This window comes from Actinomadura chokoriensis, assembly GCF_039529475.1.
Classification (GTDB): Bacteria; Actinomycetota; Actinomycetes; order Streptosporangiales; family Streptosporangiaceae; genus Spirillospora; species Spirillospora bangladeshensis.
Genome location: NZ_BAAAMW010000011.1, coordinates 228,222 through 278,847 on the forward strand (window position 1 = coordinate 228,222; position 50,626 = coordinate 278,847).

47 protein-coding genes and 2 pseudogenes (1 of these 49 running past the window's edge) are annotated in these 50,626 nt (G+C 70.4%); 16 read left to right on the forward strand and 33 right to left on the reverse strand.

Annotated elements, in window-relative coordinates; translation table 11 throughout:
* The 9 genes from ABFX46_RS24185 to ABFX46_RS24225 all read right to left on the reverse strand — a co-directional run.
* On the reverse strand, positions 1–266 hold the 5' end (the start) of the coding sequence (locus ABFX46_RS24185; protein WP_346045417.1) for an MCE family protein. Its footprint begins 739 nt before the window's first position; only the first 266 of its 1,005 coding nucleotides appear in the window; its start codon is at positions 264–266; its stop codon lies beyond the left edge, outside the window.
* Positions 263–1,333, reverse strand: a complete 1,071-nt coding sequence (locus tag ABFX46_RS24190) for an MCE family protein (protein WP_346045419.1) — start codon at positions 1,331–1,333, stop codon at positions 263–265. Before ABFX46_RS24190 ends, ABFX46_RS24185 begins: the two co-directional genes overlap by 4 nt.
* A complete protein-coding gene (locus tag ABFX46_RS24195) occupies positions 1,330–2,361 on the reverse strand; it encodes an MCE family protein (RefSeq protein ID WP_346045421.1) in 1,032 nt (343 codons plus the stop codon). Before ABFX46_RS24195 ends, ABFX46_RS24190 begins: the two co-directional genes overlap by 4 nt.
* Positions 2,352–3,422, reverse strand: coding sequence for an MCE family protein (locus tag ABFX46_RS24200; protein ID WP_346045423.1), 1,071 nt, complete (start codon positions 3,420–3,422; stop codon positions 2,352–2,354). Before ABFX46_RS24200 ends, ABFX46_RS24195 begins: the two co-directional genes overlap by 10 nt.
* Position 3,423: 1 nt before the next feature.
* Positions 3,424–4,452 (reverse strand): MlaD family protein, encoded by a 1,029-nt coding sequence (locus tag ABFX46_RS24205; RefSeq protein WP_346045425.1) that lies wholly within the window; start codon positions 4,450–4,452, stop codon positions 3,424–3,426.
* Complete coding sequence (locus ABFX46_RS24210) at positions 4,449–5,315, reverse strand: ABC transporter permease (protein ID WP_346045427.1); 867 nt, start codon at positions 5,313–5,315, stop codon at positions 4,449–4,451. Before ABFX46_RS24210 ends, ABFX46_RS24205 begins: the two co-directional genes overlap by 4 nt.
* Positions 5,315–6,100 carry an MlaE family ABC transporter permease gene (locus tag ABFX46_RS24215; protein ID WP_346045429.1) on the reverse strand — a complete coding sequence of 262 codons (786 nt, stop codon included), beginning with the start codon at positions 6,098–6,100 and terminating at the stop codon, positions 5,315–5,317. Before ABFX46_RS24215 ends, ABFX46_RS24210 begins: the two co-directional genes overlap by 1 nt.
* 314 nt (positions 6,101–6,414) lie before the next feature.
* Positions 6,415–7,065 (reverse strand): nitroreductase family protein, encoded by a 651-nt coding sequence (locus ABFX46_RS24220; RefSeq protein ID WP_346045430.1) that lies wholly within the window; start codon positions 7,063–7,065, stop codon positions 6,415–6,417.
* Between the two features lie 53 nt (positions 7,066–7,118).
* The gene (locus tag ABFX46_RS24225; RefSeq protein ID WP_346045432.1) at positions 7,119–7,646 is read right to left on the reverse strand and encodes a VOC family protein; all 528 of its coding nucleotides are present in this window, start codon (positions 7,644–7,646) and stop codon (positions 7,119–7,121) included.
* Between the two features lie 113 nt (positions 7,647–7,759).
* On the opposite strand from ABFX46_RS24225, the gene ABFX46_RS24230 reads away from it, so the two are divergent.
* The 4 genes from ABFX46_RS24230 to ABFX46_RS24245 all read left to right on the forward strand — a co-directional run bounded on the left by ABFX46_RS24230 (position 7,760) and on the right by ABFX46_RS24245 (position 10,715).
* Complete coding sequence (locus tag ABFX46_RS24230) at positions 7,760–9,034, forward strand: acyltransferase family protein (RefSeq protein WP_346045434.1); 1,275 nt, start codon at positions 7,760–7,762, stop codon at positions 9,032–9,034.
* A 46-nt stretch (positions 9,035–9,080) separates the two neighbouring features.
* Complete coding sequence (locus tag ABFX46_RS24235) at positions 9,081–9,332, forward strand: hypothetical protein (RefSeq protein WP_346045436.1); 252 nt, start codon at positions 9,081–9,083, stop codon at positions 9,330–9,332.
* A 65-nt stretch (positions 9,333–9,397) separates the two neighbouring features.
* Entirely contained in the window at positions 9,398–9,601 is a 204-nt protein-coding gene (locus ABFX46_RS24240; protein ID WP_346045438.1) for a hypothetical protein, read from the forward strand.
* 184 nt (positions 9,602–9,785) lie between these two features.
* The gene (locus ABFX46_RS24245) at positions 9,786–10,715 is read left to right on the forward strand and encodes an SLAC1 family transporter (protein ID WP_346045440.1); all 930 of its coding nucleotides are present in this window, start codon (positions 9,786–9,788) and stop codon (positions 10,713–10,715) included.
* Here ABFX46_RS24245 and ABFX46_RS24250 read toward each other — a convergent pair.
* Positions 10,688–12,112 carry an MFS transporter gene (locus ABFX46_RS24250; RefSeq protein WP_346045442.1) on the reverse strand — a complete coding sequence of 475 codons (1,425 nt, stop codon included), beginning with the start codon at positions 12,110–12,112 and terminating at the stop codon, positions 10,688–10,690. The genes ABFX46_RS24245 and ABFX46_RS24250 overlap by 28 nt on opposite strands.
* Positions 12,113–12,326: 214 nt before the next feature.
* On the opposite strand from ABFX46_RS24250, the pseudogene ABFX46_RS43565 reads away from it, so the two are divergent.
* Together ABFX46_RS43565 and ABFX46_RS24260 are read left to right on the forward strand one after the other, a co-directional pair.
* Positions 12,327–12,680, forward strand: a pseudogene (locus ABFX46_RS43565) (PAS domain-containing protein); the annotation flags it as partial.
* The gene (locus tag ABFX46_RS24260) at positions 12,605–14,284 is read left to right on the forward strand and encodes a SpoIIE family protein phosphatase (protein WP_428831302.1); all 1,680 of its coding nucleotides are present in this window, start codon (positions 12,605–12,607) and stop codon (positions 14,282–14,284) included. The pseudogene ABFX46_RS43565 and the gene ABFX46_RS24260, both read left to right, overlap by 76 nt.
* Positions 14,285–14,288: 4 nt before the next feature.
* Here ABFX46_RS24260 and ABFX46_RS24265 read toward each other — a convergent pair whose 3' ends face one another.
* The 4 genes and pseudogenes from ABFX46_RS24265 to ABFX46_RS24280 form a co-directional block, all read right to left on the reverse strand.
* Positions 14,289–15,152 carry a helix-turn-helix domain-containing protein gene (locus ABFX46_RS24265; protein ID WP_346045506.1) on the reverse strand — a complete coding sequence of 288 codons (864 nt, stop codon included), beginning with the start codon at positions 15,150–15,152 and terminating at the stop codon, positions 14,289–14,291.
* A gap of 159 nt (positions 15,153–15,311) precedes the next feature.
* Positions 15,312–15,890, reverse strand: a pseudogene (locus tag ABFX46_RS24270) (helix-turn-helix domain-containing protein); the annotation flags it as partial.
* 40 nt (positions 15,891–15,930) lie between these two features.
* A complete protein-coding gene (locus tag ABFX46_RS24275; protein ID WP_346045444.1) occupies positions 15,931–16,215 on the reverse strand; it encodes a hypothetical protein in 285 nt (94 codons plus the stop codon).
* Positions 16,216–16,771: 556 nt separating this feature from the next.
* Complete coding sequence (locus ABFX46_RS24280) at positions 16,772–17,392, reverse strand: TetR/AcrR family transcriptional regulator (RefSeq protein ID WP_346045446.1); 621 nt, start codon at positions 17,390–17,392, stop codon at positions 16,772–16,774.
* Positions 17,393–17,505: 113 nt separating this feature from the next.
* Here ABFX46_RS24280 and ABFX46_RS24285 point away from each other — a divergent pair, with 113 nt between their 5' ends.
* Positions 17,506–18,525, forward strand: a complete 1,020-nt coding sequence (locus tag ABFX46_RS24285) for a glycoside hydrolase family 113 protein (protein WP_346045448.1) — start codon at positions 17,506–17,508, stop codon at positions 18,523–18,525.
* On the opposite strand, the gene ABFX46_RS24290 is transcribed toward ABFX46_RS24285, so the two are convergent.
* Together ABFX46_RS24290 and ABFX46_RS24295 are read right to left on the reverse strand one after the other, a co-directional pair.
* On the reverse strand, positions 18,516–18,968 hold the full coding sequence (locus ABFX46_RS24290) for a macro domain-containing protein (RefSeq protein WP_346045449.1): 453 nt from the start codon (positions 18,966–18,968) through the stop codon (positions 18,516–18,518). The genes ABFX46_RS24285 and ABFX46_RS24290 overlap by 10 nt on opposite strands.
* Before the next feature lie 233 nt (positions 18,969–19,201).
* The gene (locus ABFX46_RS24295) at positions 19,202–19,783 is read right to left on the reverse strand and encodes a TetR/AcrR family transcriptional regulator (protein WP_346045451.1); all 582 of its coding nucleotides are present in this window, start codon (positions 19,781–19,783) and stop codon (positions 19,202–19,204) included.
* 254 nt (positions 19,784–20,037) lie between these two features.
* Between ABFX46_RS24295 and ABFX46_RS24300 the strand changes: the two genes are divergently transcribed.
* The gene (locus tag ABFX46_RS24300; protein ID WP_346045453.1) at positions 20,038–21,441 is read left to right on the forward strand and encodes a histidine kinase; all 1,404 of its coding nucleotides are present in this window, start codon (positions 20,038–20,040) and stop codon (positions 21,439–21,441) included.
* A gap of 19 nt (positions 21,442–21,460) precedes the next feature.
* On the opposite strand, the gene ABFX46_RS24305 is transcribed toward ABFX46_RS24300, so the two are convergent.
* The 5 genes from ABFX46_RS24305 to ABFX46_RS24325 all read right to left on the reverse strand — a co-directional run bounded on the left by ABFX46_RS24305 (position 21,461) and on the right by ABFX46_RS24325 (position 34,641).
* The gene (locus ABFX46_RS24305; RefSeq protein WP_346045455.1) at positions 21,461–22,861 is read right to left on the reverse strand and encodes a hypothetical protein; all 1,401 of its coding nucleotides are present in this window, start codon (positions 22,859–22,861) and stop codon (positions 21,461–21,463) included.
* A 66-nt stretch (positions 22,862–22,927) separates the two neighbouring features.
* Positions 22,928–29,407, reverse strand: a complete 6,480-nt coding sequence (locus tag ABFX46_RS24310; protein ID WP_346045457.1) for an RHS repeat-associated core domain-containing protein — start codon at positions 29,405–29,407, stop codon at positions 22,928–22,930.
* Between the two features lie 139 nt (positions 29,408–29,546).
* On the reverse strand, positions 29,547–33,158 hold the full coding sequence (locus ABFX46_RS24315; RefSeq protein ID WP_346045458.1) for a LamG domain-containing protein: 3,612 nt from the start codon (positions 33,156–33,158) through the stop codon (positions 29,547–29,549).
* A gap of 43 nt (positions 33,159–33,201) precedes the next feature.
* Complete coding sequence (locus tag ABFX46_RS24320) at positions 33,202–33,477, reverse strand: hypothetical protein (RefSeq protein ID WP_346045460.1); 276 nt, start codon at positions 33,475–33,477, stop codon at positions 33,202–33,204.
* A gap of 138 nt (positions 33,478–33,615) precedes the next feature.
* A complete protein-coding gene (locus ABFX46_RS24325) occupies positions 33,616–34,641 on the reverse strand; it encodes a helix-turn-helix domain-containing protein (protein WP_346045462.1) in 1,026 nt (341 codons plus the stop codon).
* A 96-nt stretch (positions 34,642–34,737) separates the two neighbouring features.
* Between ABFX46_RS24325 and ABFX46_RS24330 the strand changes: the two genes are divergently transcribed.
* Positions 34,738–35,667, forward strand: coding sequence for an alpha/beta hydrolase (locus ABFX46_RS24330; protein ID WP_346045463.1), 930 nt, complete (start codon positions 34,738–34,740; stop codon positions 35,665–35,667).
* The gene (locus ABFX46_RS24335; protein WP_346045465.1) at positions 35,664–36,455 is read left to right on the forward strand and encodes a class I SAM-dependent methyltransferase; all 792 of its coding nucleotides are present in this window, start codon (positions 35,664–35,666) and stop codon (positions 36,453–36,455) included. The genes ABFX46_RS24330 and ABFX46_RS24335 overlap by 4 nt, the downstream gene beginning before the upstream one ends.
* Positions 36,456–36,474: 19 nt before the next feature.
* On the opposite strand, the gene ABFX46_RS24340 is transcribed toward ABFX46_RS24335, so the two are convergent.
* Both ABFX46_RS24340 and ABFX46_RS24345 read right to left on the reverse strand, forming a co-directional pair.
* Positions 36,475–36,669: a DUF397 domain-containing protein gene (locus ABFX46_RS24340; RefSeq protein ID WP_346045467.1), complete on the reverse strand. Its 195-nt coding sequence runs from the start codon at positions 36,667–36,669 to the stop codon at positions 36,475–36,477.
* Entirely contained in the window at positions 36,666–37,481 is an 816-nt protein-coding gene (locus ABFX46_RS24345) for a helix-turn-helix domain-containing protein (RefSeq protein WP_346045469.1), read from the reverse strand. Before ABFX46_RS24345 ends, ABFX46_RS24340 begins: the two co-directional genes overlap by 4 nt.
* Positions 37,482–37,638: 157 nt before the next feature.
* On the opposite strand from ABFX46_RS24345, the gene ABFX46_RS24350 reads away from it, so the two are divergent.
* The 6 genes from ABFX46_RS24350 (at position 37,639) to ABFX46_RS24375 (ending at position 42,618) form a co-directional block, all read left to right on the forward strand.
* On the forward strand, positions 37,639–38,010 hold the full coding sequence (locus tag ABFX46_RS24350) for an ATP-binding protein (RefSeq protein ID WP_346045471.1): 372 nt from the start codon (positions 37,639–37,641) through the stop codon (positions 38,008–38,010).
* Between the two features lie 64 nt (positions 38,011–38,074).
* Positions 38,075–38,380 carry a hypothetical protein gene (locus tag ABFX46_RS24355; protein WP_346045473.1) on the forward strand — a complete coding sequence of 102 codons (306 nt, stop codon included), beginning with the start codon at positions 38,075–38,077 and terminating at the stop codon, positions 38,378–38,380.
* Between the two features lie 188 nt (positions 38,381–38,568).
* Positions 38,569–38,739 (forward strand): hypothetical protein, encoded by a 171-nt coding sequence (locus ABFX46_RS24360; RefSeq protein ID WP_346045475.1) that lies wholly within the window; start codon positions 38,569–38,571, stop codon positions 38,737–38,739.
* Positions 38,736–39,818: a methyltransferase domain-containing protein gene (locus tag ABFX46_RS24365; protein WP_346045477.1), complete on the forward strand. Its 1,083-nt coding sequence runs from the start codon at positions 38,736–38,738 to the stop codon at positions 39,816–39,818. The genes ABFX46_RS24360 and ABFX46_RS24365 overlap by 4 nt, the downstream gene beginning before the upstream one ends.
* Before the next feature lie 168 nt (positions 39,819–39,986).
* On the forward strand, positions 39,987–40,160 hold the full coding sequence (locus ABFX46_RS24370; protein ID WP_346045479.1) for a WD40 repeat domain-containing protein: 174 nt from the start codon (positions 39,987–39,989) through the stop codon (positions 40,158–40,160).
* An 88-nt stretch (positions 40,161–40,248) separates the two neighbouring features.
* A complete protein-coding gene (locus ABFX46_RS24375) occupies positions 40,249–42,618 on the forward strand; it encodes a serine/threonine-protein kinase (RefSeq protein WP_346045481.1) in 2,370 nt (789 codons plus the stop codon).
* 6 nt (positions 42,619–42,624) lie between these two features.
* Here ABFX46_RS24375 and ABFX46_RS24380 read toward each other — a convergent pair whose 3' ends face one another.
* The 10 genes from ABFX46_RS24380 to ABFX46_RS24425 form a co-directional block, all read right to left on the reverse strand.
* On the reverse strand, positions 42,625–43,344 hold the full coding sequence (locus tag ABFX46_RS24380) for a hypothetical protein (RefSeq protein ID WP_346045483.1): 720 nt from the start codon (positions 43,342–43,344) through the stop codon (positions 42,625–42,627).
* Positions 43,345–43,491: 147 nt separating this feature from the next.
* A complete protein-coding gene (locus tag ABFX46_RS24385; protein ID WP_346045485.1) occupies positions 43,492–43,737 on the reverse strand; it encodes a hypothetical protein in 246 nt (81 codons plus the stop codon).
* A gap of 21 nt (positions 43,738–43,758) precedes the next feature.
* The gene (locus ABFX46_RS24390) at positions 43,759–44,532 is read right to left on the reverse strand and encodes a hypothetical protein (RefSeq protein ID WP_346045487.1); all 774 of its coding nucleotides are present in this window, start codon (positions 44,530–44,532) and stop codon (positions 43,759–43,761) included.
* Positions 44,533–44,603: 71 nt separating this feature from the next.
* Entirely contained in the window at positions 44,604–45,503 is a 900-nt protein-coding gene (locus ABFX46_RS24395; protein WP_346045489.1) for an SRPBCC family protein, read from the reverse strand.
* A gap of 136 nt (positions 45,504–45,639) precedes the next feature.
* On the reverse strand, positions 45,640–46,620 hold the full coding sequence (locus ABFX46_RS24400; RefSeq protein ID WP_346045491.1) for an NAD(P)-dependent alcohol dehydrogenase: 981 nt from the start codon (positions 46,618–46,620) through the stop codon (positions 45,640–45,642).
* 134 nt (positions 46,621–46,754) lie between these two features.
* Positions 46,755–47,474: a TetR/AcrR family transcriptional regulator C-terminal domain-containing protein gene (locus ABFX46_RS24405; protein ID WP_346045493.1), complete on the reverse strand. Its 720-nt coding sequence runs from the start codon at positions 47,472–47,474 to the stop codon at positions 46,755–46,757.
* Positions 47,475–47,529: 55 nt separating this feature from the next.
* The gene (locus ABFX46_RS24410; protein ID WP_346045495.1) at positions 47,530–48,411 is read right to left on the reverse strand and encodes a suppressor of fused domain protein; all 882 of its coding nucleotides are present in this window, start codon (positions 48,409–48,411) and stop codon (positions 47,530–47,532) included.
* 64 nt (positions 48,412–48,475) lie between these two features.
* Positions 48,476–48,715: a hypothetical protein gene (locus ABFX46_RS24415; protein ID WP_346045497.1), complete on the reverse strand. Its 240-nt coding sequence runs from the start codon at positions 48,713–48,715 to the stop codon at positions 48,476–48,478.
* 77 nt (positions 48,716–48,792) lie between these two features.
* Entirely contained in the window at positions 48,793–49,677 is an 885-nt protein-coding gene (locus ABFX46_RS24420; RefSeq protein WP_346045498.1) for a hypothetical protein, read from the reverse strand.
* Positions 49,678–49,829: 152 nt separating this feature from the next.
* Positions 49,830–50,626: multicopper oxidase domain-containing protein (locus tag ABFX46_RS24425; protein ID WP_346045499.1), on the reverse strand; the 797-nt coding region annotated here is incomplete at its 5' end.

The following is a 50,626-nucleotide window of genomic DNA, read 5'->3' on the forward strand; positions in this document are numbered from 1 at the left end:
GCGATCGCCGCCGTCGTCCCGGTGGGGACGCGCTCGCGCAGCGACATGGTGACGCGGGCGCGGTAGCCGTCCAGCGCGATGCCGGTGACGGTGCCGACGCGGATGTCGGCGACCTGGACGCTGTGCCCGACGACGAGGCTCTGCACGTCGTCGAACGCGGCGTTCAGGGTGACGTCGCCGCGCGGCGCGCCGATCGTCCGCAGCGAGCAGCCGCCCGCGGCGACGGCCAGGACGCCGACCAGAACGCAGGTCAGGAACGCTCTCATCCCCGTCCTCCCGGCGGTGGCTGGCAGTCGGCGAGCGCGGGCTCGCCCTTGAGGCACGGGATCGTCCCCCAGCCCATCGCGGTGAACAGCGGCTGGAGCCAGGCGCGGACGGTGCCGTGCACGACGATGCGGATGGTGGCGACGTGGTTGCGGCGGTCCCACGCCTGGACGGCGACGTCGGCGAACCGGCCGAGGCTGTCGATGGCCTGGGTGAGCCCGGCGACGTTGCCCTTGAGGCTGAGGACGATGTTGGACAGGTCCGCGACCGTGGCCGGCAGCTTCTCCCGGTAGGCGGTGATGAGCACGTCGCTCTTGCGGATCGCCGCCGCGAGCCCCGCCACGAAGTCGCGCAGCCGGGCGCGCTCCTCGGCGAGGCTCCGGCTGGTACTGGAGAAGGAGTCCAGCAGCGCCGACAGCTGCCGGTCGCGGCCGTTGAGGTCGGCGGCGAGGCTGTGCAGTCCCTTCGCCAGCGACGCGATCTTCTGGTCCTGCGCGGCCAGTGAGCCGGTCAGCTCGGACGTGTTGTGCAGCGCGTCGTTGATGCCGCCGCCCCTCCCGCGCACGGACTCGGCGGCGCGGTGGATCGCCGGGCCGAGCGCGCCCGCGTCGATCGATCCGTTGAGCTTGGCGAACGCGGCGAGCGCGTCGTCGATCTCCACCGGCAGCTCGGTCCGCTCCTGCGGGACGACCGTGCCGGGCCCCGCCTTCGGCATGCCCGGCCTCCACACCGGGTGCAGGCTGACGAACCGCTCGCCGAGCGCGTCGGACGAGTCGACCGCCGCGTGCACCCCGGCCGGGACGGGAATCGACCGCCTCACCTCGATGTCGACGCGGACGCGGTTCTTCTCGTCCTTGATGGACGTGATCGTGCCCGCGTCGGCGCCCATCACCTTCACCTGCGACTTCTCGTACAGCGAGGGCGCCTTCTCGAAGTACACGGTCATCGGGTAGGTCGGCTCGGAGGCGATGCCGCAGCCGCCGAGCGCGGCGGTCAGCGCGAGCGCGGCGACCGCCGCCACCGGACGCGCGCGGCGCCTCCTCGCCGTGCCCTCTCCGGCGCGGCTCATCGTCGGGTCTCCTTCGGTGCGATGCGGGCGAGGTCGGCGAGGTCCTTCGGGGACAGCGGGCCGAGCCCGGTCGCGACGACCTCCAGCCACGGCCCCCGCCCGCCGGTGCCCGACAGGCCGGACAGCGTGGGCCCGGCCCAGGCGAGCAGCTCGTTGACGTCGCCGGTCGCGGGGCGGAGCGTGCCGAGGGTGCCGCGGAGGTCGGCGACGAGCGTCAGCAGCTTCGCCTGCCGGTCGTCGATCAGCTCGGTGAGGCTCTTCACCGCCCGGTCGCCGCTGCCGAGGAACGCGGCCAGCTCGGTGCGGCGCAGGCGCAGCTCGTCCAGCATGGCCTGGACGTTGGTGAGCAGCCGGGACAGCTCCTCGTCCTTGGCGTGCGCGAGCTTGAGGACGCGGTCGCCGCTGTCGAGCAGCCTCCTGATCTGCGGGTCGGCGTCGTTGACGGCCTCGGAGAGGCTCGCGAGGTCGGTGAGGGCGCGGCCGAGCCTGCCGCGGTCCTCGTCGCCGATCCCGTTCAGCTCGGCCACGATCGTGTTGATGGCCCGGGTGTCGAGCTTGGAGATCGTCCGGGTGGAGGTGTCCAGCACGTCGTTGATCGTCGTCGGCACCTGGGTGCGGTCCAGCGGGATGCGGCGCCTGTCCTCGGGGACGTCGGCGAGGTGCGGGGTCGCGACCGGGCCGGACAGCCGCAGGTAGCGTCCGCCCAGCACGTTCGCGACCTTGATCTCGGCGCGGGTGTTCGGGCCGAGGTCGACGTCGCCGTCCACCTTCCAGGTGATGACCACGTACCCGTGCCGGTGGTCGGGCCGGACGGCGCCGACCTCGCCGACCCGGACGCCGGCGACCCGCACGTCGTCGCCGGAGCGGAGCCCGCCGGTCGCGGCGAACGTGCCGGTGACGGTGTAGCGGTCCTTGAACAGCCCGCGCGTCCCGACCAGGTACACCGACACGACCAGCGCGACGAGCGTGCCCGCCGACACCAGCCCGACCACGATCCTGTTGCGGTCGCGGAAGGATCTCATCGCCATGCGGTCCCCCCGACCATGAGGTTCTGCAGTTCCTTGGGCGTGTCGACGCTGTTCGCGCCCTCGCGGGGGCCGGGCAGCCGGGTCGGGTACGGGCAGGGCGGCGCGGCGAGCGACAGGCAGGGCACCGCCGCCTCCACGTACTGGCCGTTGTCGACGGCGGCGAAGATGTGCCGGAGCTTCGGCGTCACCGACCGCAGGACCTTCAGGAGCGTCCCGCTGTTGCGGTTCACGCCGGAGGAGAACACCGACAGCCTGTCGACGACCCGGCCGAGTTCGCGCTCGTTGCCCGCGAGCAGCGCGTCGGAGGTCCGCGCCAGGGCCGCGAGCTGGACGAGGGCGCCGTCGATCAGCCTCCGGTTGCCGTTGAACGCCTCGCCGAGGCTGACCAGGTCGTCCACGGCGGAGCCGATCTGCTTGTCGCGGCGGGCGATGATGCCGGTGACGGTGGCGTAGTCGTCCAGCATCTGCCGCAGCACCGTGCGCCGCTTCGCGATCGTCGCCGACAGCGTGTCGATGTCGGCGATCAGGCGGTCGATGTTGCGGGCGTTCCCGTCGAGCGCCTCGGACAGCGACACGAGGACCGTGTTGACCTGCTTCGGGTCCAGGCTGCGGACGAGGGGTCCGAGCTGGTCGAGCAGGGCGCTGCCGTCCACCGCGGAGCGCGTCTTCTCGATGTGCGCGCCCGGCCGCATCCTGGCCGCACTCTTGCCCGGCAGCAGGTAGACCACGCGGCGGCCCATGGCGTCGCGCCAGCGGATCGCGGCCTCGCTGTCGGCCGGGACCCGCACCGACTCGCGGACGGTGAGACCGACGCGGGCCTTGCCGTCCACGACCTTCACCTCGTCGACCTGCCCGACCGGCGCCCCGGCGATCTTGACCTCGTCGCCCTTCATCAGGCCGCTGGCATCGTCGAACGTGGCGGTCAAGTGCCAACCGCCCGCGGTGTTCACGCGGGCGATCTGCATCCCGATGACCGCGGTGAGGACTCCGGTGACGGTCACGAACGCCGCGAGCCGGACGACGAGCCCAATACGGGCGCGGCGCGAAAGGGTGGAGGCCATGTCACCGTCCTCCCGTCGTGCCGCCGTAGGGCCCGCACACCCCGAGGAGCAGCTGGCATGGGTCGGTCGGCAGGTAGCCCTGGGTGCGGATGTAGTTCTTGCCGCCGGTGCCCTTCATGGACGTCAGCTCCCCGTACAGGGGCAGCAGCGTGTTCCCGGTCCGGACGGCGTCGCCGACCAGCCCGAGCTGCGAGTAGATGATCCAGGCGGTGCGCTCGGACGACCGGAACGCCTCGCCGAGCTGCCCGCCGCGCTTGTCGAAGCCGTGCGAGACGAGCAGTGACACGTCCGACAGCCCGTCGGCGAACCCGGCGAGCCGGCCGCGCCCCCGCGCCGCCGTGCCGATCAGCGCGTTGGCGTCCCCGGCGATCGCGACGAGCTCGTCGCCCTTGCCGGACACTGCGCCGGACAGGGTGGCGGCGTCGCGGATGAACCTGCGGGCGTTCGCGCGGTTCTTGTAGGCGACGTCCAGCAGGATGCCGGTCTGGTCGATGGTCTCGCGCAGCCGGGCGCCCTGCCCCTCGAGCCCGGTCGCGACCGTGTGCACGATCGTGCCGACCTCCTCGGCGTCCACGGCGCCGAGCCCGGCGTCGGCGCGGGCGAGCAGGTCGGACAGGTCGCGCGGGTCGGAGGTGCGGGCGATCCGCGCGCCGGACGCCAGGTAGGGGCCGGTGCCGGCGTGCGCGCCGGGCACGAGGTCGACGAACTTCGGGCCGAACGCCGACGCGGGCTCGATGGACGCCGTGACGGTGTCGGGCACCCGCGTACCGGGGTCGATGCGCAGCCGCACCCGCGCCCGTCCGCCGCCGGTCAGCTCGACGTCCGCGACCGACCCGACCGTCACGCCGCGGACCTTCACCGGCGTGCCGGAGCCGAGGCCCTGCCCGGCGCGGCCGAACTCGGCGGACAGCACCGTGCCCGGATCACGTCCCGGCCGGGCGACCAGCGCGTACAGCAGGCCCGCCAGCACGGCCAGCGTCACCGCGCTGATCGGCAGCCGGCGGCGCAGCGGGATCTCCTCATTGATCATCCGGTGAGCCTCACGGTCGCGCCGCCGCCCCAGAACACGTAGGACAGCAGCAGGTTCAGGGCGACGATCACGATGATGGTCAGCCGGATCGCGCGGCCCGCCGCGCGGCCCACCCCGGCCGGTCCGCCGGTCGCGTAGTAGCCGTAGTAGCAGTGGATGGTGATCACCGCGAAGGCGAACACCGCGACCTTGATCGCGCTGTAGACGAGGTCGATGGTCGGCAGGTACAGCCGGAAGTAGTAGTCGTAGACGCCGGGCGCGAGGTCGAAGAACCCGGTGCTGATCAGCCGGGTCGCGAAGAAGCTCGCGAACAGCGCGATCAGGTACAGCGGGACGAGCGCGACGAGCGCCGCGACGACCCGGGTGCACACCAGGTAGGCGAACGACCCGATGCCCATGACCTCCAGGGCGTCGATCTCCTCGGAGATGCGCATCGCGCCGAGCTCGGCGGTGAACGCCGACCCGCACTGCGCGGCGAGCGCGACCGCCGCGATCACCGGGGTGATCTCCCGGACGTTCGCGAACGACCCGACCAGCCCCATGAACGACTGCGCGCCGATCGACTCCAGCCCGGTGTAGCCCTGCAGGCCCACCTCGGTGCCGACGAAGAACGCCATTGCGAAGATCACGAAGATCATGCCGCCGCCGACGACGCTGGCGCCGACGCCGACGACCACGTCCGACACGTGCCGGGCGATGGTCTTGGTGTACTTGCGCCGCAGGATCAGGTCGCGGAACGAGTACAGCAGGATCCGGTGGACGAACACCGGCCACTGGGCGAGGTCCCCGGACCGCTGCAGCGCCGCCGTCCCGGCCCGGACGGCTCTCGGCGCGATCCTCTCCATCGCGGGAAGGCCGGCCATCAGATCCTCGGCGGGAACGCGACGAAGTACACCGTCGTGATCACGTAGTTGAGGGCGAACACGAGCATGAACGCGACGACGATGGCGCGGTTGACGGCGCGTCCGACCCCGACCGGGCTCGCCGCGCAGCTCATCCCCATGTAGCAGGCGACGACGGCCGCGATCACCCCGAACAGCCAGGACTTCAGCAGCGTCACGACCAGGTCGGACGTCTGCAGCAGCGACACGGCGCCGTCGAAGTAGGCGCCCGGGGTGACGTCCTGGAGCACGACGTTGAACACGAACCCGCCGGCCGCCCCCGCGACGATGACCAGCGAGGCGAGCAGCGTCGAGACCAGGCTCGCCGCCCACAGCCGGGGCGTGACGAGCCGGTGCACCGGGTTGACGGCCATCGCCTCCATCGCGGCCAGCTCGTCCCGGATGCGGCGGGCGCCCATGTCGGCGGTCATCGCCGACCCGCCGGCGCCGGCGATGATCAGCGCGGCGGCGATCGGCGCGACCTCCCGGACCAGCCCGACCACGACCGCGCCGCCGGTCGCGGACTGGGCGCCGAGCTGCGCCGCGAGCTGCCCGACCTGGAGCGCGACGGTCGCGCCGAGCGGCAGCGACACGAGGATCACCGGGAGGGCCGTCACCCGGGCGAGGAACCACGCCTGCTCGGCGAACTCCCACGCCCAGGTCCGGACGTCCCACGTCCGGCGGACGGCCTCCAGCGCGATGACGAACAGCTCGCCGACCTCGCCGAGCAGGCCGTGCGCGCGGCGCGGCAGGTGGATGGCGGTCAAGGGGGTGTCACCTCCGTTCGGGTACGGGGGGACCGGCGGACCCCGCGTGCGTCTGGCGCGAAGACGTGGCTCACGCGGGGCCGCCGGAGCTCGTGCCGGGGCGGTCTACCGGTCGTCGAAGACGTGCGGCAGCCCCCGGCGGTGGGGGTCGCCGGTCTCGGCCATGTGGTTCCCTTCCGCCTCGGGTTCCCCGGTGCACACGGCAGACTAGAACACTTATTGACAGGGTGGCAATAACCTATTGGCGATCCGCCAATAAGAGTTCGCGCGAGGGCCCGCGCGCCGGTTCGCGCACGGGCCCTACAGCGGCGGCGTCACCAGCGGTCGAGGTGGAGGACCTCGTCCAGCGGGACGCGCGCGGCGGGACGGAACGTCTCGCCGGTGTAGTAGGCGGTCGGGAGGAGCGCGCCCTGCCGGACGTCCTCGGGCAGGCCGAGGATCTCCGCGACCTCGCGCTCGTAGACCAGGTGCAGGGACGTCCAGGCGGTGCCGAGCCCGCGGGCGCGCGCGGCGAGCGCGTAGTTCCACGCGGCGGGCAGCAGCGAGCCCCACAGGCCGGCCTGGTTGCCGCCCGGCAGCCGCCCGCCCTCCACCCGCAGGCACGGGATCACCAGGACGGGCACGTCGCCCATGCGCTCGGCCAGGTGGGCGGCGCTGTCACCGACGCGGCGCTGCACCTCGGCGCGGTCCGGGTCGTCCTTGTAGAGGACGGCGGCCGACTCCTTGGAGGCGGCGTAGGCCGCGAACGCGCGCCGGTAGTGCTCGCCGATCGCGGCGCGCTGCCCGGGATCGGTGACGACGATCCACTGCCAGCCCTGCCGGTTGCTGCCGCTCGGCGCCTGCAGCGCGATCTCCAGGCATTCGCGGACGAGCCCGAGGGGCACGGGGCGGTCGAGGTCGAGGCGCTTGCGCACGGTGCGGGTCGTGGTCAGCAGCTCGTCCGGGGTCAAGGGAAGTGTCGTCATGATCCCCATCGTGCCCCAGCGGCCGGCGGGGCACCCCCGAGCCCGCCGGTGTCTCAGCCGGTGTCGATGACGGGGTTGACGAACACCTCCTTGGCCTGCTGCGGGGTGAGGTCGGTGCGTCCGGTGAGGTCGTTGCGCGGGTCGGTGAACCGGAACCGGTAGCCGCGCGGCGGAAGGTGCCCGATCTCCCACCAGTTGCCGTCGAGGTCCTTCAGGTAGAACGAGTAGACGCCGTGCTGGCGGACGGGCTTGTTCAGCTCCTTGACGCCGTACTCGTCGGCCAGCTCCGCGATGCGCCGATGGGCCTCGTCGACCTCGTCGTCACTGCCGACGTCGAGGCCGTTGTGGTACAGGAGCGGCATGTCGGGGCGGTCCGGTTTCGACTCGACGCACACGTAGGTGTGGTCGCCGCCCAGCCGAATGTAGAGCGCCGCCATCATCGGCTGGACGACTTCCAGCCCGAGGACTTCCTCGTAGAAACGGCGCGTGGCCGCCACATCCGTGATCTTCAGCGTGCCGTGCGAAAGGAAGCGGGACTTGATCGCGGGTTCCTTGGCCGAGCGGTGCGTGATCGCGGGCATTGACCCTCCCATCCGGCGTCCGTCCGGGCGCCGCAACGGCATCCGTCTCCACCTATTTCACGGCAGATAGCCGTTTTAGGGAACCCTTGACGTTGATCGACTAGTCTGTCGGAATGGTTGCCACTTCGGGGGTTTCCTCCGCTCCGTCCAGGCTCGGGTGGCTTGACGCGCTGCGCGGCGGGGCGGCCCTGGCGGTGGCGCTGCACCACGCGAGCTACGTGTACCTCCCCTCGGTACGGGTCTGGCTGAAGGAGTGGTTCGATCCCGGCCTGTTCGGCGTGCTCGTCTTCTTCCTCGTCAGCGGCTACATCGTGCCCGCGTCGCTGGAGCGGCGGGGCAGCGTGCGCGGGTTCTGGATCGGCCGCTTCTTCCGCATCTACCCGCTGCTCGCGGTGACGTCCCTGCTCGCGATCCTGCCGTTCCTGCTCGGCGTGCTCGGGCTGCGCGCCGGGCTGGAGCAGTACTCCCCCGCGACCGCCGTCCTGGCGCACATGACGATGCTGCAGGACCTCCTGAACGTCACGAACGCGATGAACGTGCTGTGGACGCTGTCCTACGAGATGGCCTTCTACCTGCTGATCGTCGCGCTGTTCGTGGTGGGCGGGCACCGTAGATCGGCACCGGCGGCCGTCGTCCTCACGGTGGTCGCCCTGGTCGCGGTCACCCTCACGGCGACCGGCCTGCTGACCGGCGCCCACGCGCCCTCCGCCCTGCTCTCCCGGACCGCCGGGACCGGCGCGGTCGTCGCGGTGACCGCCGCCGCCCTGCTGGTGGCGATCGCGGCGGCGGTGTCCGGCCGCGCCGCGCCCCGGGTCGCGGGCGGGCTCCTCGGCGGCCTCGTCGCCCTCGTGCTGGTCTCGGTGAACGGCCGGGTCAGCGCGTGGGAGGGCCTCATCATGCTCGCCACCATGTTCGCCGGGACCGCCGTCCACCGGGCCGAGCGCGGCCAGATCACCTGGCGGGCGGGGGCCGCGGCGGGCGGCGTCGTCCTCGCGGGCGCGCTCGCCGCCGGGACCTGGTACGCCGCGCCCTACGGCTGGAACGCCCAGGTGGTCTGGTGCGGCGCCGTGCTCGCGGCGGCCCTGGCGTTCGCGGCGGCATGGCGGCTGCGGGACCGGCGCTTCCCCGCGTGGGCCACCGGCCTCGGCACCATCAGCTTCTCCCTGTACCTGCTGCACCCGCTGCTGCTGATGGTCGCGACCCAGTTCCTCGGCGCGTCCGGGCGCGAGGACGCCGTGATGGGCCTGGCCGTCTTCCTGGTGGCCCTGGTAGCGGCCAGTTGGGCGTCCCAGCGGTGGATCGAGGCCCCCGCCCAGCGCCTGGGCCGCCGCATCAGCCGTCCGGCCGCACAGGAGACCGCACGGCGACCGCAAGTCGCGACGACGTGAATTTAACCGTGTGCGCCGCTTTGTTGTTTCCAGTCACGATGACGCGGTGAGCATCGCGCTTGAGGAAATCGTCGTCCGGCATACGCATCGCATTCCCGTGCCCGAAAGCCCGTCCGTGCGCGGGATCGCGGTGCGGACGCTGGCGACCGTGCGGGAAATGGCCGGCGACCATGTGCGCCACAACACCTGCTTCCGCGACTTTCCGCGGAATGTGCCCGACACTTTCGACTCTGGGCGGGCCTCCTGCGGGAGACGCTGCGCGACCCGGTCGCGGCGCGCGGCGCGGTCGCGTCGCTGAAGCGCGGCTCGCTGAACCTGCTCGCGCTCACCGGCTACGGCCGCTACCGGCACACCTACGAGGAGATGCTCGCGGCGCACGACGAGCTGATCGCGGGCGCCGGCGACCGGGTGACCGTCCTCCGGCTCGGGTCCGGCCTGGACGAGGAGGGCCGGCGGCTCTACCTGCGGCTCGCCGGCAGCACCACGCCGCTGGAACGCCCCGAAGGGCTCCACGAGGATTCGCGGGTGTTCACCCGGCAAAACCTCGGTGACCTGATCCCGGCCTGACTGCCAGTGTCGGCTCGGCGAGGCCATGAAGGGGCTTCCTTCTCACTCATCTGTCAAATGATCCCAGTCCCTTCGCTTTCCTCGCCATTCGCATGACGGGCGCGCCCCTCCGGGCGGCGCCCGTTCTGCCTTTCGGGGGCCGTCCGACTCGCCGGGGGCGGGCGGGAGGCGGTAGAAGGGGTTCGTGAGCAGTGCGCGGCGGGCCGGGAATCCGTGGGGTGCCGAGACGATGGCGACGGGCATCGTGGCGGTGGGGCTGCATCTCGCGGGGTTCGCGTGGGCCGCGCGGGTGCTCCTCGCGATCATGGCGGCGCTGTGGGCCGTCCTCGCGGTGACGTTCTGCGGGCAGTTCGGCGGCGGTCTCGAACGGTGGCGGGAGGAGACGTCCGGGCCGGCCGCGCTGACGGCCGTGGCCGGGACGGGCGTGCTCGGCGACGGCGTCGCGATGATCGGCCGCCCGGTGGCCGCGGCGGTGCTGCTCGCGCTCACCGCGCTGCTGTGGGCGGCGCTGCTGCCGCGGGTCCTGCGGAACCTGCGGTGGCGGGTGCCGGGCGCGGCCTACATGGTGACGGTCGCGACGCAGGCGGTGGCGGTGCTCGCGGCGTCGCTGGCGGTGCACCCGCAGGCGCGCTGGCTCCTGTGGCCCGCCGGGGTGCTGCTCGCCCTGGGCCTCCTCCTCTACGTGCTGGTGCTGACCCGGTTCGACTTCGCCGAGCTGGCCGGCGGGGCGGGCGACCACTGGGTGGCGGGCGGCAGCCTGTCGATCTCCGCGCTGGCGTTCGCCAAGGTCACACACGCGGCCGGAGCGTCCGCGCCGCTGGTGGCGGGGACGCTCGTGGCGGGGACGCTGACCGTCCTCGCCGTGGCGCTCGGCTGGTACGCCGTGCTCGTGGTCTGCGAGGTCCTGTCCCCGCGCGCCGCCTATGACGGGCGCCGCTGGTCGACCGTGTTCCCGCTCGGGATGACGGCGGTGAGCGCGATGACGGCCGGGCGCGCGTGCGGCGTCCCCTGGCTGTGGACGCTCGGCGAGGTCCTGCTGTGGCCGGCCGCCGCCGCCTGGCTGGTCGTCGCGGCCGGCGCGGTGCGTCACGCCTTCGCGTCCGCCTCGTCCTGACCGTCCCGGCGGGGGCGGGGCAGGAACGGGACGATGGCGATCCCGGCGGTGGTGATGACGGCGGCGACCAGGAACGCCGTCGCGTAGCCGTCCGCGAGGCCGGGGCCGGCCTTCGCGGCGGCCGTGCCGAGGACGGTCAGGCCGATGGCCCCGCCGATCGTCCGGGACGTGTTGACGACGCCCGCCACCGCGCCCGCCTCGGAGTCGTCCGCGCCGCTCGTCGCGACCTCCACCAGCGGCGTCATGAGGAGGCCGAAGCCGAGGGCCATGGTCGCGCCGGGGCCGAGGATGGAGCCGAGGAACGTTCCGCCCGCGTCCAGCACGAGGCTCTGCCAGGCGAACCCGGCGGCGGCCAGCGCACCGCCCAAGCCCGCGAGGAGCCGGGCGTCCATGCGGGCCATGAGGACGGGCGCGAGCCGCGAGCCGATGATGATGCCGCCGGTGTGCGGCAGGAACGACAGGCCGGTCCGGACGGCGCTGTAGTGCAGGACGTTCTGCATGTAGAGCGACAGGAAGTACCAGAGCGCGAACCCCGCCATCGTCATGACGAGGGTGGTGAGGTTGCCGACCGCGACGCTCCGCAGCCGGAACAGCCGCAGCTGGATGAGCGGTTGCGCGGTCCTGGCCTCGACGGCGACGAACAGGCCGAGCAGCGCGAGCCCGGCGGCGAGCGGGATCAGGGACGTCCAGCCGTGGTCCTCGGTCCGCCCGATCCCGAAGGCGAGCAGGCTCACGCCCGCCGTGACGAGGACGGCGCCCGGCAGGTCGAGGCGGGTGCGTCCGGCGGCGCGGCCCTCGTCGCGCAGCCAGCGGGCGGCGACCACCGCGACGGCGACGCCGACCGGGACGTTGATCAGCAGGACCCAGCGCCAGCTCAGGTAGTCGGTCAGCAGCCCGCCGACGAGGCCGCCGGTCGCGCCGCCCGCCGTGCCGACGGCCGTCCACATCGCGATCGCCTTCGTCCGCGCCGGGCCGGCCGGGAACGTCGCGGTGACGAGCGACAGGGTGACCGGCGCGAGGAGGGCGGCACCGAGCCCCTGCACGGCGCGGGCGCCGATCAGCATCGCGCCGTCCTGCGCGAACCCGCCCGCGAGGCTCGCCGCGACGACCAGGACGAGGCCCGTCAGGAACACGCGCTTGCGCCCGTAGAGGTCGGCGGCGCGCCCGCCGAGCAGCAGGAACCCGGCGAACGTCAGCGAGTAGGCGTTGACGACCCACTGTAGGCCGGTGGGGCCGAGCCCCAGCGCGTCGCGCATGTGGGGCAGGGCGACGTTGACGACGGAGATGTCCAGGACGACGAGGAACTGGCCGATGGACGCGGCGAGCAGCGCGGCCCAGCCCGGGGTCCTCCCGGCCGGACGCGCCGCGTTCCTGCCGGTGAGGTCGATAGCGGTCATGTCCCACATGCTGCCCGCCGGCCGCTTCGCCCGCCTCGGGCAACGGGACCAGACCGCCACGTCCCATCGGCCTAGTCCCCGCGCGTTTCGGAGCGCCCGTGGACGGCATCACCCGCATCGGGTCCGGCGCCGTCCCGCTGCCGCGGGGGCGGCGCGAATGGACGCGGACGAATCGGAAAGAACGGACGCACGGCGGCGATGGCATGGGGGGTTCATGCACGGCCCTGAGGACGACGAGGACGGGCTGCGGCGGCTGATCGGCGACGCCCGGACCGTCCGGCGGGTGTTCGAGGCGGCCCCGGCGGCCGTCGTCGGCCTGGAGGGGCCCGACCACACCATCGTCGCGGCGAACGCCGCCTGGCGGGGGCTGCTGCGCCGGGACGCGTCCATCGGCCGCACCGTCCGCGACCTCCTGCCCGGCGTCATCGGGCGGCAGCTCATCGGTGCGCTGGACCGCCCCTTCACCACCGGCGTCCCCGAGCTGATCACCGAATGGCGCGTCCAGCTCGACCCGGAGGCCGGCACCGGCCCCGAGGACATCTACATCGACTGCGTCATCGTGCCCCGCCACTCCCCCGGCGGCGCCGTGACCGGGCTCGTCGCGATCATCCAGGACGTCACCGCCCAGTCCGGGATCGGCAGGCCGCGCAGCGCCGCGCTGCCGAGGCCGAGCAGCGGTACGCCGAGGCCCGCGACGTCATCGACGTCCTGCAGCGGCAGCTCCTCCCGCCGGGCCTGCCGATCCTGCCCGGCCTCGCGGTCGGCGGCAGCTACCTGCTCGCCGGCACCGAGACCGCCGGCGGCGACTGGTTCGACGCGGTCCCGCTGCCGGACGGCCGCGCCGCCCTGGTCATCGGCGACGTCGTCGGGCACGGGGTCGCGGCGTCCGCGGCGATGGGCCAGCTCCGCGCCGTCATGCACGACCACCTCGACCACGTCGGCGACATCGCCGAGGCGCTCACCGCCGTCGACCGGCTCGCCGGCCGCCTCCCCGCCGCCCGCGCCGCGACCGTCTGCGTGGCGGCCGTCGACCCCGCCGACGGGCGGATCACCTACTGCACGGCCGGGCACCCGCCGCCGCTGCTGATCCCGTCCGGCGGGCGCGCCCGCTACCTGCCCTCGTCCGGCGGCGGCCCGCTCGGCACCGGTTCGGCGTTCCCCCTCCTGCACGACCGGCTCGGCGTCGGCGACCAGCTCCTCCTCTACAGCGACGGCATCATCGAGCGCCCCGGCCTGGACCTGCCCGCCGGCACCGTCGAACTCGCCGAGGCCGCCACGGAGATCGCCGCCGACCGCGCCCTCCGCGAGGACTGGCTCGCCACCGTCGAACGCCTCACCACGCAGACCCTCGAACTGCTCGTCCGGGTCACCGGCCACACCGACGACATCACCCTGCTAGCCGCCCAGCGCACCGCCCCGCCGCCGCCCCTCCTCCTCGACCTGCGCGCGGAACCCGCCGCGATCCCGACCGCCCGCGCGGCCCTGGACGAATGGCTGTACGACCTGGGCGCCCGCGCCGAGGACGTCGTCCTCCTGCGGCACGGCGTCGGCGAACTCGTCACCAACGCGGTCGAGCACGCCTACGGCCCGGCCTCCGGCGGCATCCTCCTGCACGCGCACTCCACGAGCCGCGGCACGGTCGAGATCGAGGTGTCGGACCGGGGACGCTGGCTGGAGCACCGCCACGAGACCGACCGGGGCCGCGGCCTCGCCATGGCAAGCGACTTCGTCGACGAGCTGCGCGTCGACACGGGACCGTCCGGGACGACCGCGTCCGTCCGGCACCGCCTGTTCCGCCCCACCCGCCTGCTGACCGGCGACGACCTCACCCCGGCACCGCCCGCCCGCAAACCCCTGGAACTCCTCCTGATCCTGGACCAGCCCTCCCTCGGCGCCCCGCGCATCCGGGTGGACGGCCCGGTCGACTCCGCCACCGCCGGCCAGCTGCGCGAGGAACTCCAGCTCCGCACCCGCGGCGGCACCCGCCCCCTCACCGTCGACCTGACCGGCGTCACCCACCTGGCCAGCGCCGGCGTCGCCGTCCTCCACGAGGCCGGCACCCGCACCGCCGCCCCGGGCCGCCCCCTCCTCCTCTACGCCCCGCCGGGCAGCCCCGCCCAGCACGTCCTGTCCACCGTCGCCCTCCCCCACACCACCACCGACCCCGGCTGACGCGTCAGAGATCCCGCAGGAGGTCCACGAGGTACGCGACGGAGTCCTCAGGTCTCAGCGCGGTCGCGCACAGCTTCTCCATCGCCTGTGCGTAGTGGTCGACATCGCTCTGCGTGTCGAGGTACAGCGCACTGGTGAGCTGCTCCAGGTAGACGACGTCCGACAGGCCCGGCTCGGCGAACCGCAGGATCGTGAACGGCCCGCCGGCCGCCGCATGCCCGCCCACCCCGAACGGCAGGATCTGCAAGCACACGTTGGTCAGTGTCGACACCTCGATCAGGTGCTCGATCTGGGCCCGCATCAGCTCGCCGCCGCCGAGCGGACGGCGCACGACCGCCTCGTCCAGCACCGCCCACAGCATCGGCGCACCCGGAGAGGTGAACCGCTCCTGCCGCGCCGTGCGGATCTGGACGCGCCGCTCGACCTCCTCGTCCGAGGCATCGGGGTAACCCAACCGGACGACGGCGCTCGCGTAGTCGTGCGTCTGCAGCAGCCCGGGGACGAACTGCAACTCGTAGGCGCGCAGCATCGACGCGGCCTCCTCCAGGCCGAGGTACACCTCGAACCAGCTCGGCAGGATGTCGCCGTACTGGTGCCACCAGCCGGGGTGGTTGGCCTCCCTGGCCAGACGCAGCAGCGGCGCCCGCTCGGCCGGATCGGAGACCCCGTAGAGGCTGAGCAGGTCGGCGACGTCGCGCTCCTTGAACCCGACCCGGCCCAGCTCCATTCGGCTGATCTTGGAGTGCGAGCCGCGGATCTCGTAACCCGCCTCCTCGGTGGAGAGCCCGCGGGCCTCGCGCAACCGGCGCAACTGCGCGCCGAGCAGAATGCGCAGCACGGTCGGCCCGCCGCGCCGCATGCCGACCATCGCCTGGTCGGTCGGCGGACCGCTCACCCCAGGCTCGGCGAGCGCGGTGTTCCCTCGGGTCGCCGTCTCCGCGGTCGCGGCGGACGGCAGGCCCGCCGCTCCGCCACTCCCGGCCTGCCGCATGAGCCGGTGGCAGGCGGTGGCCCAGTCCCGGAGATCGGCCGCAGAACCGCCGCACAGCTCGACGATCCGCAGGACGTCCTGGACGCGGGGCGGCCGCGCACCCTGGAGGAACTCGTTCACGGTGGTGCGCGCCAGGACCGGCCCCGACCCGGACGCGTTCCGGGAGCGCTCGACGAGTTGCCGGAGGCTCAGCCCGGCCCGGCCGCGCAGCTCGTCGAGCATTCCCATCAGCTCGCGCAGCGTCCGCGCCCGCGCCGGATCCACGGGCACGGCCCTGACGGGTGCGCGTGCGGGGATGGCCGGGCCGCGCCGCGGCGGCGGCCTCTCCCCGTTCTTGCCCCCGCCCCCGCTTACGGCGTCGGCCGCCTCACGCCACCGCCGCTCCCATTCCCGCACATCGCCTCCGCAGGCGATGACATAAGCGCGGGTGACCTCCCAGCTCGGAAACCGCTGCCCGGCCGCAGCCTCGGCCAATGTCGTGTAGCCGTAATATGACCGACTGGACATCGCACGGTAAGTGGGCCCGCCCGCCTCGGCGCGAAGCAGCCGCAGCCGCACCGCGAACGCCGCTATGGGACCCGCCGCCGGGTCCAGCGGATTTTCTGGTCTTGGCATCGGCGCACCCGTCAGGAATTCCGCAGATCGACTCGGTGATTCACAGGCCCACCGGAGGGGGGAGCGGACGGCGGCGGGCTCCACCGCGGACGCCGCCCGACAGTACGGCCAGCTCCACCGCCACCGATGCGCTGTACGCCGCGACACAGGCGATCCGGACCGGATCGACCCCGCCCAGAGCGAGGACGGCGACTTCCACGACCAGGATCACGATGATCACCGCCAGGGGCCGGCCTCCGGCCCGGCCGGCACCACGATGGCGGGGAATCGACGAATACATCGATGCATCCTTCTTCCACTTGTTCCGTTTCGATGGCTCGGGCATTGACCCAGCGAGTCACAGGTTCCCTATGGCCCACACGGTTGCCGCCGCGTAGACCCACCCATTTCCCGCTAGGCATCATCGTGACGGACAGCGCCGGGCATCGGGAAGCGTTCGCCTCCCCTACATTGTTCGGAGTCTGCACAGGCCGTTTTCCGTACCAGCCGAGACCCTCACCATCAATACCGCATTGTTCGGAGTTCTCCCGAAGGAACGAGCAGACGTTCTTGCAGGACATGAACAACGCCGAGCGCATGCGAACTCGGAACAACAAAAACGGCGACGCGAAGCACATTCCCGCAGGTCAACGCAGGCCACGCACGATGACCTGCAGGAACAGCACTACCCGGCCCGCCGGGGGCTTGCCGGACAACACCCGCACAGACTTACCTAGAGACGTCCTCCGACGCATGGCCGACACAGGCCCGCCGGACGACCCGATCGATGCATCCGTCTGATGGCTCGGGCGGGACCGATCAAAACCAGGGGCCTCCCGTTGCCGCGGGAGGCCCCAGTGCTCGCACCCCGAGACCCTCATTGAACGATCAGCGCCCGCAGATCAACTGGAGTGCGTACCGCGTTGGCGGACCAGGGGAAGGTAGACCTCGTCGACGATCTCGACGAGGACCTCGTCCGGGGCGGTGGGGACGCCGCGCACCACGAACTCGTTGCGCAGCAGGACGATCGCCACGGTCGCGACGCGGGGATGCAGCGCCTCCGGGGCCGCTTCGCCGCGCGCCACGGCACGTCCGAGGATGGTCAGCCAGGAGGCGGCGACGGCGTCGGCCGACTGGTCGGGCAGCTGCGCCATGAGTTCCGACGCCCCGCCGGCCGCCGCGATCAGTTCGCGCAGGACCGAGCCGAGCGGCGAACTCCAGTGGCGGTTCGCCCGGCGGAGCTGTTCGAGGACGTCGTCCCGCAGGTTGCCGGTGTCGGGCGGCTGGACGCTCTTGGCCAGCCGCCGGTAGGCGGCGATGCCGAGGGCCAGGCGGTTCGGCCAGCGGCGGTAGATCGCGTTCTTGTTGGTGCGGGCGCGTTCGGCGACGCGGTCCATGGTCAGCCCGGCGAATCCCGACTCGGTCAGCTCCTCGACGGCGGCGTCGAGGATCGCCTCCTCCAGGACGGCGCCACGGCGCCGCGTCTGCCCCTCACCTGGTCGCCTCACCGGATCGTCCGCCATGCCCTCGTCCCGTATTCGGTACAGCCCGTCCCTCACCAAGATTGGCGCCGTGCCCGTACAGTAGGCAACTAGGGTACGGTCAGTACCCTAGATGAACGAGAGGACACCTTCCCATGCGCGCCAAGGGCATCACGTACGACACCGGCTTCATCCGCGACGGGCAGAACTCGCGCGAGCACCTCGACCCGGCGTTGGCCGAGCGCGAACTGCGCATCATCCGGGACGACCTGCACTGCAACGCCGTCCGCATCACCGGCGGCGATCCCGAACGGCTGGAACTGGCCGCCACGCTCGCCGCCGACCTCGGCCTGGAGGTCTGGTTCTCGCCCTATCCCCTGGAACTGACCACCGACGAGATGCTGACGCTCTTCGCCGACTCCGCCGAACGCGCCGAGCGGCTCCGTCAGCGGGGCGCGGAGGTCGTGTTCGTCACCGGCGCCGAGTTGAGCCTGATGAACAAGGGCTTCCTGCCCGGCGACTCCCTGAACGACCGGGTCGAACTCCTGAGCCGCCCGAAGGGGCTGCGCGAGCTGGTCACCGAGGCGAGCGGCCGCGTCAACGCCTTCCTCGGCGACGCCGTGAGGCTCGTGCGCGAACGGTTCGGCGGCCGGATCACCTACGCCGCCATCCACCTCGACTTCGTTGACTGGACGCCCTTCGACATCGTCTCCATGGACCTCTACCGCTCGGCCGACACCGCGGACCAGTTCACCGAAGGCGTCCGCGCACTCGTCGCGCAGGGCAAGCCGGTCGCGATCACCGAGTTCGGCTCCTCCTGCTTCCGCGGCGCCGGCGACGTGGGCGCCCGCGGCCTGGAGATCGTCGAATACGACGCGGACACCGGCGCACCCGTGCGGCTGAACGCCGAGTACACCCGCGACGAAGCCGGCCAAGCCGCGTATGTGGGCGAGCTACTGGACGTCTTCGAGGCCGAAGGCGTCGACAGCACGTTCGTGTTCATCTTCGCCCTCTACGACCACCCGCACCGCCCCGACGGCGACCCCCGCGACGACCTGGACATGGCCAGCTACGGCATCGTCAAGGTCCTCGAAAACGGCCACGGCACCACCTACCCCGACATGCCCTGGGAACCGAAGGCCGCCTTCACCACAGTCGCCGCCCACTACCGCTGACACGTTTCGGGCACATACAGCCGAACCTCCAGGCCGAGCGCGCCGAGCCGCCCGATGATCAGAGGGCGAACGGCGTCCCAGTCAAGACCCCCGTGCCCGCACCCAAGGGGCGGGACGGCCACGCTGGCGACTTCAAGCTCGGTCAGGACGCGGGTGAGGTCGTCCAGGCCGGATTCGATGTCCTCCAACCGGGACGCGCTCCGCCAGTGGCGCTTGGTCGGAAAGTTGATGACCCACCGGCCGCCCTCGATCGGAACGGCAAGGACCTTGCCAGGCCGCAAACGACCGTCCGCGCACGCTTCGACGTAGGAGGTGAAGACGGCGGGGAACGCTCGCTTGAACCGAAGCGCGAGTCCCTTCCCCATCACACCGACCGCATTGACGGGATTGACGAGCGCCTGCGCATCGTCCAGCAGCAGATCCCCACTCCACTCAATGATCATGTTTCCCCCGGCCTCAGCGGACGTCGGTGAGACTAGCCCTGACCACTGACAGGCAGTCACGTGCCGTCCAGGGCCTCATGTAACGACGCGCCGCCTGGATGTCCGGCCACGGCGGATCCGCGTCCGGGTCCGCATCCACCACCTGCGCAGCGCGGGGGACGTTCATCCGGACCACTCCCGCCGCAGCCCGCGGACCATGGTGCCGGTCGGCGGCCTGCGAGCTGGCCGGGCGCTCAGGGACGTGGGGACATTCCGGCGAAGGCCGCCTTAAGGAGGCGGTCGATGTATTCGTGGGTGATCGGTTCCTGGGTGAAGAGGAAGCGGTAGTACAGGGCGCCTGTGAGCAGGTCCATCGCGAGCTCCAGGTCGAAGTCGGGGGCGATCTGGCCCTGTTCCTGGGCCGACCGGAGACGGCGCAGGAAGTCGTCGCTCTGCTGCCGGATGAAGCGCTCCTTGTGGGCGGCGGCGACGTCCGGGTCGTGCTGGGCCTCGCCGAGGAGGGCCCGGTACAGCGGGCCCCAGGGCGGCTGGGTCAGCAGGTCCGTCGCCTTGATCATCACCTCGCGCGTGTCGGCCACGACGTCGCCGGTGTACGGGTGGACCAGGTCGTCGGTGTTCAGGCTGAGGACCGCGTCGAGGAAGAGCATCCCCTTGGACGGCCAGCGGCGGTAGATCGTGTGTTTGCCGACGCCGGCCCGGGACGCCACGGCCTCGATGCTGAGCTTGGCATAGCCCGCCTCCAAGGCCAGGTCGCGGGTGGCCTGCATGATCGCTTCGGTCCGGTCGGCCGACAGGGCGGCACGGTGGTCGGTCATGCCGCCCACTGTACGGCACGGCACGTGCCGTGTTGACAGCGTCGGGCCAAGTGCGCCACGCTGACCCGGCGGCACGGTCCGTGCCGTGCCGCCATCCACGGTGGGACGGGCGCCTCCGGCGAGCCGCCCAGAAGACCAATGCGAAGGAGACCCCCGATGGACACGGAGATGCCGTCGAACCCGCCGCCGGTCAGCGCGGAGACGGCCTGCTGGAAGAGCACCGGCGGCCCGCTGCCGGCAGAGGGGCGGGGCAGGTGACGGAGTCGGCGACCGGCCCGGCACCCGTGCCCGCCGGCCGTCCCGGCGCGAATGGTCACGGCGGCGCGGTGGCACGGGAGCGCGCTCGCATCGCCCTTGAGCTGCACGACACGGTCGCGCATCACATGTCCCTGACCCTCGTCCGGGCCGAGGCGACGCTGCGGAACGTCCCCGACCTGCCGGACGCGGCGAGGCATGCACTGGAGGCGATGCGGGACGCCGCACGCGCGGCGCTCGCGGACACCCGCCGCATCGTCAGGATGCTGCGCGCCGGTGAGGCGGGCGTCCCGCAGCCGGGCCTCGACCGGCTCGGTGAACTGGTCGGCGCGGCCTGCGGCGGCGGGCTGCTGGTGTCCAGCGCCATCCTCGGGGTGCCGCGCCCGCTCGGCGCATGCGTGGACTTGGCGGCGTTCCGCATCGTGCAGGAGTCGCTCAGCAACGCCGTCCGGTACGCGCCGGGCGCATGCGTGAGCGTTGAGATCCGCTACGGAATCGACGCGCTGACCGTGTCGGTCGAGGACGACGGCGCCCGGACCGCTTCCCGGTCAGCGCTCGGCGGAGGCCACGGCCTGGCGGGGATGCGCGAGCGCGCCGGGATGCTCGGCGGCGCACTCCGCGCAGGGCCGCGGACAGGAGGGGGCTGGACCGTCATCGCCGAACTGCCGTACGACGAGCCCGGTCCCGGCAGCCCCGCATCGGACGACGGCCGCACGGTCGTCCCCATCGTCTCCGGTGGACGAGCCCACGGACGGGACGACTCCGGTCGCCACGACGGTTCGGACACCTTGCGCGTCGTGCTCGCCGAGGGGCCCACCCTTCTCCAGGACGGGCTGGTCCGCCTGCTGGAGTCGTACGGGGCGAAGGTGGTGGAGGCCGTCGACAATGGTCCGTCGCTGCTGCGCGCAGTGGCCGAGGCTCGCGAACAGTTCCCGGACCTGCCCGTTTTGGTGCTCTCGGAGCAAGTGGGGCAGTTGCCCGCGTGGGAACTGCCGTCCGGCCGCGGCGCCATCGGCCACCTGCTCAAGGACCGGGTCTCGGACGTGGGCCAGTTCGTGGACGCGGTGCGAAGGGTGGCCGTCGGGGGCACCGTCCCCGATCCGGACGTGGTCGCCCAGTCGCTGAGCCGCCATTCCCGCGAGGAGCCGTTGCAAGACCTGGAGGCGTGCGAGCGGGAAGTGCTCACGCTGATGGCGGAGGGCCGTTCCAACGCCGCCATCGCGTCGGCACCCCGTCGACCCCTCGCCCTGGACGCCAGGACGGCGCGACCTGGCACCGGCGCAATGGCGGCCCGCCGGCCGGACCCGGCCGCACCCCCGCAGGAGGGGGCGGCACGGCGCCGCACGCCGGCCGAACGGCAACCGGGCGAACGAGCGGACACCGCCCGAGCACGGCCGGTCTAGTCCGGCGGGGCCGAGGAGGCTACCCCGCCGAGACGGCCTGCCGCAGGGACCAGGCGCCCAGTCCGCCGCGGACCTGGAGGAGCGAGTGCCCCTTGATCTCGACGTCGCCCCTGTAGTCGCCGGACGCGGCGAGTACTTCCCTGGTGATGGCGAGGGTCGAGTGCAATTGATCGATGCCAAAGGGGCCGTCTCCGGTGTGCTCGATCCGCAGCCGGCCCGATGCGCCGGTATAGAAGAGCACCGCGGCGGTGGTGCCGGTGATCGACGTGCTGAACGTCCGCAACTCCTCCAGCCCGGGGCCCGCCATGGCCGTGTGCCCCGCGGCCGCCACGTCCCCGTTCCGCAGCAACGGGCTGACCTCCACCGACCAAGGTGCTCCCTCGGCGCCGATCTGCAGCACCGAGTCCGCAGGCAGCGCCACCCGCCCCTTCCCGCCGGGCAGTGGGCACAGCACTTGGTACGCCGACCTCTCCCGCCTCAGGTTGGAGTCGCGCAGTTGGAGGGAAAAGGCGGTCGCGCCTTCCTGCCGGATGACCGCCACTCCCGGCGGCCCTAGATAGCGGAGGACCTCAAAGCCCGTACCAGTGGCCTTCTCCTCAAAGGTTCGCAGGTCCTGGGACGTGCGAAGGGCGACCCGCCACTGACCGCTCGCCCTGATCTGAAGGTAGCGTTCCGGCAGCGGCTCCCCGTCCGCCAGATCGCGGTCATCGAGAACCAGCCGTGCCGGCTCCCCTCCCGGCTGGATCAACGCCAGCCAGTGGTCGACCGCGGAGCGCGCACGACCAGCCCTGACTTCGAGCGGATCAGAGGAGAGATTCTCGACTTCCACTACTAGAGGGATCAGCCGATATCCGTCCACCTTGATATACGACGTGCCGGTCCCCTCATGCACGGCAGGCAGCCGGCGCGGGGCCTCAGCCGGATCCCGGTTCGAGGAACCGGGCGTCAGCGGCGTCCAGCCTTCGGGGCCGGCCAGGATCATGTCGTCGGCGCCGCCGGCGGCCCAGGAGCTCGAGGATCCCGGGACGAACGCCGCCGCCCCGGCGTTGAACCGCGCCTCCCTTTCCTTGTACCAGCCGGGCTTCATGCGGTCCGGGTACCCGGCGTACTTCCAGTAGATGGGCGGAAGCATCGGCAGGAGGCCCGCCACCACGATCCATGCGGAGATCCGCTCCGGAAGGGACCCCGGCGGCGTATAGGAGAGGATTCCCCCCAGAGCCCACAGCCCGAACCCGGCGGCACCGTACTTCAATCCCAATCCGACTTCCCGCCCGAACTTCCCCGTGTACGGCCCGAACATGAAGTCCTTGTGGGCGCGGGAAATCCTGCCGGACATGAACAGGCGGTGCCCGACGTACGAGGTGACCGAGAACAACGCGGCACCGATCACGATCCATGCGGGAAGCGGCTCCGACTCCACCAGCCCTCCCTCCGAGTACGTCACCAGCGGATTTCAGAGGGTACTGCCCCCACTGCGGCAACGGCGTCACCCGCCGAGGAAGCGACGGTTGAACGCGCCTGCCGCACCACTGCCCAGGGCCGCCCCGGCCACGCCGCCGATGACGCCGCCGATCACCAGGCCGACACCGCCTCCCACGCCTCCGAAGGGAGTGCCGATGGCCGCACCTATGTAAGCGCCGGCTTCAGCGCCCGCGAGGCCGGCGGCTGCGGCGCCGCCGCCCCGCGTCACGGCCCGTGCCGTCTTCTGGTCATTGGAGAGGTCCGTCCGGTCGGCGTCCAGGCCCTGCTGGTACTCCTTGGCGTCCCAGGCGGTGAGCAGCACACCCACCGGCCCGGCCACCTTTCCGACCGCACGCAAGTGGCGTATCGCGCGCGTGGACGAGCGAATGTCGGCAATGTTGGTGGCGGAGGAGTGCTGCAGGTAGAGGTGCCGTTCCATGCCGCCTCCGCCCACCGCATTGTTGAGCATCGCGAGCAGAAGGGCCTCGCCGCGGAACGCCTGCCTCCCCAGGAGTTCCTCAAGCAGTTTCAGCATGCCATTGGAGCTTTGCTCGATGACAAGCGCACCACCGGCCCGGTAACCGAGATTAGTAAACTGCAGGGGATTGATTCCGGCGAGAAACTCACCCGCGAAAGTCGGGAGCTGGTAGGGCTGGCGCGGACGTGCCGCCGGCGCTGAAACGATTCGCCTGCCCCGACTGCTGTTGGAGTACCCGCCGCCGCGGCTGCCGCCGCCGCAGCGGTAGAAGATTCCGCAGCCGATGGACCCGAGGTTCCTCTTGACGGAGTTCGGCACCTTCGGCATGGGCGGATTCAGGAGTTGGCACAGGACCGGAAGGGCATCGCAGATGGTGGTGTTCCCCCGGTTCTTGGAGCTGGGAGCACCGCCGGGACCCACGTGCATGGTTCCACGGGGGTCGCTATTGGTGACAGGGCTGTTGTTCGCGTAGGTGTAGCCGTTCATCTGCTGGGGATCGGCCTGGTCCATGAGCAGGTCGACGGAGACGAAGCGGCCTGTGCCCGGATCGTATTCGCGGGCTCCGAGGTGGGTGAGGCCGGTGGGGTCCTGGGTGCCGCCGACGAAGCCCTTGTCGTTGGGCCAGGTGGCGTCCTCGTCGAGACCCCGGATGTTGCCGAACGGGTCGAGGCGGCGGACGGTGGTCGCCTGGGTGGCGGCGTTGATCGCGACCTGGGCGGTGCCCTGCGCGTCGGCGGTCAGATAGGTGACGGTGCCGTCGGAGGTGCGCATCGCGACGGTCTGGCCGGCGAAGGCGTAGTAGCGGGTCCCGGTGGCGGTGGCGGCGCCGTTCAGGGCGCGCAGTTCGGTGCCGTCGGGCATGTAGAGCGTGGTGCCGGCGGCGTCCTTGCGGAGGAGGCGGTTGCCGTCGGCGTCGTAGACGTAACCGGTGGTGGCGCCGTTCTCCGTGACCTTGGCGAGTTGGCCTTCGGTGTTCCAGTCGAGGGTCTGGACCTGGCCCGCGCCGATGGCGCGGGTGGTGGTGTTGCCCGTGGCGTCGTAGGCGTAGGTGTCGGTGCGGTCGCCGTCCCCGCCGGTCTGGGTCATGGCGGTGAGGCGGTTGCCCTCACCGGCGTCGGCGTAGGTGTAGGTGCGCGTGGTGTCGGCCTCGCCGCCCATGCCGTGGAGGGTCTGGCTCTTGCGGTTGCCGGCGGTGTCGTAGGTGAAGGAATGCCAGTAGGGTGCCGGCCCGCCGATCACCGAGCCGGTGGGTTCGGCGGCACAGGGGCCGGCGGTGCCCTGGGTCCAGGCTTGGGTGAGCCGTTGCAGGTGGTCGTAGGTGAAGCACTGGTTGTCGACGCCGTCGCGGGAGGCGTCGGTGATGGAGGTGATGGTTCCGGCGTCGGTGTAGTGGTAGGCGGCGTTCCGGTCGGCACCGTCGATGCCCGCCCGGTAGGTGCGGGCGCTGCCCAGCCGCTGGGTGCCCTTCTCGTACGTGAAGGTCTGCCAGGCTTGTTTGCCCGGGTCCGTCCCGTACTCGACGAGGGCGAGCTTTCCGGTCGGGGTGTACTGGGCGGTGTTGACATAGGTGGCCTTGCCGGTCAGTCCGACGGGGCGCTGCCAGGTGTCGTACGTGTGGACGATGCTCTCGGTGGGCAGTCCTCCGACCGCGGGCCTGGTCTGGCCCTTGACGGTTCCGTCGGCGTTATAGCTGGTGGAGAAGCCGTAGGTGCCCGCGAGTGGGCCTTGGGAGGCGGGGACTGCGAGGGTGGTGGTCGCCGGGCGCCCCAGGGTGTCGTACTTGTAGACGCCGGTGGTGTAGTCGCCGTCCGCCGTGTGGCGGGTCGCCGAGGCGAGTTTGCCCTTCCCGCGGATGGCGGTGTCGTAGTCCCAGGAGGCCAGGACCGGGCCACCGGCCGTCCCCTCGTGGACGGCGGTCTTGCGGCCTTGCCCGTCATAGTCCAGGAAGACCTTCTTGCCGCGGGCGTCAGTGGTCGAGGTGACCTGGTCCAGGTCGTTGTACGTGAAGGTGGTGGTGCCCTTGTCGGGGTCGGTGGTGCGGACCTTGCGGCCGCGGAGGTCGTAGGCGGTGGTGAAGGTGTTACCGGACGGGTCGGTGACCGAGGCGATCTCCCCGGACGGGGTGTAGGCGTAGCGGGTGGCGGCGTAGTCCCCGGTCGGGGTGGCGGCCTTGTACTGGCGGCGTTCGACGACCTGGCCGCGCGCATCGGTGACCTGGGCGGTCGCGATTCCGCCGGCGGGCGGGGTGACCGAGACCCGGTTTCCGCCGCCGTAGTCGTAGGTGGTGCGCCACAGTTCGCTTTCGGGCTGCTCGCCGTTCTCGGTCGTCAGCCGTTCGACCGTCTTGCGGCCCAGCCCGTCGTACTCGGTGTGGGACTGGGTCTCGATCTGGCCGGGATCGTAGACCCCGAACAGCGAGGCCTCGGGCGCCCCGGTCGCGGTGTAAGGCGCGTAGGTCGTGGTGACCTGGCCGCGGTCGTCATAGAACGTGTCGGAGATCAGCCGGCCGTCCGGGCCGGGAACCTGGACCTGCCGGGTGCGCAGCAGGCCGTCGAGCAGTTCGATCTGTGCGAGTTTCTGCCTGCCGCCGGCGTCCAGGGTCTTGGAGGTGATCGCGACGATCTGCCCGTCGGCGACTTGGTAGGAGTACTCGTAGGTGGGATCGTCCGTCGCCTTCGACCGGTCGGGCAGCCACACCTTCCGCAGTCGGCCGAGGGGGTCATAGGCCAGGTCGGTGCGCAGGTCGTTGTTGGACACGTCCAGTTCAGTGACCGGCAGGCCCCAAGCCGGGTCGAGTTGCTTGGTGCCGATCAGCGACGTTGAGGAATTCCCGGGCTCGGCGGGCGGCCCGGTCGTGGTGACCTGGGTGGTGAGTCCCCGGGTGTCGGTGTAGGCGGTGGTGGTGGGGTGGCCGGCGGCGTCGGTGGTCCGCGTGAGCCGTCCGTAGGAGTCGTAGCGGTTCTCCGCCTGGGTCGCGTACGTCGCGGTCGTGCCGTCGTGGGAGGCGATCTTGTCGAGCTTGGTGACGTTCCCGACCGTCGGGGCCGCGTCGAACCCGCCGCCGTCGTAGTAGGTGCGTGCATCGGACACGACCTGGGTGGAGCGGTCGGGCGTAGTGGCGCAGTCGACCGCGACGGTCTCGACGCGCGAGGGGAAGTTCACCATCCATGCATCGGTGTTGTCGGCGTAGTTGGTGCGCGTGCACTTGTCGTCAGCGCTTGTGGTGACATCGCCGGAGTCGTTGACCATGGTCGTACGGCCGACGCCGGGCCCGGAGGCCTGGTAGGTGGTGTCGGTTCTGGTCTGGGTCCAGCCGCCGCCGTCCGCGGCGGTCCAGGTCCTGGTGGTCGCGGTGCCGGTGGCGTTTGCCGTGGTGGTGCCCCACGACCGGGTCCGCGACGCCGTCTGCGCCTTCCAGGGGGTGTTGACGGTCTTGGAGTGGACGGCGCCGCCGGGCTTGTCGTAGGCGACGGTCTTGAGGGTGAATCCGGCGAAGGCGTCGTGGTCGGTATGCGTGCCGCCCTCGCCGTCCGAGACGGTGACCGACTTCTTGCCGCCGTCCTTGTTCTTTCGGTCGCCGTCCATTCCCCGCAGGTAGAACGTGTCGGTCTGGGCGGCGGGGTCGGCGTAGTCTCCGGTGAGGGTGCGGACCTGGCCGTAGCCGCGCCATTGCGACCAGGTCTTGTTCTTCGGCTTGGTCAGCCCGTCATCGTCGTCGTAGTGCCAGGCGGCGCCGCCCAGGTACTGGTATTTGGTGACCATTTCCGGTGAGCCGCCGGTGCGGTCGGACACCATCACGCTGTTCACCACGTACTTGTGGAACCAGTCGGTGATCGGATCTTCCTTGCCGGGCGGTGTCCAGATCACCGGCATGCAGCGGGTGGTGTTGGTCTCGGGGGTCGGCGGATCCGACAGCGTGCAGTTCGATTCGGGGTTGGAGTAGTCGATGTCGATCTGCCCGCCGGACTCGTCTTGGATGGTGCCGACTCGGTAGCGGACGTAGCGCAGGATGTCGTCGCCGGTCCGGTCCAGCCGGTTCGGCAACTGCACCGGGGTGAAGGTCACCTTCGGCAGCGTGACGTACGAGCCGTCGGCGGCGTGGCCGGTGTGCTGGATGCCGATCAGCAGCAGGTCGCGTTCGATGTCGGCCAGGCCCCAGTCGTGGGTGAGCGCCCAGGAGTCCACCGGCCGGTATCCCGACGCGTCCGGCTTGAGGATCTGCGTGGTGACCTTGGTGAGGCGCTTACGGGACCAGAACGTCGGCGCCACCGTGCCGTGGGTGTCCTCGCATTCCTGGCCGGAATCGCAGTGCAGGTCCCAGGGGACGTCCCACCACTTGTCCGGGTTGTCGCCGATCTTGGATGGGTCGCAGTCGAAGGTGTCGGTGGGGATGCAGCGTTCGGAGGTGGTGAAGTCCACCTGCGCCGGCGCTTTGGCGAACAGCGCGTCCTTGCGCAGGCCGTAGGAGATCGTCTTCAGGTAGCCGCCGCGTACGTACGGGGTCTCGTCCGCGGGTTTGAGGTTGCGGCCGTAGTGGTTGGTCTCTTTGGCGTAGCTGTAGACGATGGCGTTGCCGGCGGGGTCGACGACGTAGTCCAGGTTCCACCGGTAGGCCTGCTGGCACCACGAGTCGGCGAACGTCGATTTGTGGCAGGGTTCGTCCTCGTTGTCGCCTTCGCCTTCGTCGTCGCCGTAGACGGGGGTGGTCCAGGTGGAGTCGGTCTCGGGCTTGCCGGACGCCCAGCCGGGCACACGGTTGAGGCCGAAGAAGTACTGGACGCCGTCGGTCGTGGTGACCTTCCAGTACTCGCCGTCGTTGTCGCCGTTGCCGGTGGCCGAACTGGTGAGCTTCTCGAACTTGGTGCCGTCGTCGTCCTTCATCCGCCATTCGCGGTTACCGGACTGGATCAGTTCGCCGCCCTTGCCGTTCCACGCGAAGGTCGCGTTGTCGTACCCCCAGCACTGATCGGCCGGCGAGTTCCCCCACTCGTCCTTGGGCACGCCGTCGTCCTCGCACGACTTGTAGCGCCGCTCGATGTAACCCGGCCACAGATCGAAGCCCTCACCCACCCAGGACGGCTGTCCGTTGGTGTTGGCGGTCCTGCCGTCCACGCTTCCCGAGGAGTAGTCGATGGACAGGCTCGGAGCCAGGTCGCCGGGCACGGGCGGCACCCGCATCGGATAGGACCAGGTGAAGTCGCCGCCGTTCCCCCCGGCCTTCCAGGTCGCCGACGCCTCCAGCGAGGTCGCCTTGTAGTCGCCTTGCGGACCGGAGGATCCGGCCGCCGCGACCAGCAGCGTCCCCGCCGACGGCGCGGCCGCGGACGTGACCCCGGCCGAAGCGGCCTTCGGCTGGGCGGGAGCCGCGATCACCTGAGCCGTGAGCGTCTGCCCGGCGGTGTCGTTGACGGCCTCCAGCGGTGCGGCCAGGCGGCATTGCGCCTTCTCCGGGGTGCTGAGCGCGCATGCGGGCATCTGGTACAGCCGCAGCCGTGACCCGTAGGCGCCGCCGAACGCCTGCGCGAACTTCCCGTAGTCCAGTTCGATGCCGACCTGGCCGGCCCGGGGTTCGTCGGTGCGGGCCACGGTGAACGCCAGCCCGTCCACTCCGGCCCTTGAGGCGGCGGCCCGGTCGAGCACCGACACCCTCACCTTCTTCGCGGCCACCACCCCGCTGCGCGCGGTCGGCTTCTCGGCGGGCAGCACCCGCACCGGCAGCGCACCGGCGCGCACGCCTTCCTCGGACGCCCCGGGCAGGGACAGATCGCTGGTTCCGGGCTCGGGCCATGCGGACCGGGCGGCGGGGCCCGGCTTCAAGGCCGGCTTCTTCCAGGGCTCGACCTTCAGGTCGTGGCCCTTGACCGGATCCTCGTGGTCTTCGACGGCGGGGCGGTGAGAGCCGGGCGGGTCCGCGAGCGCGGGCGGGCTGGACAGCAGCGCTCCGGCGAAGTTCACCGCGATGACCGCGGCGACGACACGTGCCGTCCGGGGACGGGACAGCACCAGGGTCTTGCGGCCTGTTCTCACGGCATTCCTCCTGCGCCCACGCGCGGCTGCCCGGGCCCCGGGACTCGGGGCGCGAATCGTCGAATCGCTGGATCGGCGGAATTGGCGGCGGACACCTCCGAGGGGGGCGGAGGCGTCCGCCGCGCATGGGTGCGGTGTCCTAGGGTCCGTCGTCGGTGTCGAGTTCGATCGCTTGTCCGAGCTGGGCGATCTGGGTGGGACTCAGGACGCCCCGGTACAGCCAGACGTCGTCCAAGGCGGCGGGCCAGAAATCGGTTCCCGCGCCGTTGCCGCCGAATGAGTTCCGGCCGACCTGCAAACCGCCCGCGGCCTTGAAGGGGCGCACGTCGCCCGCTGCCGAGTCGCCATCCGTCCCGTTGACGGTGGAGCCGTTGATGTACAGGCTCATCGTCCGGTTCGTCGCGTCGTAGACGATCGCCAGATGGTCCCAGTCGTCTTCGGTATAAGCGGAGTTGCTCGTCAGCCGCTGCGGTTTGGACGCGTCGCCGGCCGGGAGGTCGGCATTGTTCATCTCCAACTGCCACGCACCGAGGTCGGCCGGCTCGGCGGCGTCCGGGAGGTACCGCAAAGCGAACGCGTTGGTCTGGCTTCCCGGCAGTGAGAACACCGTGGCCGCGCTTTGCGGGCGCTGCAGGTTCTGCACCCAGCCGGTGAGGGTGAAGCTCTCATCGGTGGAGAGCAGCGCATCGCCGCCCGCCGTGGCGGCCGGGTCGGCCTCGGCGTAGGCGCCGAGCACATCGTTCAGCTGCAGCCCCGCAGGTGATACGAAGGGGCCCCCGAAGCCGGCGTCGGCCGAGATCGCCGCGCCGTTGCGCAGCTTCAGCGGAGACGCGGCCCCACCGTCCTTGGCCTCGCCGGGGCTGACGCCTCCGGCCGCCGCGTTGAGTCTCCACCGGGCCTTCAGGACCGGGGCCTGCTGATACAACCCGGAGATCTCCGCGGCGGAGAGGATCCGGTCGTAGACCCGGACATCGTCGACCTGGCCCGGCCAGTGGTCGGCCGGCTGGCCCCACCACAGGCTGCGCCCGATCTGGAACCCGCCCGTGGCGTTCCATGCCGCCGGCACCTGCGGGCTCTGCGTCCCGGCGTCGCCGTTGACATAGATCTGCAGCTTCTTGGTGGTGTCGTCGTACACCCCGACCAGATGGGTCCAGGTATCCAGCTCCGCCTGGTGCGGGGAGTACGCCTGATACGCCCCCTCCTCGGTGGAGTCGGACTCGACCTTGGACAACACCCACTTCTGGGTTGCGGGCTCGTACTTGAGGTAGAACCCGCTCTTGCTCGTTCCGTCCTGGCTGAGCACGGTGCGGGTGCGCCCGCCGGGATCTCCAAGACGGACCCAGGCGGACACGGCGAAGCTTCTGCTGGTATCGACGATCGGCGTGCTGGTAGAGGCGTGGCCTGTGCCGTCCAAGGTCAGGGCCGTCTCGAGCTGCCCCTGCTGCCCGAAGCTCGCACCGCCCTGCAGGCTCGCGGTGATCGCCGGTTCACCGGCGCGCGTCTGCGCCGCCGCGGTCGTGGAGCCGGCCGCCTCGTCCAGCGTGAAGTGGGCCTTGGCCGGAGCGCCCTCATCGGCCAGGAAGTTGATGCTCGCGGCCGCGGAGTTCTGCCCCGAGGGACCGAACGCCACCACGGTCACGGAGTTTGGTCCGTACTGGTTCGGGGCGAGCCGGATCGTCCGCGCCGCACCGCCGGTGGTGGCCACCGACATGATCGGCACCTGGTTGAGCCTGACGTCGTACCGGTCGGCGACCCCCTCGGGGTCGGTGATGGTGAACAGCCCTTCCTGCCCCACACCGCCGTGCCACTGGTCGTCGTCGGGATAGTCGGTGGAGGTGATGGTCGGAGCCGGCTTGGCCGGGTCGTAGATGAAGTAGCAGGCCGGTGCCGCCCCTGCCGACGACCAGGGGCTGTACTGCTCCCCGTCGTAGGCCCGCGCGTGCCAGCCGATGAGCGTCCGCTGCGGGATCGTGTCCGGCATCGTGGTGCTGCGCTGCGTCCCCGATTTGGCCGCCGGTGCGATCAGCCCCGACGACCACCGCTGGACGAAGCCCTTCCCGTCACCGGCGTCCCAGTTCGAGGCGAACTCGGGCTGGACCTTGTTCTCGTCCTCGTCATCGGGATCCCAGAAGTAGCCCGACAGGGTGGGCACCCTGTTGATGACGACCGGGTCGCTCTTCGGTGCGCACACCCCGCCCGGCTTGGTGGTCATCGACTTGTAATTGGGGGTGTAGGGCGGGTTGTTGTACTGGATCGACAGGTAGGCGTCGTCGGCGAACCGCTTCCACCAGTCCATCGTCGACTCGCTGTAGGCCTTCAACCCGAAGGTGATGGTGCCGTACCCCTTGTCCAGGGCCGACTGCACGTGAGAGCGCAGCAGCGACCCGCCGAACTCCACCGGCGCCCTCGAGCAGTACGCCACGTCCCGCGAGGCCAGGCGCTCTCCCCACACCGATGACTTGTTGGTGTTGCTCCAGGTCGCAGACGTCTGCAACTTCGCCGTGCGCCACAGCTGCACCGAGGTGGCGTTCTTGCAGTTGTAGGCACTGGTCTCGTACGCGGTGAACTCCACCGCCTGGACATACCGGCCCTTCAGCGACGGCAAGGTCACCCTGTAGAACAACCGCTTGGTCTGGTTCTTCACGCAGTTGCCGTCCTTGGCCACCTCACAGCGCCCGACGCCCTCGGTCGACTTGCCGTTGAACTTGTAATACGACTGGTCTGGATATCCCGACGACACCATCCCCCAGGCCGACGCCCTGTGGGCGCCCCACACCGGGTCGATGTACACCGGAAACCGGGTGTCCGCCGCGGTCAGCAGCCCTCGGTCGGGGGTCAGCGTGAGCGTGCCGTCGGTAGCGGTCACCTTGATCGGCGCGGTCTTGGCTCCCTCCGCCGGGCCCTGGTCTTGGTCCGCGGCCGACCCTTGCGGAGTGGTCGACGTCGCCGACCTCCGGTCGCCGGCCGACGCCTTGGTTGAGTCCCACATCATCGGCGACGGCGCATCGAACACCGCCGTCCCCGCGGACGTCTTGGCCGTCAGCACCCCGCTGGCCGGCTCCTGCGTCACCGACAGGCCCGGCGCCGACAGTGACAGCGCGAGCCGCGCCAACCGCGGATCCTTGGCGGCCTCGGCCGTCTTCACCACCAGCGTGTGCGCGAACCCGTCCGCTTCGGCCCGCAACTGCAGGTCGATGTCCGCGCCCAGCACGCCTCTGTAAGTGGCGGTGTCCCCGTCGAGGACGGGTTCGGGTAGCGGCGTCGGCCACGTCAGCGCCAACGTCCGCCCGGCCCGCGTCATCCGCACCATCGGGCCGCTGCCGCCACCGGAGAACCTCAGCCCGACCGTGGTCGCCGCCGGCACCACATCCGCCCCTGAGCGACGCAGGCCGGTGTCGATGTCGGCCCATCCCCCGCCCTGGCGGGCACGGATCGGCCTGATGTGCTGCTCGACCTCCATCCGACCGTTCGGCAGCGCCCGCACGGTGCGACTCTCACCCCGGCCGGCCAGCACCTCCACCGGTGCCCCCGACTCCCGTGCCGCCTTGAGCGCCTGCTCCTCGGTCACGGCGGGCCTCGGCGCCTGCTCCTCGGCGTGCGCCGGCAGCGCCGCGGCCAAGCCCGGAATCTGCAGCAATGCCGCGGCCGTCAGTACCGCGAAAGCACCCGCCAACCCGGCCGGACGCCGCAATAGCAGCGGTTTGAAACCGGAAGCGCGACGACGCACAGCAATGGCGGCACGACGGCCCATTAATACCCCAGAGGCATAAAGGAGGAATAAAATCTCCCTTAAGTTAAACGGCCGTCCAGGCCCCGTAAAGAGCACGAATGATCTTGATTTTGTGATCTATATCACAGAGAATCATGTAGTCCGGCACATCTTCTCGAACGTCGCCGAGTACTCCGGCGCGGGAGACGGGCACGTCGACACGGTCGAGGTAGCAGAACGTCAAAGCTAGGGCGAGCGACAAGGCGGGCCTATCCCCGTCCGGGTCCTTGCCGTCGCGAATCCCGATCCCCGAACGAAAGACGTCCCAGCTCAACGCACTAATGGTCGGCAGTGCCGCCACTGCAACTCCTCTTCCGCCATTGGGCGCTCATGTCCACTGCTCCAGTACTGCTCGACCAGAGCACGCAGAGCATCCGCCGTGGGCCTTTGCGCCGATGCGGACGAAGCTGGCCCGAAATGTTTCATGGGGAGGCGGTTCTCAGTTGTTCAGCAGGTGCCAGGCGGTCAGGGCGAGGCGGGCGCGGGTCAGGCCGGCGGGGGTCGTCAGGTCGGCGGCGAGGGTTCCGCCGATCTGGTCGAGGCGGCGGGCGACGCTGCTGTGGTGCCGGTGGAGGACGTCGGCGGCGCGGCGCAGGGACCCGGTGGTGCAGTAGACGTCCAGGGTCTCCAGATCCTCGGGCGACAGGGCGGCGATCGCGGCGACGTCGGCGTTGTCGCGCATGGCGTCCACCGGGATCTGGGCGAGCAGCGCCGTCGCGCCCAGCTCGTCATGGTGGACGACGGGCCGCCGCGGTGCCGTGAAGCGAAGGGCGATGAGGGCCTGGTGCCAAGCCTGGTCGGCGCTCCCGCCGCCGATGCCCGCGCGCACGTCCGGCGGGAAGCCGGACGGGTCGATGGCGGCGGCCATGATGACGCCCACGCCGTCGAGCGGCGCCGACTTGACCGGACGGGACGGGCACACCAACCCGGCGATCTGGTCGAGGGGCCGCGCTGACCGAACCGCCGCCACGCAGAGCGGCGCGGAGGCGGCGAAGCCCAGCAGGCGCAGCGCGCGAGCCCTGGCCGCCTGGTCGCCGTCGGCGCTGATCGCCAACTCGACCAGGGCGGGGTCGGCCATGGTGGTGCGGGCGGGCCCGTAGCGTTCGAGGACGGCCGCGGCGGCGATGGCAAGCCGGTCCAATAGCACCTCGTCCAGCGGGACGGGCGGGCCGGGGCGCTCCAGCCACACCGCGCCGACCTCTTCCTCGTCGAGGACGATCGGCACCGTGCTGGACGCGGCCGCAGGCGCGCCGGGCAGCGCCGTGCCGCCGGACGCGGCACGGACGACCTGCCCCGTCCCATGGATCCGGATGCCGGCCGTGCACTCGGCCAGGCCCGCCGACGCCCGCGCGAGCGCCGGGAGGTCCACCCGCCGGCGCATCAGCGTGTCGTAGAAGGCGACGACGCGGATCGCGCCCTCGGCGTACGAGTCCAGTCCCGACAGCCGGACGGCCAGAGCCTCCATGCCCGAAGGATAAGGCCACGATCGTCGCGCGACCCGGCCCGAATGCGCGACGGACGGCGGATGATCCCGGCGCCCGCCGTCGCGAGGATGGACGTCATGGATCCCGAACTCGACGCGTTCCTCCCGTTCATCCCGAAGGCCGACCTGACCGACCCGGTCACCGCGCGCAAGCGCCTCGCCGAGGCGGCCGCCGCGGCACCGAGCGAGATCATCGCGGCGGCGGCCCCGGGCACCGAGGGCATGGAGGTCGAGGACCGCACGGTGCCCGCCGACCCGGACGTCCCGGTGCGGATCTACCGCCCGAGCCGCGCCCACGGCGCCATCGTCTGGCTGCGCGGCGGCGGATGGGTCGTCGGCGACCTGGACACCGAGCACCCGACCGCCACCCGCCTCGCCGGAGCGTCCGGCGCGGTCGTGATCTCGGTGGACTACCGCCAGGCCCCCGAACACCGGTTCCCGGCCGCGCTCGACGACGTCTACGCCGTCCTGGAGTGGACGGCCGAGCACGCGACCGACCTCGGCCTCACCGTGGACCGGATCGCGGTCGGCGGACACAGTGCCGGCGGGAACCTCGCGGCCGGAGCGGCGTTGAGGGCGCGCGACGAGCAGGGCCCGCCGATCCGCTTCCAGTTGCTCAACCAGCCCGCGCTGGACGACCGGCAGGAGACGTGGTCGCAACGCAACTTCACCGACACGCCCTGGCAGGACCGCGACAGCCTCACCACGGTGTGGCGGCACTATCTGGGGGACGCTCCCGCGACCCCGTACGCCGCTCCCGCCCGCGCCGACGACCTGTCCGGCCTGCCGCCGGCGTACGTGTCCGCCGCCGAGTTCGACCCGCTCCGCGACGAGGACATCGACTACGCGCTGCGCCTGCTGCAAGCGGGCGTCACGGTCGAACTGCACCAGTGGCCGGGGACGTTCCACGGCTCGCACGCGATCCTGTCCGCCGACGTGTCGCAGCGGCAGATCGCCGAACTCGGCGCCGTCCTGCGCCGCGCCCTGGCCGAGGGGGGCGACCGATGAGCGACGTCCGCCCGGACCTGAGCCGCCGCCGGGGCGACTACGGCATCGACGGAGACTTCCGCGTGATCCCCCCGCGCGGGCACGCCGTCATCCTCGCCCTGATCGGCATCGTGCTGGTCGGGCTGGCCGTCCGCGGCGCAGTGACCGGCGCCGCCATCACAGCCGTGGCGTTCGGCCTGTTAGCGCTCGCCTTCGTGCTGTTCGTCGGCTCGTACCTGCGGACGTCCCGCGTCGGCAAGTTCGAAGTGTGGGCCCGCGTCCTCGGCGACCTGCGGCTGCGCGGCGACGAGCGCGTCCTGGACCTCGGCTGCGGACGCGGCGCCCTGCTCACGACGGCCGCCAAGCTGCTCCCCCGCGGACGCGCGGTCGGCATCGACCTGTGGCGCGCCGACCAGAGCGGCAACAGCCCGGACGCCGCCCGCCGCAACGCCGAACTCGAAGGCGTCGCCGACCGGACCGAGGTGAAGACCGGTGACATGACGCTGCTGCCGTTCGCCGACGCGACCTTCGACCTGGTCATCAGCAACTGGGCCGTGCACAACATCCCGTCCGCGGAAGGACGGCAGGCCGCCGTCGACGAGGCCGTCCGCGTCCTCCGCCCCGGCGGCCGACTCGCCATCGCCGACCTGCTGCACACGAACCGTCACCGCGCCCGCTTGCACGAGCTCGGCCTGACCGACGTCCAACGGCACAACCTCGGCTGGCGCATGTGGTGCGGCGCGCCGTTCTTCCCCACCAGGCTCATCACAGCAACCAAGCCCACCCCACCCACCGCAGGCCAGGACTAGCCCCAGCCGGATGGGACGATCAGCGGCACGGACGCCGCGTGATCTGCTCGACCAGGTCGGCAAACTGCGCAACGGACAAGGTGAGGTGCCCCGCATCCGGATCCTTGCTGTCCCGCACCCCGATCCCGACCCCCGGCACAAGTCGTCCCAGCTCAACGCAATGCTGGTCGTTCACGCCGCCGCTGTGGGAACTCTTCCTCCACTGAATCTTCATGTGTACTTCTCCAAGTACTGCTCGATGAGGGCGCGAGAGGCATCGAGGGGTAGTGCCTTCGCACCTATGCGATCGAAGGTAGTCCAAAACTCTCTCACTTCGCCCGGCGCCTCAACCAGCCGTCCGCCGTTCTGGGCGCCCGCATAGGCAACGTCCCGCCCTTCCAGGCTGATGATCTGAAACGGGCCATCGAATCCCTCGTGCGGACCCGATGACGGCTGGATGAACCGGATCATGACGTTCGGAAGGTCCATCATCGCGCGGAGGTGCAGCAGCTGCGCCCTCATGACGTCGGCTCCACCAACGCAGCAGTTGAGCACGCCCTCATCCATGATCACCATGGAGAAGGGGGGCCGCTCCCGGTCGAGCAGCCTGCGCTGTCGTTCGATGCGCTCGGCTATCTCAGCCTCGGGATCCCCAAACGACCCAGCGCGGACAAGGGCACGAATGTACTCCTCAGTCTGGAACTGCCTCGGGAATGTATGGCCGTGGTAGCTCCTCATAGCGTTCGCCTGCTCCTCGTACTTCAGAAGCTGACGCCCCCAGTCCGGATCGTGCATCATTCGGGCAAACCAGAGTAGAAGCTGCAAAAGCCTACCTGTGCCATATTTGGCGTCGAGCTTTGCGAGGTGCTGCTCCTGCGGCCGCTGCCTGCCCGCTTCCATGTTGCAAACAGACGAGCGCGCCACACCAATGATCTGTCCGACCTGAGTCAGGGACAGCCCGGCCTTCTCGCGGAGAAACCGCAGGTAGAAGGCCAAGAAGTGGTACATGGAGATCTTGGGCTCGAGGGGTTCCCGGACGATCGGCATCGCACACTCCTGTTTGGTTTTTTTGGCTGTACAGGCAAACGGTAGAACGCTGCACTGATCCTTGTCACAGGAAATCGGAATCTCGGGCAAGGACGGGACGATGGCGATGACGGCGACCGCAGAGCCGGTTATGCCCCTTATGGGGACACCTTCCGCAGTGGCGCAAGCACGCACCTTCACGGACACACAAATCCGCAAATGGAACTACTCGCACATTCTCGACAGTGCGCTACTCATCGTTTCGGAACTCGTCACGAACGCGGTCCGCCAGACGCCGGACGAGGAGATCCGTCTCCAGCTCAGCCGGGACGCCTTCGGGATCATCATCGCCGTCTGGGACGCCGACCACGAACTCCCTGCGGCCAAGCCGCTGAAGGAACTCACCCTCGACGACCTCGACCTGTCCGAGGAGGCGTTCGACGACAACGGCGGCTGGGGCCTGCACATCGTCCAGGCCATGTCCGCCAAGTGCGGCGTCACCGCCGACCCGGCCGGCGGCAAGTGGATCTGGGCGCGCATGCACCCCTAAGGACTTCGATCCCACAAGCACGTCCGCAGTCCAGGCACGCCCCTCGACGGGAGGTAGCACGAAGATGGCCATTGACAACCTGACGACCACGAGCGGACGACACCCGTTCCTGACCGCCCTCGATGAGGCCGTACGCAAGCACGGCGGCATGTCATGCGGCCTCGTCCAGCGCGGCGGCACACCCGCTCTCTACGTGATCAACACCGAATCACCCGGCAAATTCACCGAGATCGGCGCCGACTTCATCCACGGCACCTGGATGTTCACCTGGGCTCCCACCGGCGAAACGATCGGCGCGGCCGACTCCCCCACGCAGACCGCCGAGACGATCGCTCGTGCCCTCGGGGCTCACCTCGGGGCCCGTCCCTGATGGACGGCGAGTTCGCAGAGACAGCGCGACTGCTCCGGAAGCTGCGCCGATGAGGCCGAACACAGCCGCCGCCCTGGCCACAGCCCTGGAGTTCACCAGCGGCATCCCGGGGGCGACCCCGGCACCCAGACCCCTCCGGACGGACGGCGTTCCGAGCGCGGCACATGCCCGTCCGTCCGGAGGTTCCAGTGCGGTTCACCAGCCGCAACAACACAACGAAGGAGAAGATGACGATGGGCAAGCACGGCAAGGACAACAGCGACGGCAAGACCAGCACCGACGGGAACAAGCCGCAGGGCGGATCCCGTGGGAGCGGGGACAAGACCAACGGCAACCCCACCGACGGGAAAGGTAAGTGACCAACTGGCAGCAGATCATCGGCTCGGTGCCCCGGCGTTCGTTCACACCTGACGTGGTGTGGGCGGACCTGGGGCCCGGCCCTTGGGCACGACTCGACCGCAACACCGACCCCGACCAGTGGGACGAGATCGTGGCGCTCGACCAGCCCCTGGTGACCCAGTTCGAAGACGGCCGGACCGAGGGCGAGGGAGTGGCCAGCTCATCACTGTCCATGCCGAAGATGGTGATCGAGTTCCTGGAGCAACTCGACCCCTTCGACGGCCATCGCGTCCTGGACATCGGCACGGGAGCGGGATGGACGGCGGCACTGCTGTCCGCCCGCGTAGGCGCCGACAACGTCACCACGATCGAGGTCGATGCAAAGCTCTCGGCCAAGGCCGCCGAGCGTCTCAATGCGGCCGGCTACGAACCCCGCGTCATCGTCGGCGACGGCACGTACGGATGGGGCGAAGGCGCCCCCTACGACCGGATCCACGCAACGTGCGCGGTGCCACGCGTCCCGTACGCATGGGTGGAGCAGACGCGACCGGGCGGCGTGATCGTGACCCCGTTCTCAGCAGGGTTCGGCTACGGCGCCGTCCTCCGCCTCGACGTACTCAACGACGGCACGGCCGTTGGCAAGTTCACCGCATCGGCCGACTACATGATGCTGCGCGCTCAACGCCCGGCCCACGGACCAGCCCGGTCATGGACACAAGCCGCCAAGAGGGACGTCCGGGTGAACCGCACCCGGCTAGACCCCCGCTCACTCCCCTACGGCCCAGTGAGCATCGACCTCACCATCGCAACCCTGGTACCAGGCGTGGTCTCCAGGTTCTACACCGAGGGCGACGAGGCGACCCTGTGGGTCCTGGACCGCGAATCCCACGAAGGCGCATGGGCCTCCGTCGACTACGAACCCGGCCAACCCGACTACGAGGTCCAGCAGGCAGGCGACCGCTCCCTATGGGACGAGACCGAAGCCGCCTACCTGCAATGGCTCAGATGGGGACGCCCAGACATCACCCGCTTCGGAATCACCATCACACCCGACACTCAAACAATCTGGCTGGACACCCCAACCAACCCCATCCACTAACCCGCCAAGCCCCGCAATCTGCCCCGGCCACCCAGGCCGGGGCAGATCCTCGGACCCACTGCTGCGGGGCGGCGACCGCCTTGATCAGCCGCAGCGCCGGGACCCCCTCGTGCTCGCAAATGGTCATCCGCGCCCGCACGGCGGCCGAATGCACGTGATCCTGGTGTGATGATCGCCGTTCTGGAAGGCCATTCCGGAGCAGGCAACAAGATCGCCTACAGCACGGACGGCACTCTCCTGGCCAGCACCGGCGAAGACGGAACAGTACGCCTGTCCCCCATACCCCAAGAGTCGCAACTCGGTCATCACGGCGCGAAGTGGTGTGGTCGGGCGGGGCGATGAGGAGATGTCACTGAAAGAACTGCGCGGGCTGATTATTCCGGTGGGTCGCCGGTAAACTGCGGGGGTATTCGTGTGCGAGGGGGCCCGCGTGCTGAGTCTGCCGCTGAAAAGGTCATTCCGTTACGTGCACGAGCCGCTGCGGGACGGTGTGGACGCGATCCCCTCCCTGGGGAACGAGCAACTGGCGGCGGAGTTGCGGGACCGCATCGCCTATTCGCGGGGCGGCACCTTTCTGATCAGCGGGTTTCGCGGTGCCGGGAAGTCCACCACCGTGCTGCGGGCCCTCGACGCGCTGGTCGGCAACGGTGATCGCGGGGAGCTGGTCGTGCCGGTCGTGCTCAACATCGCGCGTTCGACCGACACCGACCGGCTCCTGTTCGCCCTGGTCCGACGCATTTTCGAGAGCCTGAACGACGAAGGGCTGCTGGCGCGGCTGCCGACCGAGACGCAGCAGTCGCTGGTGCTGGCCTACATGCGGACCTCGCTGTCGTTCAAGCAGACCGTTTCGGACGCGCTGGAGCGCGGTGCGGTCGCCGACGCGGGCGGCGGGTCGGCGCTCAAGACGGTCGTGCCGAAGGTCAGTCTCACGGCCAAGCGAACCCGTTCCCTGGCGCATGAGGCGCAGTTCCTCGCGTATTCCGAGACCGATGTCGAGCACGATCTGATGCGGATCGTGACCCTTATCGACCGGGAGGGGGTCGTCCCGTCCGAGGCTCGGGGGCTGTTGCGGCGGCTCTGGCCCTGGCCGAGGGTGCCGGGGACTCAACTGCGGCTGGCCGTCGTCCTGGACGAGGCGGATAAACTCACCGACGGCGAGTCGAGCCTGGCCGCCGTCGAGAAACTCCTCGGCGGCATCAAGAACGTGCTGACCATGCCGGGCATCCACTTCATCGTCGTGGCGGGGCCCGACCTGCACGACCAGGTCATCAGGGACGCCGCGCGCGGCAACAGCGTCTATGAGAGCGTGTTCGGCTGGCGGATGTACGTGCCGTGCGTCTGGGACGCCGTCCATGGTTTCGTGGACGGGCTGCTGGCTGAGCCTCCAGGCGAGCAGGACGACGAACTCGGCTTCTTCTGCGATTACCTGAGCTTCAAGGCCAGGGGCATGCCGCGGCGGCTGCTTCAGGAATTCCACCAGTTCGTGGTCTGGGAGGACGGCAGCCCACTGCTGCAGGTCATGGACCGGGATACCGAGCGCATCAGGTTCTACGCCCGCTTGGAGGACATTCTCCGCAAGCATCTGGAGAACGCTTCGGGGGCCGGGCTCTTTCCCGTTCCGATCGACGAGGATCGGCGCCGGCTGAGCGCGTACTACGTCATCGACTGGGTGCTGCGCAGCGAAGGCGAACCGTTCCGGACCGCCGACCTCTTCGCCGAGGACGGGAACGCCGGGGAACTCGATCCGCTGCTCCGGGCGTCGCCGCGCTCGGTCGAGCAACTCCTCCGCCACCTGGCCGATCACGGGGTGCTGGAGACCCTGCGGCGCGCGGGGGACGGTGATGTGACCCTGATCGGCGACGTTCCCGCCGCGCAGGAGGCCGTTTACCAGCTCGCTTCCGGTGTGAAGCGGGCGCTGCTCGATTTCGCCCGCGGCAGCCAGAGCGAGCGGGCTGCGCTCGGTATGCCGGCGAACCCGCCGACGGAGCGATCCCAGATCGTCATAGGGCGGTACCGGCTGCAACGGGTCATCGGTGCGGGCGGTATGAGCCGGGTGTGGCTCGGACACGACGAGGTGCTGGGCCGTCCGGTCGCGGTGAAAATGCTCCAGGCGCTCATCAGTGATGATTCCCTGTCCGCGCGTTTCCGGCGCGAGATCAAGATTCTCGCCGCGCTCGACCACCCGAACATCGTCCGGTACTTCGATGCGATCGAACGCCGCGACCAAATGGCGATCATCATGGAGTTCGTCAACGGGCCGACTCTGAGCGATCTCGTCGCAGAAGGGCCGCTGCAGGCGGACGAGGTCGCGCACATCGGTGCCAAACTCGCTCACGCGCTGGTCTACCTGGAACACCAGAACGTCTTCCGGCTCGATATGAAGCCGGGGAACGTGATGCTGCCGGAGCGGGACGAGCCCAAGATCATCGATCTGGGCATCGCGCGGCATCCCCAGGCGGCCGACATCACCGGCGCCGGCAGCATGGTCGGCACGCCGCTGTACATGGCCCCCGAGCAGGTCGAGGGCAAGCCGCTCGACCACCGCGGGGACATCTACGCCTTCGGCGCGACGATGGTGTTCGCGCTGACCGGCGCCCCTCCCATCGAGGCCGACAACGCGATGGACGTCCTGCAGAAACTCCTGACAGCGGACATCGACGTGTCAGGGCTCCCGTGCTCCCCAGAATTCCGGCAGGTGCTTCACACATGCCTGCGCCGCGAGCCCGACGAGCGCTTCCAGCATGCCGCGGACCTGCTCACCGCCTTGGAGTCCGTCCCGGAACTCGCCGACGCCGCGTGATGGCCCTTACCTGTCGCCCGGCTTCTTCCACAGGACGAAGGTGAAGGACAGTTCCCTCACGTTACCCTTTTTCTCGGACCAGTACCTGACTCCCCGGGTCGTGAGGTAGCCGAGACGCTGTTCCTGGGACCGGACACAGAACGTGGACGGCGCATTGAACCGTTCGACGTCGATGGAGGCGACCCATGCTCCTTCGGCGATGCTCCTGCACGCCTTCAACGTCGGTTTCGATCGTCCGGGTGCGGGTGCGAAAGCCGCTCCGTTGATGGCGCCCAGACCATCGTCGCCGGCCTCGACATCGTACTCGGAGGTCGCGTACATGTGGGCCGTCAGATCGTTCTCCTCGTAATCGAGGTTGCCGTCTGAGGCCGGTTGCAAGGCGGGGTTTCCCGTGGTGAAAATGCTGCCGGCGGGTTCGCCCGGCCATGCCGGTGACATTTCGGCCTGCGGTGACGCGGTCGCCGGAGCGGGAGAGGCGGCCCCGGCCTCGATCGTCCGGGTGACCGTCACCGTCGGCTCGGGCTTCGCACCCGGGCCGCTGTATTGGAGTACTCCGGTGAGCAGGGTCGTCACGAGTACGCCCGCCACACCCAGAACACCGGTGACCATGGCGGCGCGGACCGCGGCCTTTCCGCTGATGTGCGCGGCTTCGACCTGCGGGTCCGAGCGGGGCGGGGTCCGGTCGTCCGGAGAAGGCGTGGGCTCCTGAGGCGCTTCTTCACTCACGCGCGAGGAGAATACCCGTATGAACCGGGGATCCGCGATCGCTCGGACGAATTCGGGGCAATATGTGCGGATCTGTCCACAATGAGGCGTTCCAGTTCGGCCACAGGCGGGCTATGCGCCGAATGAAAACCCGTGTTTGGGAACTGCCTAAATTGGGCCCGGAGGGGGTGGCAGTTTGGCTTCGATCGTGTAGTGGATTCGGACGTCGCGGTAGGTGACGTGTTCTTCTACCTCGTCCGGGAGGTTGGTTCGGGTGCTTCCGGACGTGGACTCCACGGCGGCGTCGCCGGTGAACACCACCGAGTTCTCGGGGGCGGTGTTGAAGTGGAGCTCGTCGGCCTTCACGTCGGCCGAGAAGAGGATCTCCACCGGTGGCGTTTCATCGTGGTCCATGGTGATGCCTCCTCAGCCGGATCACCGCGAGAGGACGCGAAGCAGGGCGCGTCCCAGGTCGCGCACCGATTCCTCGGTGTCGTGGAGCGCGTCCTGGAGGGTCGCGCCCTTCTCCTCGGCGGGCGTTTCCGGCTCGTTCTCCTCGTCGGGCTTCTCACCGCTGGTCGTCTCGGGGGCGCCGCCGGCGTCCTCGCCCTGGTCGCGGGTCACCGCGTCGGCGTTCGGGCCAGGGGGACGGGCCGTGCCCACTGGCTGCGTGCCCACTGCCTGCGTGCCCGCATCGCGGACGGCACCTGCGGTTTCCTTGCCCACGTCACTGACGGCCCCGCCCGTCCCTGTACCCACGTCTCGGACGGCGGCTCCGGCGCCCGCACCGACGCGGTCGACTGCCCCGCCGGCACCGCGGCCCACGTCGCGGACGGCACCACCCGCGCCCGTGCCGACGTCGCGGACGGCGCTTCTGGTTCCGGCGCCGACGTCGCGCAATGCGGACTCCACGCCGCGTCCGACGTGCTGGAGGATCTCCGGGTTGCGTTCGAGGCTGGTGAGCAGCCGGTCGATGATCACGGCCACGTTGTCGAGACGGACGTCCAGGAGCGCCTGCGCCTCGACTCCCTTGATCCCGAGGTCGACCCTGCCGAGCACGACGTCCGCGCCCACGTTCAGCCTGAGCAGGTCGAGGACTTCGGCGGACAGCGAGACGCGCGCCCGCAGGTCCTCCACCTCGAGCGTGATCTCGTCCACCTTGAGCTGTGGAACATCGAGATGGACGTCCGGCCCCTCGCTGTTGCCCATCGGTACCCCCGCACCTCGGTCGGGCGTCATCGTCCCATCACCTCGCTGCCCGAGCCCGGCGAGCGAAAACGTCAGCCATGCGCGCCGGCCTTCGCCCGGTCCTCGGATTCGTCCTTGGCGGTGTCCTCTTCGCCCTTGACGGCGTCCTCGTGGGTCTTGACCACCTCGCCGTCGCGGATCTCGCCGCGCCAGCCCTCGACCTCCTCCTGGTTCAGGAGCGTCTGCGTCATCATGTGCCGCTTGATGTGCTTGAAGTCGAGGCGGAGGCGGCGGCCCTGGGCGCGCCACAGGTTCGCGGTCTTCTCGAAGAAGCCGTCCGGGTGGTATTCGGCCACGAGCAGGACGCGCGTCATGGTCGGGGCGAGTTCGTGGAAGGTCACGGCCCCGTCGACGTAGCCCTTGGCGCCCTTGGACTTCCAGACGATCCGCTCGTCCGGGACCTGCTCGGTGATCGTCGACTCCCAGTCGCGGTGGGAGAAGAAGATCCGGGCCCGCCAGTTGATCTTCTCGTCGGACTCCTGCTCGACGCTCTCCACCTTGCTGGTGAAGGACGGGAAGTCGGCGAACTGCGTCCACTGGTCGTAGGCGACGCGCCGCGGCAGGCCGACGTCGAACTCCTCGATGATGGTGACCGCCTTGGCCTCGTCGGCGCCGCCGCCACCTCCGCCACCTCCCAGGGCGTCCTGCACCTTCTCCTTCGCCTTGCGTGGGGACGCGTTCTGGACGAGATTCTTGGCGCCGATTGCCGCCTTGATGCCGGTCATCACCTTGCCGCCACCGCTGCTCCCGCCGCCGTCACTGGCATCGGTCAGCCGCTGCGCCAGGCCCTCGATCCGATCGCCGGTCTTCTCCAGGGTCCGCACCATGAGCGCCTCGCCGAGGTCCCGGACGGCGTCCTTGAGCTGCCCTACCGGGAGTTCCCTGGCCTTGTCCTTGCCGCTGTCTCCGGCGTCCGTTCCCGTCACGGCCACCACTTCGCTTCCTCGTCGGCGTCCTCTCGGCTCACTCAGACCCCATAGCCCGAGGAACCGGGACGAAACGAGCTAAACGGCCACTGACCAGCCAAAACGAAAGATCTACCTGCCGTATACGCGGCGGAAGGAGGCGTCAGAAGGTGATGGCGACCTTGCCCCGGGCGTGGCCGGGCTCGATGTAGCGGAGCGCGTCGGGGATCTCGGCGAACGGGAACGTGCGGTCGATGACGGGTGTGACCTGCTCCTTCTCCATGAGCTCCGCCAGGTGGCGGAGGTCTGCGGAGTTGGGCTTCCAGCTCACGGACGCGATGCGCCGGCCGACGAACGGGGACGTCAGCGCGCCGCGGAGTTGCTGCGCGGCCGGGCCCAGCAACCGGCCGCGGCCCGAGGCGATGCCGCCGACGAGCACGAGTCTCCCGCGCGAGGTCAGGGGGCGGCGCAGTCGGGCCAGTGAGCGGTTGCCCACGATGTCCATGAGCAGGTCGTACCGTCCCTTCCGGTCGGTGAAGTCGTCGCGGGTGTAGTCGATGACGTCGTCGGCGCCCAGGGAGCGGACGAGTTCGACGTTCCGGGTGCTGCACACGCCGGTGACCTCGGCCCCCAGCGCCTTGGCGAGCTGGACGGCGAACGTGCCGATCCCTCCGGACGCCCCGTTGACGAGGACCCGCTGACCGGCGGCGATCTTCCCCGCGTCCCGCAGCCCTTGCAGCGCGGTGTGCGCGGCCATCGACACCGACGCCGCCTGCTCGAACGTGAGCCGGGCGGGCTTGACGGCCAGCCTGTCCTGCGGAACGGCGACGGCCTCGGCGAACGATCCCAGACGGACCTCGCCGAAGACCTCGTCCCCAGGTCGGAAGCCCGTCACGTCGTCGCCGACCCGCTCGACCACGCCCGCGAAGTCGGCGCCGAGGATGAGGCCCGGCTTCGGACGACGCAGGCCGTTGGCGAGGCGTGCCAGCGCCGGGTCGGCCCGCACGTGCCGCCAGTCGTAGGGGTTGACGGACGCGGCCCGGACACGCACGAGCACTTCGTTCCGCGTGATGGCGGGTTCGCCGACGTCCGCGAGGGTCATGACGTCGGGCGGGCCGTAGCGGTCCCAGGTCCAGGCTTTCATGGCGCCGTCCTTCCACTGCCGAGGAGTCCCGGACGGCGCGTCGTACGCCGTAAGGTTGTCATACGTCGTAAGGTAATCGTACGGCGTAAGGCGGTCAAGGGCCCGCCGAGGGCGAAGACGGAAGACGGCTCGGGCTACAGACCGGCGGCGCGGCGCCGCTCCAGCCCCTCCAGGATCAGGTCGAGCGCGAATTCGAACTCGAACTGGTCGTCGCAGAAGCCGAGGGTGCCGTCCGGGTCGTCGTGGACGGCGTCCACCAGCATTCCGGCGATGTTCGGGAACTGGTCGGCCATGCCCTCCGCCATCGCGGCGCCCTCGGCGTTCGACGTCCCGGCGCCGTCCGCCCGGAAGAGCTCCTGGGTGAACCCGAGGGCGCGGCTGCCGAGGACGTGCAGCGCCCGGTGCGCGAGGTCGAACGAGAACCCGCCCGCGCGCAGCAGCCCGACGACCCGGTCGTAGTAGGCGATGAGGAACGGGCTGGTACCGCTCCGGGACTCGAGCAACTGCGGAGCCCACGGATGCCGCAGGAGGACCTCCCGGGCGGCGAGGATCCGGCTGCGCAGCGCCGCCTGCCAGTCCTCCTCCGGGGACGGCCCCTCGGCCTTCTCCACCGCCGCCATGATCTCCCCGAGGACCACCTCGACGACGCCGTCGAAGACGGCCTGCTTGTTGGCGACGTGGTGGTACAGCGACATCGCCTCGACCCCGACCTCCTGCGCCAGCCGGCGCATGGTCAGGGAGTCGAGGCCGTCCCGGTCGGCGAGCCCCACCGCGGCACGCAGCACCCGCCTCCGGCTCAGCGGAATGCGCGGCCGCTCGGCCTGCTCGTCGTCGACATCGGTGGGTGGGATCATGGATCGTCCTCCCGGCCACCCTACCCGTACGCGGTAAGTCTGCCCCGCGCCGCGGTCAGGGGACGACCGTCACGGTCAGGCCGTCCACCCTGTAGGCGCCGGGCTCCGAACGGACCGCCTGGGCGATGCCGTGGCAGACGGCGTCCGGAAGGGTGATCTCCAGCGCCTCGCCGGCGCCGTTCCACGTGACCTGCGGGCCCGGCAGCAGCACGACGGGACGGCCCGGCCCCCGCAGGATCAGCGGGTTCCCGTGCGGGACGCGCGCGGGCAGCACCCGGGTGAACTGCGGAACGTGCTGCGCACCGATCTCCAGCACGACACCGTTGGACGTGTCGGCGCCGAGCTGGTGGAAGAACAGGAAGCCCGTGCCGGACCCCTCGCGCAGCGACCCTTCACGGACGGTCCGCGCCACGCCGGGAACGTCCGCGAGCGACATCCGGTCCAGATTGGTCACCAGCGCCGGAAGGTGCGGCGCGATGGCACCGACGAGGCCCTCGACATGCCACGATTGCGCGGCATGCAATTCGTCGGTCGTAATGCCGACGAACTGCAGGAAGGCGACCTTCCCGAGCGACGTGTCGGCACGCCCCAGCTCAGGGTCGAGAACGAATGCCCCGGCCCGGATCGCCGATCCGGGCCGGTCGGGGTCGAGCGGATTCGGGAACTCGATGTAATGCCCCGCCTCGAAGTCGTTGCCGCTCTTCGCGACGTACGACGCCAGGTTCTCCAGGTGCCCCATCGCCCAATTCGGCGCGGCCGTCTCACCGGGCCGGCGCGGCACCCGCAGCGTGAACTCGTAACCGCGCTCCTCGAACGGCGCGGTCAGCGCGTACCCGATGAGATGCCAGTGCGGCACGGGCTCGTCCCGCGGATAGACGGCGATCGTATTGGTGACGAACTGCCCCATCGGCATCGGTCCCATGGGCCGGTAGGGCATCGGCGCATTCCACTCCAGACGCTGCGCGTCCCCGTACCGCGCCTTGAGCACCGCGTCGATCGCGTCAGCCGAGGAGGGACTCGGCCGTGTCCATGACAGCGGCGCGGTGGACCCAACGCTCCAACTGGTCGGTGTCGGTACAGCTCATGACGCGCTCGCGGATCTCCTCGGGAACGGTGATCCCGCGGGTCTCCAGCACGATCGCCAGCGCCGTGGCCATCCCCTCGGCGAACCCCTCACCGAAACCCTTGGCGCGATTGGTGCTTGCCATGCGCGACTGCCATTCGTAGTGCTCGAGGATCACGATCTCTTCCCGTAACGGTTGTGCGGGCATCGGACGGCCCCGCCTCCGCGCACGGAGGGCGGGGCCGTGACAAGTCGTCAGTCGAGGAGATGTTCGGCCCTGTCGATGACCGCGGCGCGCTTGACCCAGCGTTCGAGTTGATCTGAGTCGGTGCAGCTCGTGACATGCTCACGGAGTTCGTTGGGGACGGCGATCCCGCGGGCCTCCAGCACCAGCAGAACCGACTTGGCCTCGCCCTTGGCGATGTGGGACTTGGCGAAGTCCGACTGCCACTCGTATCCGGCGGTCTGCACGATCTCCTCCAGGAGCTTGCGGGCTGATTCGGAGAGCTGACTCACCAGGTAGTCATGATACAGCTCGGCGGTTTCCTTGGTCTTTTCGTCCGTCGCCGGGACGTCGATGGCGGCGGCCACGCTGGCCAGGACGGCGTCAGCGTCCGGGCCGTCGGCGTACGCGGAGGCGGTGTAGACGGCCAGTTCGGGGAATCGGCGGGCCTCGGCCGGCTCGGTGATGGCCGGCAGCATCCCGGGGTGGATGGTCAGCGGCCTGAGCACCCATTCGGGGTGTCCCATGTCGATCGGCCTGGCGCAGGCGCGGGCGACGGCCAGGGTGGGGCAGAAGACCAGCAGCGTCACCGGGCACCTGTGCCGATGGCGCAGGAGCGCCGTGTACGCGGGCCAGCTGAAGGTCTTCTCCTCGTCGTAGCGCAGCTGTGACTCCACGATGGTGCCGTGGCTGGGCTTCTTGGGATCGTCGAGGAGGACGGTGGCATCGCAGCGCAACTCGGCCGGCCTCAGGTCCGCGAAGGACTCGGACGTGATCGTCGCGCCGTGGTCGTCCCCGGGCATGTCCAGGCCGAAGACGGTCCGCAATATCGTCGGGACGAGGGCCGGCTGGTTGCGGACCATCGCCAGCGGCACCTCGTGTTCTGTGGACGGCATGGCGAGCAAACTACCGGTCATCGACTCGTCTCATTGCGTTAAATTCGCTCGCGTGCGGGTCATTTGACAAGGTAGTCAGGTCGGGTTGTTTCCCCTGGTCATACGGGGTGGGGCGGGGCGCCTGGTTTGCCGGTTAGCGGCGAGTTGTGGGGCCAGGTAGCGGCTGGGTCTCGTCAGTCGGTGACCTTCAGGATGCCGTGGGCGCCGGCTTCGCCGTGGCGCATGTCGTGGTCGACGAAGGGGTAGTGGCCGGGCTCGGGGACGACGGTCTCGACGAACCCGCCCTGACCGGGCGCCAGGTCCAGGATCTGCGAACCACCCGGATCACCCTTGCGCAGCAGATACCCGCCCTCCTTATAGACGGTGTCGAACTGCGCGCCGACGATATGGAACGCGGTACCGGACGAGGGCCCGGCGTCCACCACCCAGACCCGGACCCGGTCCCCCACGCGGGCGGTCAGCGGAGCGTGGTCGTAGCCGGCAGCGGTCCCGTTGAACATCCACGCGTCCGGGCGGCCGTCGCGCATCTTGGCCACCTGCGCCTCCGAGCCCGGCTGCCCCAGGTACAACTCGCCCTGGACGAGCACGTATTCGCGGTCCACGCGGGGCAGGTCGGGCGGGTCGATGACGACCGCGCCGTACATGCCGTTGGCGATGTGCTGCAGCATCGGCATCGTCGAGCAGTGATACAACCACGCCCCCGCATGCTCAGCCTTGAACCGGTAGGTCAACCGCTCACCCGGCTGAATGGTGCGCATCGGCACATCAGGAGCCAGCGTGCTCGCATGGAAGTCGATCCCATGACCCATCGTGCTGTCGTTCACCAGCGTGATGACGAACACGTCACCGACCTTCCCCCGCAACACCGGAGCCGGCACCGTCCCGCCGAACGTCCACATCGTCTGCCGGACACCGGGAGCCACCTCCAACTCCCGGTCAACGGCACGCAGTTCGACGCGGTGCTCCTTCG

Bases quoted from the DNA above. Each gene is read 5' to 3' on its own strand.
- ABFX46_RS24190 (WP_346045419.1), bottom strand. From the start codon at position 1,333: ATGAGCCGCGCCGGAGAGGGCACGGCGAGGAGGCGCCGCGCGCGTCCG.
- ABFX46_RS24195 (WP_346045421.1), bottom strand. From the start codon at position 2,361: ATGGCGATGAGATCCTTCCGCGACCGCAACAGGATCGTGGTCGGGCTG.
- ABFX46_RS24200 (WP_346045423.1), bottom strand. From the start codon at position 3,422: ATGGCCTCCACCCTTTCGCGCCGCGCCCGTATTGGGCTCGTCGTCCGG.
- ABFX46_RS24205 (WP_346045425.1), bottom strand. From the start codon at position 4,452: ATGATCAATGAGGAGATCCCGCTGCGCCGCCGGCTGCCGATCAGCGCG.
- ABFX46_RS24210 (WP_346045427.1), bottom strand. From the start codon at position 5,315: ATGGCCGGCCTTCCCGCGATGGAGAGGATCGCGCCGAGAGCCGTCCGG.
- ABFX46_RS24220 (WP_346045430.1), bottom strand. From the start codon at position 7,065: ATGACGACACTTCCCTTGACCCCGGACGAGCTGCTGACCACGACCCGC.
- ABFX46_RS24225 (WP_346045432.1), bottom strand. From the start codon at position 7,646: ATGCCCGCGATCACGCACCGCTCGGCCAAGGAACCCGCGATCAAGTCC.
- ABFX46_RS24230 (WP_346045434.1), top strand. From the start codon at position 7,760: ATGGTTGCCACTTCGGGGGTTTCCTCCGCTCCGTCCAGGCTCGGGTGG.
- ABFX46_RS24240 (WP_346045438.1), top strand. From the start codon at position 9,398: ATGCTCGCGGCGCACGACGAGCTGATCGCGGGCGCCGGCGACCGGGTG.
- ABFX46_RS24250 (WP_346045442.1), bottom strand. From the start codon at position 12,112: ATGACCGCTATCGACCTCACCGGCAGGAACGCGGCGCGTCCGGCCGGG.
- ABFX46_RS24260 (WP_428831302.1), top strand. From the start codon at position 12,605: ATGGCGCGTCCAGCTCGACCCGGAGGCCGGCACCGGCCCCGAGGACAT.
- ABFX46_RS24265 (WP_346045506.1), bottom strand. From the start codon at position 15,152: ATGGTCGGCATGCGGCGCGGCGGGCCGACCGTGCTGCGCATTCTGCTC.
- ABFX46_RS24275 (WP_346045444.1), bottom strand. From the start codon at position 16,215: ATGCCCGAGCCATCGAAACGGAACAAGTGGAAGAAGGATGCATCGATG.
- ABFX46_RS24280 (WP_346045446.1), bottom strand. From the start codon at position 17,392: ATGGCGGACGATCCGGTGAGGCGACCAGGTGAGGGGCAGACGCGGCGC.
- ABFX46_RS24285 (WP_346045448.1), top strand. From the start codon at position 17,506: ATGCGCGCCAAGGGCATCACGTACGACACCGGCTTCATCCGCGACGGG.
- ABFX46_RS24290 (WP_346045449.1), bottom strand. From the start codon at position 18,968: ATGATCATTGAGTGGAGTGGGGATCTGCTGCTGGACGATGCGCAGGCG.
- ABFX46_RS24295 (WP_346045451.1), bottom strand. From the start codon at position 19,783: ATGACCGACCACCGTGCCGCCCTGTCGGCCGACCGGACCGAAGCGATC.
- ABFX46_RS24315 (WP_346045458.1), bottom strand. From the start codon at position 33,158: ATGGGCCGTCGTGCCGCCATTGCTGTGCGTCGTCGCGCTTCCGGTTTC.
- ABFX46_RS24325 (WP_346045462.1), bottom strand. From the start codon at position 34,641: ATGGAGGCTCTGGCCGTCCGGCTGTCGGGACTGGACTCGTACGCCGAG.
- ABFX46_RS24330 (WP_346045463.1), top strand. From the start codon at position 34,738: ATGGATCCCGAACTCGACGCGTTCCTCCCGTTCATCCCGAAGGCCGAC.
- ABFX46_RS24335 (WP_346045465.1), top strand. From the start codon at position 35,664: ATGAGCGACGTCCGCCCGGACCTGAGCCGCCGCCGGGGCGACTACGGC.
- ABFX46_RS24340 (WP_346045467.1), bottom strand. From the start codon at position 36,669: ATGAAGATTCAGTGGAGGAAGAGTTCCCACAGCGGCGGCGTGAACGAC.
- ABFX46_RS24345 (WP_346045469.1), bottom strand. From the start codon at position 37,481: ATGCCGATCGTCCGGGAACCCCTCGAGCCCAAGATCTCCATGTACCAC.
- ABFX46_RS24355 (WP_346045473.1), top strand. From the start codon at position 38,075: ATGGCCATTGACAACCTGACGACCACGAGCGGACGACACCCGTTCCTG.
- ABFX46_RS24370 (WP_346045479.1), top strand. From the start codon at position 39,987: ATGATCGCCGTTCTGGAAGGCCATTCCGGAGCAGGCAACAAGATCGCC.
- ABFX46_RS24385 (WP_346045485.1), bottom strand. From the start codon at position 43,737: ATGGACCACGATGAAACGCCACCGGTGGAGATCCTCTTCTCGGCCGAC.
- ABFX46_RS24390 (WP_346045487.1), bottom strand. From the start codon at position 44,532: ATGGGCAACAGCGAGGGGCCGGACGTCCATCTCGATGTTCCACAGCTC.
- ABFX46_RS24400 (WP_346045491.1), bottom strand. From the start codon at position 46,620: ATGAAAGCCTGGACCTGGGACCGCTACGGCCCGCCCGACGTCATGACC.
- ABFX46_RS24405 (WP_346045493.1), bottom strand. From the start codon at position 47,474: ATGATCCCACCCACCGATGTCGACGACGAGCAGGCCGAGCGGCCGCGC.
- ABFX46_RS24410 (WP_346045495.1), bottom strand. From the start codon at position 48,411: ATGCCCTACCGGCCCATGGGACCGATGCCGATGGGGCAGTTCGTCACC.
- ABFX46_RS24420 (WP_346045498.1), bottom strand. From the start codon at position 49,677: ATGACCGGTAGTTTGCTCGCCATGCCGTCCACAGAACACGAGGTGCCG.